Here is a 41,785-nt window from a genome sequence, read left to right on the forward strand (position 1 = left end):
AAGGCGTATAATCTTATTTTTAAATTCTGATTCGTATCTTCGTTTTTTCATTGTCGTAACCTCTTTTCTGAAATAAATTATATCATTTATTCGACTGAGGTGTTACAACTTTAGTATACCACTACAACTAAGGTATATTTTTAATCTACTTCTATTATGTAATTAAATTCATCTATTCTCATATATTTTAACCTTTTGTTAAATTTTTTAAATTCCCCTTCCAGAAAATCAATATATGAATAATATTCATCTTGTATTTCTTCTACTTGTTCTCTAGATAATCCTCCTAAAATACATTTCTCATCAGCTTTATCCTTAAACATTAGGTCTCCAATAATTATTTTTCCGTTATCTTTTAGTACCCTAAGCATTTCCTGTATGGCTATAGATTTTTCATTATTATTTAAATGATGAAAAGCATATGTTGAAACTATAATGTCAAAACATTTATCACTATAAGGTATCTTTAAAAATTCTCCTAGTCTAACCTTTAGTTGAGGATATTTTTGTTTTGCAACACGCAGCATCTCTCTAGATTGATCTATTCCAACTATGTTATAATTTTTATTTAAAAACTTACTGGCTAAATTGCCTGTTCCTACCCCTACTTCTAATATTAATGGATTATTTATGCTTGAGCTGGTTGCTAAATTATATACGTTTTCTAATATTAAATTGTAATTTTTGTATATTTTCAGTGCTCCTCTGTCTTCTATTACATCATCATCATAAGTGTCAGCCCAATTATTAAAGTTCCACCTGTCTTGCCAACTATTTTTTATTTTATTTAATTCATTAGCATTTTTTATAACATCTAATATGTTACTATCTACTTTACACTCATCTGATTCATAAATATTATCTATTATGCTTTCAAGTGATGTTCTAATAGTATTTAATCTATCAATTTCATTATTAATAATTTGCCATTGATTATTAAAATGATTTAAATAATTACTATTGCTACTATTAGTCATTATATCCTTTATATCTTTAATTGATAATCCTATAGATCTATACAGTAATATTGCTTGTAACTTCATTATATCTTCATCATTAAATTTTCTATACTCATTATTCACGTCTCTTAAAGGTTCTAATAATCCTTTTTTCTCATAATATCTAATCTTATTTGTTGTTATGTTAAATATTTTAGCTACTTGATTTATACTATAATTATCCTTCATAATCTATCATCCCCCCTTAAATATTATTCTAAACTTTAGTCTTAGGCTAAGGTCAAGAAAAAATCTACTAAGTTATTTATATATCTTAAAAACTTTCATTTAGATATTAATATAAATAGAATAAAACAATAAATATATCAAATTACTTTTATTTTTTATTGACAAACGATAAATAGTTATGTATTATAATATTGAAAATCAAAGAATTGAGGTTGATAAAATGAAAAAAAATTTTAATCCTAAAATTTTGAATATAATTATACTTTTAGGAATATCTATTACATGTATTCTTGTTTTAGGTTCTGGATTTATTACTACAGCGTTTCTTAAAAGTCAATTTTCTTTAATAGATCATAGTTTAGTAATGCGTATTACAACTTGTATTTATTTGTGTGCAATTCCCTATATTATAGCTTTATTTAAGTTAAAAAAACTTTGTAGTTTAATTGTGAAAAATAATCCTTTTTCTATGGAAACTGTTAAATCATTAAATATTATTTCTATATGTGCTTTTAGTGAACTGATTATTTTTATTGGATGTAAAAAATATTTAGATTACTCAGTTGAAGGGTTCAAAACTATTCCTTTAGTATTTCCAATTATCGCATTAACTATTATTTGTCTAACAATAGGATTTTTATGTCTAGTATTATCACAATTATTTGAAACAGCTATAAAAATTAAGGAAGAAAATGATAAAACTATTTAGAAAGGGATGCTCGTATGCCAATTATAGTAAATCTTGATGTAATGATGGCCAAGAGAAAGATTAATTCTACCCAACTTTCAGAAAAAATGGGAATAACTATGGCTAATCTTTCTATTTTAAAAAATAACAAAGCAAAAGCTATTCGCTTTTCTACACTAGACACTTTATGTGAACTTTTAGAATGTCAGCCTGGTGATATTTTGGAATATGTAGACGAGGATGATGCTAGATTAAAATAATATATCTATTATTTAAATCTATAAAAAAATTAATTGTATGATTAATATAAAAATTTTACTTAATTAATTGAGGAGGAATTTAAATGAAAAATATAATAAAAAGAAATCCTTTAACTTTAATATCATTTATTATGGGGTTCGGTTGTTTCGTAGCCTTTAACATCATCGGGTCTGAAGTTGCTCCAGATGGTACTCTTATAGAACCATTTGGCTTACTACCAATTGGTTACTTATTTATAGCTATTGGTATAATAAATCTCATAATTTCATTCTTTCGTAACCGTAAAAAATCTGATAACCATAAGGGTAATTAAAAGTTTAGATGAATATAATACATGTGTAGTTATAAGATAATAAATAAGAAAAAGCAAAGACTTTATATACGTAAAATCTTTGCTTTTTTAATATTATTTTTGTCTATCAACATAATACCAAAAACCAGCGTTATTTATGGTATGGTCCACCTTACCACTTTCAAGTAAGGTTTTTTTCTTATTTATATAATAATTATAACTACTATTTCTACCTTATTTCTTTATTTTTTACCTCTAATAACTTCTAATATATATCCTATTCCCATACCCATAAAAGAACCTGCAGTTCCCCACATAAAATTTCCTGTAATGACTCCAACACCTGTCCCAATTATAAAACCTCCAAGCATTAAATTAACTGAAGTTTCCTCCTCATCTTCTTCATCATAACTACCTTTGTTATCACTAGATATATGATCTGTTTGATTTATACTTTTTTCTTTATCTATTTTTTCATTAACTACCAACTCATCTAAACTAACATTAAATATATCTCTTAATAATATGAGGTTATCTATATCTGGATAAGCTTTACCAGATTCCCACTTTGAAATTGCTTGGCGTGATATATTTAACTTTTCTGCAAGCTGTTCTTGTGATAGTTTTTTCTCTTTTCTTAATTTCTTTAAATTATCTTTGAAATTCAAATTAACCACCTCATATGTAATTATCCCTATCTATTTGTCATTATACAAGCATATATTAGTTACTTTTATTGTAAACCAATAGTTGCACCAATGTAAAATCCTAATTATACATAGTTAAACTTTAATATTAATACTTTATATTGCAATATTAAAGTTTAACATACTTACTCCAACATTTCTTAATATAAAAGAAGAAGGAGTGCCCTTCATAGATACTCCTTCTCCATTACTTAAATAGTCTACTAAACTATCACTGATATTTTCAGACTTATTATAACATTTTTTAAAATAATCCATATAAAGCTTATGCTATCATATTACTTATGATACGGTTCTCCGTATCACTTCTAAATGAGGTTTTTATCTTATAAATTCAAATTACTCATAGCATTCAAATCCACATCATATAAATTTCTTCTACCATCCTTTGTAATATATAGTATTTCTTCTTTTTCTAGTTCCTTTAAAGAAGTTCTAATTTTAGATTTTCCAACATTAGAAAGTTTATATTTATCGGCATTCAAAATATCATGTAACTCATCAATACTTAATCCATCTTCTCCAAAAAGAGTATTTTGTACTAATATAAATAATATACTTGCCTTTTTCTCATCTTCTGCAGCGATTTTATCAGCTATATCTCCAAAATAATTAAGTTTATTATGCCTATCATCTAAAGACTCACATAAATCATTTAATGACTTAATCAGCATATCAAAAAACTTAATTACAAAAATGGTTAAATCTCCTCTACTTTTTTCATCATTAGTTTCTTTAAAGCTTTTATAATATGAGCTAATATTTTCTTTTATTGTATATGATAATTTATATGAAACTAGATACTGCAATTTTTGTGATAATAAATAACTACTTATAAATCTACTTGTTCTACCATTACCATCATAGAACGGATGAATATATCCAAATATATAATGAAAAACTGCAATTCTTATCAAAAAATTATACTCATCATTATTTAAAATACTTAATCCATTGGTCATACATTTAATTAGTTCATCTTCAGGATAAATGCCACTATGAATTATTTTTCCTGAAGGATTTTGTACATATACTTTATCTTTTCTAAAAATACTTCCATCTGGCTCATTTTTAGGATTTTCTTCAATTACTTCCTTTAAAACTAATTCATTATATAACTTTCTTATATCTTCGCACTCTAAAAGTTGTATATCTTCTTCCATTAACAATTCATATTTTTTAACTAATCCATATAATCTTCTTTTTTTATTTTCATGAGTTTTATCATTTAAAATATCATTTATTTCTTTTCTTGTGCTAATTACACCTTCTATTTCATTAGTCATTCTTATTTCATCTATTAAACATTTCTTTGTATATTGATTTAATGCTATAAGCGGTACATTATTCATCTTTCTTAATAACTCACGATCTAATTCCATTATAGATTCAACTCTTTGTAATATATCATGATTAATAACAACAAAAGAATCATATCTGCTTACTTTAAAGTTAAATCTATAAGTTGATTCACTATTATATCTATCTGTATATATCTTTAAATATTTATTATTGTCACTATAAAATATACTTGAAAGTGCTTTATATTTCATATACATGCTCCTTTCCACCATTAATTGTGTTTTTATTATTATAATATATGTAATTTAACAAGTAAATGTGATTTTATTAATTTAATTTGTTTTAATTTCATAATATTAATAACCAAACTCAAAAACTAATTAATATATTATTATATTATTATATTATTACCATTTTACTATATAATTAATCTGAGTTTTTCTTACTTATGATACGGTATTTTTCTGAATAAAAATAACATTAACCATGTAATATCAATACTTTACAAGAAAACCTCATTTACTTATGGTACAGTTCTCCGTATCCATTGCAAGTGAGATTTTTATTTATCTTTTTAAGTATATACTTCTTTTCCTTTATAGTTTTTTCCACTTAGAATTTCTACCCTTACCTACAGCTTCTATTTTTCCTTCAACTCTCAACTTTTCAAACACTCTATTTATAGTGGCTTCTCCTACATCTGGACATATAGTTCTTATTTCATTCTTAGTAAAATACCCTAACTTCCCTTCTATAGCCCTTTCTATTCTTTGACTCTTACTGCCCTTAGTATTTTCAATACAGCCTACTCTATCCTCTAATTCTTTATATGATTTTATAATAACACCAAGAAAATATTCAAGCCATATATACAAATTATTTTTGCCATCATGCCATAACATCGATGATTTATTCAGTGCATCATAGTAAGTTTCTTTACTATCCTCAATAATTTTTTCTAAACTAATAAATTTTCCAACCTCAAAACCACTTTGATACAAAAGTAAAAGTGTTAATAATCTAGACATTCTTCCATTTCCATCATTAAAAGGATGGATGCAAAGAAAATCTAATATAAATGCAGCTATTAAAACTAATGGTTCAACTTTTTCTTTTGCAATCTCTTTTCTATATTCTTCACAAAGCCTATCCATATAGCTTGGAGTACTAAATGCATCTATAGGCTTAAATCTTATATATTTACTTCCATTAGGTAATATTTCTTCAATCACATTATCAGTATTTTTATAGTTTCCACCCTTAGCTGATGAAAACTTGTATAAATCTCTATGTAATTGTAATAATACAGTTGATTTTATAGGTATAGCATCAAAAGCACTATGAATAGTATTTAACACATCTCTATACCCAGCTATTTCACTTTCACTTCTATCTCTTGGTTCTATTTTCTTATCCATTATTTCACGCAATCTTTTATTCGAAGTATAAATACCTTCTATCCTATTAGATGATTCTACACTTTGTATAATTGCTACATCTTTAAGTGTATTTAATATTTGAGGTGATTGCTTTTTATACAAATCTTGCTTCCCCTTATATTCATTTATAGTAGTTAACATTCTCACTATACTCATAGGTAATGCTAAGTTATTCAATTTATTATTTTCAAAAGAAATCATTCTACATTCTCCCTCGTTTAGATTATATTTTATTATTATCATAATATCATAAACATAATCATTTTAACTTAAATGATTATGTTTTTTGTTAATATAATATATTTAATTTTAAATAAACCTTATCATTTAACAGCAAATGATAAGGTTTATTCTTAATGTGAAATTATCTTAATTTTTACTTTATTAAATTATGAATTGGAATTTATAATTTAGATTTTTATCTTTGTTGTAACTTTTTCCACTTTCGTATTTTTGTTCTGAAAGACTTGAATGGTGCAACAGTATTGGTGTGAATCCATTTCCATATTGCCCAATTAGACGGAGTTGATGATGCCCACATTCTCCCACCTTGCTGAAATAATTCAACATCTGTATAATTGTTAATCAATGTAATAATTTGCTGTTCTGCTTTTATAAACATAGTACGTAATTCTTTTAAGGTATATCCATCATATTGTTTATAAAAACTTTCATATAAGGCACCAAGATTATTCCATTTGTAATCTGGTGTTGGCGTTATAACAACATAACCTTGCTGCTCTTGATTTTCCCAATCAAGAATAAGATTCATCCATCCCAACTGATAAGCAAGCATTTGAGAAGGTGTTCTGTCAACTTCATCAATTAATCTGTCTTTATCTTTGTCATCGATATCACCAAATTCTTCTATGAATAACTTTGCACGCTTTTGAATTTCTGAAATTAATTCTTGTCTATTTTGATATTCAGGCAATTTGTCACCTTCTTTCAAATCACTATTTAGATTTATGCCAATTATAAAAATCTTTTAGGTCTGCTTTTCGTTCCTGTAGTAAGGCTGTTTTCTTAACGCCTTGAATTGCACCTTCTAGTGCCCTACCCTATACTTTTTATACTTAAAGCCTCTTGAAGTATATTAATTTCCTTACAAATTTGTGGTATTTCGTTTATAATATGAATTTTTTTAGGTTGTACAACTTTTTTTTGTTCAATAGCCATTACCATTGTTTCAAATACAAGTAACAATTGTGCTAAATCTTCATCTGATAAATTTAAGTATTCCTTCGTTGTACAATCTTTGTCAAGTAAATAGCTAATATGTTCTAAAGAAAAAACCGCTGGCCACATTATTTCAAGTATTTCCTTATTATTAGGAATCTCACCTAATGCTGTATTATAGGCAATCTTGAAATTCACAAGGTCTATCTCTATCTTTTCTTTTATAGATTTTATATCATACCTGTTATCCATTGACCTATTATATGTTAATCTAACTATTACTTCAGCCTGACTACGAATTAATTTAATCATTAAACCTGGTAATCGGCTAGAGGCTGAACGATTGCCAATAAGATAAGTACCAATTACTCCAATTATAGACCCAATCACAATAGCCATAATACGTGCTGTTGCAAAATAAGAAATATTGTGTATTTGAGTAGAAGTTTCCGCCATAAGCAAAGCATTTGGAGTGATAAATATCACTGCTATGGCATAATTTTTCACAATAAAAAGTTGCATCATTACTGTTAAACACATGTTAATTATAACCATTGTGAAACCTTGTGGTTGTAGTTTAAATATAATAATAGCTATCATCAATCCAATAATGGTTCCACATGAACGCTGAATTGCTCGATGAAAGGTAGACATAATAGTTGGACCCGACATAACAGAAGCACATGTTAATGGAATCCAATAAGCCCTGGTAAAAGAAAAACTAAAAGCAATCATGGTTGCTACTGAAAGAACTATACCATATCGAACTGCGTTAATAAACACTATTGAATCTTTATTACAAGCTTTAGTAAACTTCATCTTTAATGAAGGTTTTGAAATTTTGCCTCCCTGTTCAATGTATGTTAATGGTGTATTGATAATTGCCTGGGTATCATAAATTATCTTTAAAAACTTATAATACTCCTTATCTGGCTCTTGATGTAGTGGAACTATTTTAATTTTCTCTCCATCCTTTAATTCAATTCCCATAGATAATTTTCTTATAATCTCACCAAATTCCGTTGGTAACTTAGTTTTTCCATTCAAATATAATTCAAGCATTTCTAAAAATAGCTTATTAGCTTGTTCATTTAGTAGAGATAATCGATTAAATATTGATGAGTTTTTCCCAGAAATATAACCTGTTAAAAGAGTTTCTTCTGATTGCTTTAAGGCATTAACAGTATGCTGTCGTACATTATTAATATTTTCACTACCTATAGCTTCACTAAATGCTGCTAAAGCTAAATAAACCCCCTTAAGTGTTTTTATTTCAGGTCCATGTGGATTAAAAAACCATCCTACCATACTAATTATCCACGCAAAAAGACCACTTATCAATACTATGAAAGTACGGATAGGTGCTGCTGATGGATCAATAGGCATCCCTGTTGTCATAATAAAACTTAGCACAAAAAATATCGCCGATGGACCTGGTATCTTAAGTACCCCAAATATAAAGGTTGTTATTGCTCCAATCAATCCCACTATTAAAACAACAAGCAAAGGATAAGGTGCTACTAAGGTACCTAGTCCAACTGAAAGACTGATACCGATGGCAACAAAAAATATTTTTTTTGCACGCTGAACATAGGGTTCATTAAAAACATATAGATATACAAATCCTCCAATTGAACTCAATAACCCTAAACGTAATTGTCCTATTAATATTCCAACAATTAAGGGGACCCCTGAACATATAGCAGCACCTATTGCTTTTGACCAAGAAAAAGGCTTTTTATTAATTTCAAATGCTTGTTTTATTACAGTTAATAAAGATTTAACTCCTTGTTTATCCTTTTTAAACATGTATACACCTTCTTTCTACTCTAAGTTCTTCATTATCTTTTGTAAAATATTATCAAAAATCTCTAGTTCATATTTATCAATGTCTTAAACACAAAAGTTACACACTTTTCATCAATAGTAGATGTTTCAAAATACCCTTTTAAAACGTTTTCTTATGATATTATCTTATATTTCTAGCTTTCCGTTTCTTCAATATTATACTAACCCCATATCTAGGTAATCATATCATATGAATAAATGACAATCAAGTTTGCAATATTCATATGATTTTTAATATATCCACTCACTGAGTCCCTTTTACCAAACGCATTACTGATTCAGTTGTTTTTAAAAGATTTTCTCTACAGCATATCTTTGCCTGCTCAAAAGGTATAGGCTGAAGATTTGTTGAGAATATCGCAGTGATACCTCTTTCATATACTTTTTCAGCCTCATCACCAACTGCTCCAACTATAGCTATTACTGGAATATGGTATTTTGAGGCTTTTTCTGCAATTCCAACTGGAACCTTTCCTCTTAAACTTTGTCCATCTATTTTTCCTTCACCTGTTATAATTAAATCTGCATTAGAAATTATTTCATCATATTTTACAACATCTAATACAATTTTTATTCCTGGCTGAAGCTTTGCACCTGCAAAAGCCACAAGCCCTGCCCCAAGACCTCCAGCTGCACCAGATCCAGGTATATCTTGAACATCTATTTCTAAATCTCTTCTTACTCTTCCAGCAAAATTCTTTAAATTTTCATCTAATATTTTAACCATTCTTTCATCTGCACCTTTCTGTGGTGCAAAAACATATGCTGATCCAGTAGGTCCATATAGTGGATTATCTACGTCACATGCAGCAACTATTGTACAATTTTTAATTCTCTTATCAATACCTGATGTATCAATGGATTCCAGTTTTTCCAGACCTCCACCATTCAGATCAATCTCTTTATTTTCCTTATCTAAAAATTTTGCACCTAAGGCTGCTGCCATACCAATACCGCCATCATTAGTAGCACTGCCACCTATGCCTATAATTATTTTTGAGCATCCTCTATTTAATGCATCAAAAATCAACTGTCCAGTACCATATGTAGTAGTAAGAAGTGGATTTTTTCTATCTTCTACAAGGGTAATACCTGATGCTGCTGCCATTTCTATAACCGCAGTTTCCTTATCTGGTAAAATACCATAAAAAGCTTCTAATTCTTCAAATAAAGGACCTTTTACTTTAACTTTTATTTTTTCTCCTCCCATAGCCGTTAAAAATGCATCAACAGTTCCTTCTCCACCATCTGCTATAGGAATTTTTACTACTTCTGTATTTGGAAAAATATTTTCTATACCCTGCTCAATAATGTTGCATACCTCTATTGAACTCATAGTTCCCTTAAAAGAATCTGGTGAAATAATAATCTTTTTCAAAGTCATTACCCCCTTGTAATTTAATGAAAAACTTATTTTACCTTATAATTTATTATACTATTAAAATCATTCTCCTCTTTGCCTTATTTTCCTGCTTATGCTATTCATTAATTACATTAAATAAATTGTTTCCTTATAAAATCTTTTGTATAATGTAATTCTTGTAATTAAACACACCAACTTCAATTTAATAAAAGGATGTGAAATTCATGAAAATAAAAAATCAAAAAGAGTTTTTTAATGAGACCTATAAGAAATGGGCTGAAAGCATATCTGAAGAAAGACTAACTCTAGTAAAAAAAGTAGTAGCTTTATTAGGAATCTCTGAAGGCAATTCAGTACTTGATGCTGCATGTGGGACTGGTATATTGTATTGTGCATTAAAAGATATCCACCTAAAAGACTACTTAGCAGTAGACATATCAGAAAAAATGCTTGAAGAATTAAATAAAGTATTCCCTGAAGCAAAAACAAAATGCTTAGATTTTGATAAAAAAATAACTCTAGATGATAAGTTTGATTACGTTATTATATTTAACAGCATTCCTCATTTTGAAAATATAGATATATTATTTGCGAATACAAAAAAATTATTAAATACTGGAGGAAAGTTTGCAATAATCCACGGCAGAACCCGTAAAGGGATAAAAGAACATCATAAAAAAATTGGATATGACTTAGGAAGAGAGCCTATTCCTACTGATGTTACACTAAATAAGCTAAGTAAAGAATATGATTTTAATGATGTAGTTATAAAAGATGAAGATTTTTTTTATTTTAGCTGTGTAAGTAATTAAAGGGTTAGATTCAAATTTGTCTAACCCTTTAAAATACCCATTTCATAAACCTTTGGTGCTCCTGACAGGACTTGAACCTGCGGCCTGCTGATTACGAATCAGCTGCACTACCAACTGTGCTACAGAAGCTCATTTACATTATTTTGATTTATATACATTTTACTCCTATACTCTTTCTATATCAATACTTATTTTATTTTTCAAAATTTCCCAGGAAATATTTCATTAAACTCCCTAGTTTATATTGATTTTTTCTGCTTATACTAAAAATATATGAGTTGCAATAAATAATATTCATTGTATTAAAACTTCATCAGAGTTTTTCTCATAAATTCATCATTGAACAGTGAGTATTGATAATTGCAATATAAATACATTAAAGACAAGGGGTGTTTTATATGTTTGAAATGATTCCTTCTAGAAGAAACAACAAGCTAAGACATAAAAATAACTATGCTGATACTTTCGTAGATGAATTTTTTAATAGTGATTTTTTCTCACCAGCTTTAATGAACAACACTTTTAATGTTGATGTAAAAGAAACAGAAAATTCTTATTTAATTGAAGCAGATTTACCTGGTGTAAACAGAGAATCTATAGATTTAGAATATGAAAATAACTATTTGACAATAAGTGCAACCCGTAATGACACTGTAGAAGAAAAACAACATAATTATGTAAGACGTGAAAGAAGATATGGAGAATTTAAAAGAAGCTTCTATGTAGATGATGTTGAAGAAAATGGAATTGATGCAATCTTTAATGATGGTGTTTTAAAAATTACTCTTCCAAAACATGAAAAGGAAAGATCTAATAAGAGGAAAATAGATATACATTAAAAAAATGAGGCATACGCCTCATTTTTATTCCTGATGTATAACATCCAATCTTGCAAATTTACTGAATTGTCCAAGGAATGCAAGTTTAACTGTCCCCGTTGGACCGTTTCTTTGTTTTGCAATTATGCATTCAGCTATATTTTTGTCTTCTGACTCCTTGTTATAGTATTCATCTCTATATAAGAACATAACAAGGTCAGCATCCTGCTCTATTGATCCTGATTCTCTAAGGTCAGAAAGCATAGGTCTATGATCTGCTCTTTGCTCAGGAGCACGTGATAATTGTGAAAGTGCTATAACTGGACAGTGCATTTCTTTTGCAATAGCCTTAATGGATCTTGAAATTTCAGATACCTCTTGTTGTCTACTTTCAGTATTACTTCCAGTCATAAGCTGAAGGTAGTCTATTACAATTAAATCTATTCCATGTTCCATTTTTATTCTTCTGCACTTAGAACGCATTTCCATTACAGAAACACCTGCTGTATCATCTACATATATCTTGGAGTTAGCAATTGGTCCAGCCGCTTTTGCTATTCTTTCCCAATCATTTTCATCTAACTCTCCTGTTCTAAGCTTAAGCATATCTATATTTGCTTCCGAACAAAGCATCCTATAAGCTAATTGTTCCTTTGACATTTCAAGAGAAAATACAACTACACTTTTACCATCTCTAATTGCTGCATACTGAGCAATATTCATTGCAAATGTAGTTTTTCCCATAGAAGGTCTTGCTGCAACCAGTACCATATCTCCTGGTTGAAGTCCTGAAGTTTTAGCATCTAGCTCTGGGAACCCACTAGCTACTCCCGTAGTCCCACCTTTGTTATTAAACAATTTTTCTATCTGCTCAAAACCTCTCTCAAGTACAGTGCTTATAGGCTCAAAATCATTTGTTTCTCTCTTTTGAGCTATGTCAAATATTCTTTTTTCAGCAGCATCAAGTACACTTTCTACATCATCCTGCTTTGAATAACTCTCTTCTATTATATCTGCTGAAGATCTTATAAGTCTTCTTAAAATAGCTTTATCTTCAACAATTTTAACGTATGAACTAAGATTAATAGTAGATTCTACGGAATTACTTAGCTCAGCAATATAAGTCATGCCTCCGACTGCCTCTAATTTCTCTGTAACCTTTAAATGTTCTATTAGTGTAATCATATCTACTGGAATATCTTTTTTATATAGTTCCAATACAGCATCAAATATTATCTTATGACCTTCTCTATAAAAGTCATCTCCTTTTAATGCTTCTGCTGCTTGTGCTATAGATATTCTGTCCTTTATCATACATCCTAATACTGTCTGCTCTGCCTGTAAATTATGGGGCAAACTTCTAAGCGGTGCTTCCATCTATTCATCTCCAAATACAATTTTACTAAGTTCTTCGATATTGTCTACTGCTGTAACCTCAATATCATCTAACCCTTGTGGTACTTCTTTTATGTTATCCTTAGGGATAAGTACAAGTTTTATACCTTTTCTTCTTGCTCCATAAACCTTCTCAAAAATACCACCAACTGGTTTTACTTTACCTCTTAAAGATATTTCTCCAGTAACAGCAATATCCTGTCTAATAGGTTTATTTAAAAGGGCACTAATGATACATATTGTTATAGCAGCACCAGCTGAAGGTCCATCTATGCGTCCTCCCCCTACTACATTTACATGAATATCATAGTCACTTATATCTTTATCTGTTAACTTTCTTATAACAGATGCAGCATTAAATACAGAGTCCTTTGCCATACTTCCTGCTGTATCATTAAATCTTACTATTCCTTTTCCTTTATCCTTAGCTTCAAATACGGCTGTTTCAATTTCTATAGTAGACCCTATATATCCGCTAACTCCTAGTCCATAAATACGACCTACTTCACATTCCTCATCCTTTGAAACTTCTTCAAAAGGAGTAATTCTGCTTATAGATATGATTTCTTCTAAATCTTTTATTGTAATTTTAATATTATCATTTGCTTCTGATTTACTATTATAAAGTGCATATCCATAAACATCTGCAAGTATGTTTACCGCTTTTCTACCTTCTATTGTGTATCTGCTTATTAGTTCTGCAACACCCTCTTCTAACTCTATATTTAGTTTTTCAGCGGCGTTGATTACTATTTTTTCAATATCCTTAGAAGATAGGGGTTCAAAATACACTTCTGTACATCTTGATCTTAAAGCTGGATTTATATCTTTAGGCTCTCTAGTTGTTGCACCTATAAGAACAAAATCTGCTGGTGCACCATTTTCAAAAAGATATTTTATATACTTAGGTGTATTTTCATCATCTGGATCATAATAAGATGATGAAAACTCTACTCTTTTATCTTCTAGAACCTTTAATAATTTATTTTGTAGTATTGAATCAAGCTCTCCAATTTCATCTATGAACAGAACACCACAATGTGCATCTGTTACAAGTCCTGGTTTAGGCTCTGGAACACCAATTTCAGCTAAATCTCTTTTGCTTCCCTGATATATTGGATCATGAACTGATCCTAAAAGAGGGTTTGTTATCTCTCTTGGGTCCCATCTTAGAGTTGTTCCATCTACTTCTACAAACTGTGACTCATTGTGAAAAGGTGTATATCTTAATTTTTTTGCTTCTTCCAAAGCAAGTCTGGCAGCAGTAGTTTTACCTACTCCAGGAGGTCCATAAAGAATAATATGTTGTGGATATGGTGATGCCATCTTTGATATTAGTGACTTTATAGCTCTCTCCTGACCAACTATTTCTGAAAAAAGCTGTGGTCTTAAAAGAGCTTGAATATTATTAGAAAGTTTTCTAGAATCTAAAACCTCAAGTCTTTCATATTTTTTTAGAGTTTTAGCATTCTCGGTACCCTTTCTTTTCTTTATAATACCAAGTCTTACTTCATCAATATACTTTTCTTGCTTTTCCATTACTGCTTGTTCTACTTCTTTTTCTATGCTGTTTTCAACGTATTTTTTAGCAACAGCATCAGCAAGACACTGATTAGTATTTTCTATAGCTTCTTCTATGTTTTTTTCATTTGGTATTATATCAATACCTTTTCCATCACTTATTATCTTATTTATTGCATAAATTTTCTTATAAATATCATCACTGTGAATATACTTATTAAGCTTATGCTTTACAATTCTAGCCCTTATAGTTTTTTCACTGATTACTTTTTTCATTATTTCGTGTAAAACATCAACCTGCACATCTAAAGATATTTTATCACTAAAAAAATCCATTCCATCCTTTGATTTATCATCCATTAATGAAGATTTCAATATTGTTACCCTCCAAAAATTCAGTTTAGCATTTTAATAAAAGAATTTTCTTTTAGGTGTCCCCCCTTTATCTAAGTTATTGTTCTGTAATAACAACCTTTACCTTAGTTGATATTTCAGGATATAGTTTTATTTCTACTTCGTAAGTTCCAAGTTGTTTTATTGTATCAGCAACTATCTTTTTCTTATCTATTTCTACCTTATACTGTTTTTTTAATTGTACAGCTATATCTTTACTTGTAATAGCTCCAAATAATCTTCCACCATCTCCTGCTTTTGCAGAAATTTTTATTTCTTTATTCCTTAATTCTTCTGCTGTCTTCTGAGCTGCTTCTGTTTCTGCTAACTTTTTCTTTCTTTCAGCTTCATTTTGTCTGTTTAAAATATGCATATTAGAATCTGTTGCTTCTTCAGCTAAACCTCTTGGTAATAAAAAGTTTCTTGCATATCCATCTGATACATTTACTACCTGACCTTTTTTTCCTTGTCCCTTTACATCCTTTAATAATATTAATTTCATTATTCTTCACCTTCCCTTAAGTATTTATCAATAGCATGTTTTAATTTTTCTCTTGCTTCATCTATGGTAACATTATTTAGTTTAGTACCTGCAATGGTTAAATGTCCTCCACCACCTAATGTTTCTAATATCAACTGCACATTTATATCGCCAAATGACCTGCCACTAATAAATACCTCATCCTCTATTTTAACAAGAACAAATGACGCTTGAATACCTGTAATATTTAGTAGCTCATCCGCTACTTGAGCAGCTAATACATTATCTTGTATTTCTGGTGGACAAACAGCAATAGAGATATTATTTTCTACCTCTGCAAAACTCATAATTCTAGCTTTTTTTAAATAAGTCTTTAAATCACTTGCAAACATTTTCTTTACATCTATTATATCAGCTCCAAGCTGTCTTAAGTAAGCTGCAGCTTCAAATGTCCTAACTCCTGTCTTAAAATAAAAATTCTTAGTATCTACGTAAATTCCAGCTAAAAGCATTTCTGCCTCCAAAGAACTTATATTATGTTTAGGACTATCTATCATATATTGAAGCATTTCTGTAACTAATTCACAAGTAGAAGATGCATAAGGTTCTATATAATTTAAAAGAGTTTCTTCTACTGCATCTGTTGATTTTCTATGATGATCTATTACAACTGTTCTATTTACATTCTTTAATATTTCTAAATCATGTACATGACTTTTACTGTTTACATCTACTAATATAAGTAAGCTGTCTTTATCATACGTTTCTATACATTTTTCTTTAGTTATAAATATTTCATTATATAAATTTTCTTCTGAAATTTTCTCAACAACGTTTTCAATTCCACTGTTTATTTTATCCAGTATTACGTGTGATTCCTTTCCTAGCGCTTTTGCCACACTATTAAGTCCCATAGCAGCCCCAAGTGCATCTATATCTGGATTTCTATGTCCCATTATAAACACATTGCTGCTTTCTTTTATTATACCAACTAATGCATGCGCCACAACTCTTGCTCTTACCTTAGTTCTTTTTGCAACTTCTTTGGTCTTTCCTCCGTAAAACTGAAGTTTATCCTTATCTTTTATAACAACTTGGTCACCGCCCCTGCTCAAGGCTAACTCTTTTGCAGATATTGCAAAGTTATGATTTTCACCAGGAGTCTCTCCACCACATCCTAGTCCTATGCTTAGAGTAACTGTCAACTTATTACCAAAATTTATTTCTCTTATTTCATCTAAAATATCAAAATTCTTTTCTTTTTCTTTATTTATGTTTTTATTTTGGGTTACCATTATATATTTACTGGAAGAATATTTTGTAGTCATTGCCTGTAAGCTTTGACCATAATTTTTTATTATTCTCTCTATTTCTGCTGACAAAAGTAATGCTTTATCTTCATCTGTAGTTTTAAGTACATCATCCAAATTATCTACTTCTATAAGCATTACTACATTTTTACTTTCCTCTTTTTCTTTTTTTGATTTTATTTCCTCACTTACATCATAAAAATATAAAAGAACGATCTTATTTTTATTACTTACACCTTCTTTATCATCCTTTATATTTACAAATATATTATAATATTTATCCCTGATTTTTACATACTTAAATACCTTTTTATCCTTGTTTAAAATATAATTAATATTTACTTCATTTACTATTTCTTTTATATTTTTACCTAATATCTCACTCTTTTCAAATATGTTGGTGAATTTTTGATTGTACCATACTATATTTCCCTCTCCATTTATTATAGTTAGAGGGAAAGGTATGTTTACTAACACATTTCTTGCAGAGATATCCATTTTAGATACAAAATCCTCAATAAATTTTTCCCATTCATCTTTTTTATATTTGAATACCTTAATATTGTAGAAAACAAATATACCATATAGTATAATCGCAATACCACCTACATATATGTGTCCCAATGTAAATAAAATAACTATCAGCACTGCTATAATTAGCATATATATTTTATTATTTTCTACGAAATAATTATTCTCCATATTATTCCCTCGTTTTAACTTTTCTTATTGGGTTAGGATCTAGCTCTCTCAAATTTAAAATTATGTCCATAGTTCCTGACACAAGATAAATATCTGAGAAAATCGGCAAAATCAAACCTAGTAAAAGTATTATAGCTGATAATACTCTAGAAAACTTTAACTTATTTCTGAATATGTATGCAAAAAATGCAGCTCCATCTAAGCTGAATAAAAATCTTAATATATACATACTGATTCCATAAATATAAGTACCTATCTTTATACCCTTTGAGTCTAGTATTATTCCCAAGCATAGAATTATTATAATAAACGCAGCTATTAAATTGGGAATATATATTCTACTGAAACTAGTAATCTTATCTACTTTTAAGTTTGATTTTAGGAGAATTTTGCTTGTAATGAAATAGTTAATGTATGACTGTATTAAGCTGTTTGCTAAAATTATTACTGGTATTATAATAATTATTTTCTGAACTGTTACAATTTTTATTGCTTCGTTTACAGCATCTATAAGTTCGGTGGGTGCACCAATAGATATATATGTATCTTTAGCTATTCGTAAAGGTTCTTTAATTCCTTCCACGATTAAATTTAAAGAACCAATTATTCCGATCTTATTTATAAACTTAAAATATATTATAAACTGAGCAATAGTACCTACTGCAATTGATATTGAAGTTACAATTATACTAACAGAATTTGTCTTACCCTTATTTATACAATATCCTAAACAGATTCCTATTAATACATATATAAAAGTATAAAGTATTACAAGCAAGGGATTATACATAATACTTACTAAAATTGCACTTACGGCTGTAGCAAATAGAGTAACTACATAACCCTTCTTTACATAAATCAGTGTTATTGGAATGGGTAGAATAAACATAGCCATTGTAGCTGAAGAAGGTATATATATAGTATTTACAATAATTAAAGATATTGCTGCAATTATCCATAGTAATTCTAATACTCTTCTTACGTTAAAACTTTTATCCTGCATTATTTCCTCCATTAAATTCTATCTTTAATATGTGTGTATAACCTACTTAAATCTTTACTTTGCTTTTCCATAACGTCATTTTCAGCTATGCCTAATTTTAGTTTATTTTTTACATTTTCATCTACGTCCATATAAGAATAACCTAATCGCTCTCCTAATAGATATAAGATTATAATTGCCCCTGAAATACATTCTAAAATAGCTTCTTGAGCAACATTACTTCCTCTTACCAACAGTTTGAAAAAATCCCCTATAACGCATAAAAGTTCAGCTTTAAGATTCTCTATTATTCTTATATTTGACATTATATTGAAATCCTCATTTTTCACACACATCATCCCCTTATGAAGTCCTATATATATATTTTAGTTATTTTTACCTATATATGCAACTTTAGTTTTAGTTTCGTTTATTGTTTTTACAATTTAAGCCAATAAAACTAATATTAATACTAAAAAAAGCAGCGCCTTATTTTAGACACTGCTTTTATATGTTCATTAGTCTGTTGTAAATGGTAGTAAAGCCATATTTCTAGCTCTCTTTATTGATAAAGTAAGCTCTCTTTGGTGTTTTGCACAGTTACCTGAAATTCTTCTTGGAAGTATCTTTCCTCTTTCAGTAATGTACTTTCTTAATTTGTTTACATCTTTATAATCTATAGAAGTAGATTTATCTGCGCAAAAAGCACAAACTTTCTTTCTTCTTCTTCTTCCACCTTTTTTATTAAAAGCCATCTCTTTCCCTCCTTACCTTAAATAATTAAAATGGTATATCACCATCATCAATTGGAGTAATTTCTTCTTCATACTCCGGCTGATTAAAGCCTTGTGAGAATCCAGCTGATGGATCATTCATAGTGTTAAAGCCTGAATTATCAAACGGTGTTTCAGTTCTATTGTTTGAGTTTCCCCATTCCAAAAATTGAACTTCATCAGCTACGACTTCTGTAACATATCTTCTAGTGCCATCTTTTGCTTCATAAGATCTTGCTTGAATCCTACCAGCAACCCCCATTAATTTCCCCTTGCTCATGTAGTTAGCAGTGCTTTCAGCTTGCTTTCCCCACACAACAACAGGAATGAAGTCTGCTTCTTTTTGTCCACTAGTAGAAAATCGTCTGTCTACAGCTAGCGTAAAGGTTGTAACAGCTTTTCCAGTACCTGGAGTAAATTTCAACTCTGGGTCCTTAGTTAATCTGCCGATTAAAACAACTCTGTTCATCTAAACACCACCTATTTTTCAGGATTGATTACCATAAATCTCATAACACCATCAGTAATTCTGAATACTCTTTCTAATTCTTTAGGTAATTCAGTATTAGATTTGAAATTTATTAGAGTGTAGTATCCTTCGTTGATTTTTTTTATAGGATAAGCAAGTTTTCTTCTACCCCACTCATCAACATTTTCAACTACTCCTCCACCATTTTCTATTACACCTGTAAATTTTTCGATGTTAGCTTTTATAGCTTCTTCGTCTAATGAAGGTTGTAATATAAATAATGTTTCGTAATTTCTCATTAATTTCACCTCCTCCCCTTGGACTAACGGCTGTGATTTGTCACAGCAGGGATCACATCTACTAATTGTAACATTCCAAACATAAAAAATCAAGCTATTATTTTTATTGCCAAAAAAATATTTATCTAAACATATTTCAACTTACTATTCTGGTATATTTTGTTTTATGATTTTCTTTATACTCTTTTCAAATTTACTTCTAGGAAGCATTACTATTCTTTCACAGCCTAAACATTTTATCTTTATATCTGCTCCTACTCTTATAAGTTCCCACTCTTTACTTCCACATGGATGAACTTTTTTCATTTCAACAATGTCACCAACATAAAACTCTCTTGCCATTTCACTACCCCTTCTCTTAACATATTTATTTTAATTGTTATTTTTTTATATTAATTACATATACAATTATATAATAAATTAAGTTATAATATAATAGTGTGTAAATATTTTCATTTTAGTGAAGTAAATCTTATTTTTTACTTCATCTTAAAAGATAAATTAGAATTGTTAGTCATCATTTAAATTTAAATTCAGTTAAGGAGTATTAAAATGATAAACATGTTACATCTAATTAAGGCCATAATAAGTGGATTTACTACAGGTATTGCAATCTCGATTCCCTTAGGTCCTGCTGCAATTGAATCTGTAAATCAAACTATATCTAAAGGTTTTAAAAGGGGATTTATAGTATCTCTAGGTGCCATTACTGCTGATATGGCATATTTAATTCTTATAAATTGTGGACTATCCAAGCTTTTTCAACATAACGGAACAACAAAATCTTTGTTTTGGATTATTTCGGGAATTATTTTAGTGGCAATGCAATATAATGATCTAACTAAACCAGATGATCAAAATCAACATAATGTTAACACACTAAGTTCTTTTCCATTCTGGTCTGGCTTCATTCTGACATTTTCTAACCCAATGACACCTACTCTTTGGCTAGGTCTAAGTGGTACTGTTATTCGATTATGGCGTCATACTGGTATATTTTATTACTATTCTTTTATACTTTCCATACTAATAGGAATGGTAACTTGGTTTGGCATATTAAATATTCTTGCTTACAAAGGTTTGAACATTTTTAAACCCGGCCATTCAAAAAAAGCATCTATTATTATGAAATGGATTATCTTACTTTTAGGAATTGCATTTATAATATTAGGTTTAAGTAAATTAATATTTAGTTGTTTTAAATAGGACAAGTTTTATACATTTTTTACATTTTATGTATATCGCATGTCTAAAATCTAAAGATATCCATTCTATACTTTTAAGTAATTATATGAATTTAAAAATTCCATATATATTATAATTGATTAATTTTTACTCTTGAGTATAAAAACCTCCTTTTTTGTACATACTTTCAAAAAAGGAGGTTTTTTATATGGCTGGTAAAATAATTGTAGATTCAATGGAAAAAGATTCAGTATATAAATTACGTGATATATTATGTGAAAAACTGATTCATATAGTAAAATCAAAGCGTACTGTTATTATTTTATGTATTGGTACTGATAGATCTACTGGAGATAGTTTAGGACCTTTAATTGGTAATAAACTTAGATCAGTAGTAAAAAATAATTTCGTTTTATATGGTACTTTAGAATACCCAGTACATGCTAAAAATCTTTCAAAAGTATTAACTGAAATTAAAGAGAAATATACTAATCCATATATAATTGCTATCGATGCATGTTTAGGAAGCCTACAAAATATAGGCAATATTATAATAGAAGATAAACCTTTATCTCCTGGAGCTGCTATGAATAAAAATCTACCTAAGGTAGGTAATTTAAGTATAACAGGAATTGTAAATATATCAGGTTCTTTAGAATTTATGGTATTGCAAAATACAAGATTATATACAGTTATGCATATTGCAGATGTCATTTCAAGAGGTATATATCATTCTATTCTTAAAACTGTAGGCACTAAACATATTTCTGATTTTAACATTGCCTTAAATAATCTAAATGAAAATCTAAATGCTGGTAATAATTAAAAATCTCCTAAGGTGCTTGTTGCTCCTAGGAGATTTTCTTTCTATTTATTGCTCGCCTCAATTAAAACTTGCTCTTCCTCTTCAGATAAATCATATCTTGAAATACCTTTATCTATAGGTTTTGCATAAACTGTGCTATCATTTCTACCATAAATTCCTGTAATTATTATACCATCATTATTATTATTTAATAGTGCAATGGAGAAACTCAAATCACTTCCTACATCTTCAAATGCTTTATATCTTACTATAGCAACTTTTTGAACGCATGTGTTCAATCTCTTTTCTAATTCAAGTTGTTGGTTTTTTACTGCTTCTGTATCAGCTTTTACTAAATCAATATTATCTAGATACTGTGTCACAATTTCTTCTAAATTTTTATTATTTACACCCCTTGTTAATTTCTTATATCTTTTCTCTAATCTATTAATAGATTTTACAATAACAACTAAGCCTATTAATAGTATAATAGTAGTAATTATAAGTACTACTATTATGTATGGCTGTAAATTAGTTAAAGCTGCAATTATTCCTTTCATTATGTCTCATCCTTTCTTGATGTTTCACGTGAAACATTATATCTTTAATATGTCTAAAATCCTTTGTAGGTCTTCCTCTGAATAATATTCTATTTGGATTTTACCTCTATTCTTTAAGTTTGTGCTTAATGATACTTTAGTGTTAAACATATGCTCTAATTTATGTTTTATATCGTTATAATATACACTATTTACATTTGACTCCTTATTGGCTGATTTAGTTTTTTTATTATTGTTTTTTATAAGTGCTTCAATTTGCCTTACACTTAACTCTTCATCTATTATTGTTTGTGCCAGTTCATATTGTAGTTCTTTATCAGACACCCCAAGTAAAGCTCTTCCATGTCCTTCACTAATTACACCATCAATCAAATATTCCTGAACTCTTTTATCTAAATTTAAAAGTCTCATACAATTAGCTATCGCAGTTCTTGATTTACCAATCCTTTTACTAAGCTCATCTTGAGTTAATTCAAAATCATCAATTAATTTTTTATATGCTAATGCTTCTTCTATAGGATTTAAATCCTCTCTTTGAATATTCTCAATTAAAGAAATTTCCAGTACTTCTTTATCAGATAAGTTAAGAATAACCGCTGGAACTTCTTTTAATCCAATGCTCTTAGCAGCTCTCCATCTTCTTTCTCCTGCAATTATAGTATATATATTTTCTTCTTTTTTTAATACTAATGGTTGAATAATTCCATGCTGCTTAATAGATTCTGCTAATTGCATTATTTTTTCTTCATCGAAATTTTTTCTTGGTTGTTCATTATTAGCTTTTATCAAATTTATTGAAATCTTCAATATTGATTCATCTTTAATCTCTTCTTCTGGTATTAAAGCTCCCAATCCTTTTCCTAACCCAAACTTTTTACTCACTATTACTCACCCCTTTGTCTTTTCAAGAATTCTTTAGTTAAATTCTCATATGCTTCAGCACCCTTGCATTTGTCATCATACAGCATTATTGGTAATCCAAAGCTTGGAGCTTCAGCAAGTCTTATATTCCTAGGAATAGTAGTAGTATAAACCTTATCTTTAAAATACTTATTTACTTCTGATGCCACTTCATTGCATAGCTTTGTTCTGTTATCATACATACTTAGAAGTACACCCTCGATTTCCAAATCTTTGTTTAATGATCTTTTTACAAGCTGAACCGTATTTACAAGTTGTCCAACTCCCTCAAGTGCATAAAATTCACATTGAATAGGAATTAAAACTGAATCTGCTGCACTTAATGCATTAATAGTTAAAAATCCTAATGAAGGTGGGCAATCAATAAATATATATTCAAACTCACCATTTAATTTTTTAATTTTATTTTTAAGTATAGACTCTCTATTGTCTTTTTCTATTAATTCAACCTCTGCACCTGCTAATTCAATATTAGATGGCACTATGTAAAAATTATTAATAAGTTCGCTTTCTATAATTGCTTCTTGTAACGAAATATCTGTTGCTAAAACATCATATGTTGAATACTTAATTTTGTTTTTGTCAATTCCAAATCCACTAGTTGTATTACCTTGTGGATCAATATCAATTGCTAAAACTTTATGACCACTCATAGCTAAATTTGCGCACAAATTTATATTAGTTGTGGTCTTCCCAACTCCCCCTTTTTGGTTAAAAACACATATAACCTTCATATCCACACCCTCTTCTCCCATTTAACTTATGTTTTTTAATATAGACATAGTACAATAAAAAGTTATCCATTGTAAATTTAAATAAGCTTTAAGTTTTAAAGTTTGTTATTGTTATCGATTAAAAACTATAAAACTTGATTAATTTAAACTTTATCTTTCATAATATCTGGCACCATTACTATCTTACTATAATTATTATTTTTACATAATTATCTAATACCATTATAATCTTTTAATAAAAATTAATAAATATATTTTAATAAAAAGCACGTAAAATTTCTCTAAATTAAAGAAATTTTACGTGCTTTGTTTCACGTGAAACATTTTAATTGTTAAAATCAGTTTATTTCATAATATAAATACTTACTATATATAAGTTGCATTCAATACTTTTCATTGTATTAAAACCTTATCAAATATTTTTCATAAATTGATCATTTAACAATGAACATTGATAATTGTAAATATATATTGTATTTCTTATTTTTTAGGTATTGTTATTGTAACTTGAATTTTATCATCCAACTCTTTAGTTTTATATGTGGCATTGACACCATATTTATCAAACACTTGTTTTACAGTATTCATATATACTCTGGCACTGAATACTCCTTTGATTTTTTTCTTTGCGTCAACTGCTACTTCTTGTCCGCTGAGTTTTAATAACTCTTTGTTTATTAATTCCTCAGTATTTTTAACATTTAATGATTTCTTGATAACAATATCCAATACTTTCTTTTGAAGTTCGTTGGTTGGTAGCTTCAATAATGCTCTTGCATGTCTCTCTGTAAGTTTATTTTCCAATAATATTTTTCTGATACTTATATCTAATTTTAGAAGTCTCATCTTATTAGCAATAGTTGACTGTTTTTTACCAATAACCTTTGCTAATTGTTCTTGAGTATAATTATGTTCTTTTATGAGATTATGATAAGCTTCTGCCTCTTCCAGATAGTTCAAATTTTCTCTTTGTATATTCTCTAATAAAGCTATAGCTGCTGAATCTTTATCTGTAATATCTACAATTATAACTGGAACTTCCTCAAGTTTTAATTTTTTAGCAGCACGTAATCTTCTTTCCCCTGCAATAAGTTCATATTCAGACTCTCCAACCTTTCTTACAGAAAGAGGCTGAATTATTCCATATGACTCTATGGATTGTGCAAGTTCACTAATGGTCTCATCATTAAAATATTTTCTTGGTTGATAAGCATTAGGAATAATTAAATCAGTAGATATATATTTAATATCTTTTTCCAAAATGATCCCATCCTCTTTTTTATTACTGACTACAAATTTTATCATTTTTCCCTCAAAACAATTTAACTTTTGTATTTTTCAACAAAGTCATATATATTGCATACTATAAAGGTTTCTTAGTAATACTTCCAGCCTTTCTTGGATACTGCTTAGGAGTATTTTTAACTTTCTTAATAACAACTAAATTATGATTTAAATCACTATCTTCTATTTCTACCTCTATTACCTCTTCAATCTTTCCGCCTAAAGTTGAAATAGCATTTTTAGCCCCTTTTATTTCATCTTCAGCAGCAGGTCCTTTCATAGCTAGAAAATAACCGCCAACTTTTACATATGGAATACAAAACTCACTTAAAACAGCTAAATTTGCAACTGCTCTTGAAACAACAGCATCATACTGTTGTCTATGCTGAGAATTAACTCCAAATTCCTCTGCTCTACCATGTATAGCAGTAACATCGTTTATATCTATTTTATATAATATATCCTCTAACACATTTATTCTTTTTTTTAAAGAATCCAAAAGAACTATATCAATATCCGGCTTTATTATCTTCATAGGTATACCTGGAAAGCCTCCACCAGTTCCTATATCGATTACCTTCTTAGCATTTTTCAGTGGTTCAAATTTAAATATCTTCATTGAATCAATGAAATGCTTTTTAATAATTCCCTCATCTTCTTTTATAGCAGTAAGATTTACTTTTTCATTCCATTCTTTTAATAAATCTTTATATTTTATAAACTGTTCGTATTTTTTATCATCAAAGCTAAGCCCTACATTATCTGCAGCAATATTTAATATATTATAATACTCTCTATTATCATTCAATAGATTTATCCTCCTTATTAACCTGTCGATTATATTGCTCAAGTGCTACTAAAAGTACAGATATATCTGCTGGAGATACTCCTGAAATTCTAGACGCCTGACCAAGATTTACTGGCTTCATTTTATCCAACTTTTGAATTGCTTCAATTCGAAGTCCTTTTACAGATTTATAATCAAATTTCTCAGGGATTAATCTATTTTCCATCTTCTTAAATTGTTTTACTTGCTCTAGCTGCTTTTGGATGTATCCTTCGTATTTAGATGTTATATTAATTTGTTCTTGAACATCCTCTGGTAAATCTGGTCTGTTTTCATCTAATTCTTTTACTATAAAATAGTTTAATTCAGGCCTCTTTATAAGCTCATAAATACTTATAGGTTTTCTTAATGCAACAGAATCCATACTCTCTAAAAATTCATTTACTTCTTTTTTATTGGTTATCTGCACATTTTTAATTCTTTCTATTTCGTTTTCAATGTCTTCTTTTCTCTTTAAGAATTTACTATATCTTTCTTCAGTAACTAACCCAACCTTATATCCCATTTCTGTTAATCTTAAATCTGCGTTGTCCTGTCTTAATATTAATCTATGTTCTGAACGTGAAGTCATCATTCTGTAAGGTTCGTTTGTACCTTTAGTTACTAAATCATCTATTAATACACCTATATATGCATCTGATCTCTTTAATACAAAAGGATCTTTTCCTTGAACTTTAATAGCAGCATTTATACCAGCTATTAACCCTTGACCAGCTGCTTCCTCATAACCAGAACTTCCATTCATCTGACCTGCTGAAAATAATCCATCTATATTTTTAAATTCCAATGAAAGCTTTAATTGAGTAGGATCTATACAGTCATATTCGATTGCATATGCGGTCCTCATCATCTCAACATTTTCAAGACCAGGAACTGTTCTCATCATTTTGATTTGAACATCCTCAGGTAATGAACTTGACATTCCACCTACATACATCTCTTCAGTATTTTCGCCTTCTGGTTCAATAAAAATCTGATGCTTTTGCTTCTCAGGAAATCTCATAATCTTATCTTCAAAAGAAGGACAGTATCTTGGACCTACACTTTTAATTGAACCATTATATAATGGAGATCTATGAATGTTTTCAAGTATAATTTTCTTTGTTTCTTCATTAGTGTACGTTAAATAGCATGAAATCTGATCTTTTTCTATATTTTCACTCATAAAAGAGAAAGGAACAATCTTTTCATCACCTTTTTGCTCATCCATTTTTGAGAAATCTACAGATCTTCTGTTAATTCTAGCTGGAGTTCCTGTTTTAAATCTTTTTAATTTAATTCCATTTTCTATTAAGCTTTGCGATAAATAATTTGCTCCTGAAAGTCCACTTGGTCCTTCTTCAAAGCTTAAATCTCCAATTATTATTCTAGACTTTAAGTAGGTACCTGTTGCAAGTATGATAGCTTTTGTATTGTAATAAGCTCCATTTTTGGTAACTATACCTTTTACCTTTCCGTCTTCAATATCTATTTTTACTATTTCAGCCTGTCTCAAATTGAGATTTTCAGTTGTTTCTAAAATATGTTTCATTCTATCTGCATATTGTTTTTTATCCGCCTGTGCACGAAGTGAGTGTACAGCTGGACCTTTGGAAGTATTTAACATCCTGGATTGAATATAGGTATTATCAATATTTATACCCATTTCTCCACCTAATGCATCTATTTCTTTAACTAAATGCCCTTTAGCTGTTCCCCCAACATTAGGATTACATGGCATCATTGCTACACTAGCTAGATCTGTAGCACATACTAAAGTTTTCATACCTAATCTTGCACTGGCAAGTGAGGCTTCACACCCAGCATGACCTGCACCAATTACAACAACATCAAACTCTCCTCCATAATAGCTCATACTTCACTCTCCTTACTTTCCTAAACAAAATTTGGAAAATATTTTATCTATAATATCTTCTTCAACTGTATCTCCACTAATCTCTCCTAAATTGCTCCATCCATTTCTGAGATCAATAGATGCCAAATCAATAGCAAAAGTATTATTAAGTGCTTCTCTAGCTGAAATTAAGCTCTCTTTTGCTCTAATCAAAGCTTCTTTGTGTCTTGTATTTGTTATCATAACTTCCTTTGCTCTAATTTTCCCACTGAAGAACAAGTCTTTTATTGCTTTTTTGAACTCATCTAATCCTTCTCCAGTTTTAGCTGAGATTCTTATTATATAATTAGCGTCTAATTTTTTAATTTCATTCTTATCTATTGTATCATCTAAATCACTTTTATTTAATAGTACAATGTACTTTTTATCTTTAATAAATTCTATTATTTCTTTATCTTCGTCACTTAATTCTCTACTTAAGTCTAAAACTAAAACTACCAAATCTGCATTTTCTATCTTTTCTCTAGATTTTTCTACACCTATTTTTTCAACTACATCTTCTGTTTCTCTTATTCCAGCTGTATCTATTATCTTTACAGGTATCCCGTCAATATTCATGTATTCTTCTATAACATCTCTAGTTGTACCTGGTATCTCTGTAACTATTGCTCTAGTTTCCATAAGAAGAGCATTTAACAGTGATGACTTACCTACATTAGGTTTTCCAACAATTACAGTGCTTAACCCTTCTCTTAATATCTTGCCTTCATCAGCACTACTTAATAATACCTCAACTTCTTCTAGTAATTCTTTTATATCTTCCTGAGCCTTATCTGCAGTTACTTCCTCTAAATCGTCTTCTGGATAATCTACTGTAGCTTCAATATGAGCAATAATTTCTAATAATTTATCTCTCATAATCATTATTTCTCTGGAAATTTTACCTTCTGACTGTTCTAAAGCTGATTTCATACTTAATTCAGTCTTAGCATTTATTATATCTATAACAGCTTCAGCTTGAGATAAGTCAATTCTTCCATTTAAAAATGCCCTTTTAGTAAACTCTCCTGGTTCAGCAAGTCTAGCTCCTGCCTTTACAACCTCTTCAAGTATTCTTCTAGTAACTATAACTCCACCGTGGCAGTTTATTTCTAATGTGTCCTCAGCTGTAAAACTTCTCGGTCCTTGCATATAGCTAACTATTACTTCATCTAATCTTTCTCTTGTTTCTTTATCCACAATATGTCCATATCTCATTGTATATGTTTTTATATCATCTAACTTCCTAGCATTTTTGCCTTCAAAAATGCAGCTTATTATTTCTAGGGCTTTATCACCAGATACTCTTATTATAGATACTCCACTTTCACCTAAATTTGTTGCAATTGCTGCTATAGTATCAAATTCTTTCATCTTTTTTCATCCCTTCATCTTCTATATGTTATTTTTTGATACAAAAAGACTAAAAAAAGTAAAAGAAAGCCCCTTAGGCTTTCTTTTTTAAATCAATAACAACTCTTCTATGCGGCTCTTCACCTTCACTGTATGTAACTATAGATGCTTCATCTTGAAGAGCCGAATGAATAACCCTTCTCTCATAAGGATTCATTGGTTCAAGTTTTACAGCTTTATTAGTCTTTCTTACTTTGTAAGCCATCTTTCCTGCAAGCCTTTTTAAGGTTTCTTCCCTTTTAGCCCTATAATTTTCAGTATCTAAAGTAATTTTTTTATATTTACCTTCATTATCCTTGTTTACAGCTAAATTAACTAAATATTGAAGAGAATCTAAAGTTTCTCCTCTATATCCTATTATTAATCCCATATTAGGTCCTATGAGATTAATCTTTATTACATCTTTTTCTTCTGTAACTTTAATTTCTGATAATATTCCCATTGAGTCTAAAACTTTTCTTAAAAAGTCTTTGGCCTCATCTTTATAGTCCTTTTTAACAGTAACCTTGACTTTTGCTTCTTTTCCCTTAAAAATCTTAAATAACCCTTTACTGCCTTCATCTATTACTTCTATTTCAACTTTATCTTCAGTTACATTAAGAACCTTTAAAGCATTTTGAACAGCCTCTTCAACTGTTCTACCAGCCATTTCTATAGATTTCATGCGTAAGACACCTGCCCTTCCCAAACTACTATCACTCAAGGCAAACACTGTATTCTATTATCTCTTATTCTAATCCTTCTTTAAGAGCTTTTTTTGATTCCAAGTTTTTCATAAATATAGTTTGACCTATTTGGAATAAATTATTTGTTACCCAGTATAATACTAATGCTGATGTAAATTTAAAACTCATCCAAGTTATGAATATAGACATTCCTATATTCATAGTACCCATTTGTTTTGATTGAGCACTATCTCCAGCTTTATTTCCCATTAAAAGTGTTGAAAAATATGTTGTTGCCCCTGATACAACAGGTAAAATCCATGTAGCTGGATCTGACATACTTGCAGGAGCTGCTAAATTATTTAGCCACAAGAATTTTACTCCCTCTATTCCTGGCAAATTCATAAACACAGCATATAATGCTATAAGTATAGGCCATTGAAGCAAAATTGGTAAACATCCACCTAGAGGACTTACACCATGTTTTTTATAAAGCTTCATCATCTCTTGCTGCTGTCGTTGTGGGTCATTTTTATGTTTTTCTTGAAGCTTTTTCATTTCTGGTTGAATTTCATTCATTTTTACTGTAGATCTTATTTGCTTATAATTTAATGGGAATAATATTAATCTAATAATTATGGTAACTAAAATAATAGATAATCCATAAGAAAGATTTGCATTTGGTATAAGGGAATGTACTCCATTATGTATGTATTCAAAGAACTTGACTAATGCATTATTCAACCAATCTATTTTGAAAACAACTGCTGCATAATTCATTAAAAGAACATTCAACTTTTAAGCCCTCCTTAAGACTATTTAACAGGATCATATCCACCTTTGCTAAATGGATTACATCGCACTATTCTTTTTATAGCCATAATACCACCCTTTAAAGCTCCATATTTTTGTATTGCTTCTATAGCATATTGAGAACACGTCGGATAAAACCTGCAACATGGTCTTTTAAAAGGTGAAATATACTTTCTATAAAATTTTATTACATTAATTAATATTTTTTTCATAACTAATCACTTAAACCTGATTTTTTAAATAGATTAATTGCCGCACTTTCTATTTCTTTATAACTTCTGTCTTTGCTAGTATTTCTAGCAATAAAAATGAAATCATGACCTTTTTTTAAATTACTGCAATTCAATCTGTATCCTTCACCTATCAATCTCTTAACTCTACTTCTAACTACACTATTTCCTACTTTTTTACTAACTGATATACCAACTCGATTTATGTCTACATTTCTACTATTCTTATATACATACAATACTAATAAATGATTAGAATATGATTTACCTTTTTTGTATACTCTTCGAAATTCTAAATTTTTTCTAATTCTTTCTTCTCTTCTCATTATATTAGGTACTCCTTTTTTTTCTGCAGTTGCAGAAAAAGGCCACTAAAGCGGCCCTTATGCTGTCAATTTCTTTCTTCCTTTTTGTCTTCTTTTTCTAAGAATGTTTCTTCCTGATAAAGTCTTCATTCTTTTTCTGAAACCATGTTCTTTCTTTCTTTGTCTTTTCTTAGGTTGAAAAGTCATCTTCATTCTGGTACACCCCCTTTATCTGCTCTTTCACTTTATAGCTAAGCAAATGCATATTATCTAAAAGTAGTTTTACTATTAAATTATATATATACACCTTTGTAATGTCAAGATTATGGTTTATTGTTGATAATTTTTTATTTTTAAAAATACTTTTTGTGGATAAATTCTTGAATACACTCTTTTCTTTTGTTATTATTAATCTTGACTGTTGATAATTTATTAAAATTCTAATTTATGCACAGGTTGTGGACAAATTTGTGTATAACTTGTTCAATTCCTTGTATAATCAGCGTTTTATTTTATATTTTAGACTTATTTTCTTATTTTATTCATATTCTTTGATTGTGTATACATATTTTTAAAATCTGTTAATAACTTTTTTTATTTTTATGTTTTCAACATAATTATACACATGTGAATATTTTTTTGTTTATTTGTCAACAACCTATAATAATTAGTGTATATGTTGTTAGTAAGTTGTTTATTAGTTGTGATTTAACTTTTTTACTTACTATTTTGATAAAAATTTTTTTTATTTTTTACGTATTACGTACGGACTGGAGGCCAAAAGATGAATGCCCAACTAGAACAATTATGGACAAAAACTTTGAATATAGTCAAGGGCGAACTCACAGAAGTAAGTTTTAATACCTGGATTAAAAGTATAGTCCCTATATCAATTGAAGCAGATACTATTAAATTGGAAGTTCCTAATGATTTTACAAGAGGCATTCTTGAAAGTAGGTATAAAGATTTAATAATTAATGCAATCAAATTAATTACTTCTAAAAAGTATAGAATAGAATTTTTAATATTTTCTGAGGAAACCTCTTCAGAATCCGAAAACTTACCCAATAATATGAAGAAAGATAAAAATAATATTGTTGTTAATGATGAAATGTCTTCAACTTTAAATCCTAAGTATACATTTAACTCTTTCGTTATAGGTAATAGTAACAGATTTGCACATGCTGCCTCTCTTGCTGTCGCTGAAGCTCCAGCAAAAGCCTACAACCCATTATTTATATACGGAGGCGTAGGACTTGGAAAAACCCATTTAATGCATGCTATAGGACATTATATATTACAGAATAATCCTAAATCAAAAGTTGTTTACGTTTCTTCAGAGAAATTTACAAATGAACTTATAAACTCTATTAAAGATGATAAAAATGTTGACTTTAGAAATAAATATAGAAATGTTGATGTTTTATTAATAGATGACATACAGTTCATAGCAGGCAAGGAAAGAACCCAAGAAGAATTTTTCCATACCTTTAACGCTCTCTATGAAGCTGATAAACAGATTATTCTATCTAGTGACAGACCACCAAAAGAGATTCCTACATTGGAAGATAGACTTCGTTCAAGATTTGAGTGGGGATTAATAGCTGATATTCAAGCCCCTGATTTTGAAACAAGAATAGCTATTTTAAAAAAGAAGGCAGATGTAGAAAATTTAAATATACCGAATGAAGTTATGGTATATATAGCAACAAAAATAAAATCAAACATTAGAGAACTTGAAGGTGCGTTAATTAGAATAGTAGCATATTCATCATTAACAAATAAAGAAATAAGCGTAGATCTGGCAGCTGAAGCTTTAAAAGACATAATCTCTAATGAACAAAATAAGCAAGTAACTATTGATCTTATTCAAGATATTGTAGCAAACTATTTTAATTTAAAAGTTGATGAGCTTAAATCATCTAGACGTACCAGAAATATTGCTTTTCCAAGGCAAATAGCCATGTATCTAAGTCGAAAACTTACAGATATGTCTCTACCTAAAATAGGAGAAGAATTTGGAGGTCGTGATCATACTACTGTTATTCATGCTTATGAAAAGATTTCTACAAACTTAAAAAAGGATGAATCTCTAAAAAATGTTATAAATGACTTAACTAAAAAAATAAATAATAAATAATTAACAATTGTTTATAATATATTTTTAATTGTATGTGGATAAAATTTTAATACACTATTTTATTTTTTTATTGTGGATAAGACCCAAATTTATTCTATGACTTATCCACAATAATTTTTGCTTTAATTTCCGCTTATTTTCTAGGCTGGACATAGTTTTCCACATACCCACAGCCCCTACTACTATTACTACTATATTTTTATATAATATCTTATCTATTTTAAACAAACTTTCAATGTGGATAAAGGAGGTTCTTTATTAATGAAATTCACATGTATAAAAAATAAATTACAAGAAGCTATTTCAATAGCTCAAAAAGCTGTTACAGGAAAATCACCAATGCCTATACTTCAAGGACTATATATTTCTACTAAAGATGATCACTTAACATTAATAGGTTCTGATATAGACTTAAGTGTAGAAACTAAGCTTGCTGCGGATATTCAGGAAGAAGGAACTATTGTTGTAGATGCAAAACTCTTCGGAGAAATTATTAGAAAATTGCCTAATAGTACTGTAGAAATTACTACTATAGGGAATAATTCCATAGAAATAATTTGTGAAAAATCTAAATTTACTTTGATACATATGGATGCTGAAGAATTTCCGAGTTTACCTAACATAAATGAAAATATGATTTTTAGCATGTCCCAAAAAGTATTAAAAAATATGATAAAAGGTACTATCTTTGCCATAGCTCAAGATGAAACAAGACCTATTCTTACAGGAATTTTGTTTGAAGTTATAGATAAAAAACTAAACTTAGTTGCTTTAGATGGATATAGATTGGCATTAAGAAGTAATAATATAGATAACGAAAATACTATCAATGCTGTAATTCCAGGAAAAACTTTAAATGAAGTTGCTAAAATATTAAGTGAAGATGATGAAAATGTAAATATTACATTTACTCCTAACCATATTTTATTTAATTTAGGTCAGACTAAGATCATATCCAGATTACTGGAAGGTGAATTTATAAGATATAACTCTATTATTCCTGAAGAATATAATTTAAAAGTTATTGCAAAACGAGGAGAACTTTTGAATTGTATCGAAAGAGCATCGCTAATGGGTAAAGAAGGAAATACTAATTTAGTAAAATTCGACATAAAAGATGACGCATTAATAATTACTTCCAATTCTCAATTGGGAAAGGTAAGAGAAGAATTAAATATAATTTTGCAAGGAGATGAGCTTCAAATTGCATTTAATTCAAAATACATGATAGATGTACTGAAAATTATTGATGAAGAGGAAATTATTTTAGAATTTTCAAGTAGTGTAAGTCCTTGTATTATAAAAAATACAGAGAATACAAAATATACTTATTTGGTCTTACCAGTAAGGCTGTTAAATACTTAATAACGTTTTGGAGGAGTCAAAATGGAAGAAATTAAAATTAATACTGAAATTATAAAATTAGATGCATTTTTAAAATGGGCTGGAATTGCCGGTATGGGTTCAGATGCAAAATTCTATATTCAGAATGGAGAAATAAAAGTTAACGGAGAAGTTGAATTAAGAAGAGGAAGAAAATTAGTAAAAGGTGATACAGTAGAATTTAATCAAGAGTCATACAAAATTGTTTAGAAAATAAAAAACATTAGTTTGTGATATTATGTTATAATAAAAGATAGGTGCTTTTATGTATATCAAAAATTTAGAGTTAATAAATTTTAGGAATTACGGAAGATTGTCTTTAAAATTAAACAAAGGTATAAATGTTTTCATTGGAGATAATGCTCAAGGAAAAACGAATATTTTAGAAAGTATATATTACTGCAGCTTGGGGAAATCTCATAGAACCAATAAGGATAAGGAACTAATAAAATGGGATTCAAAAGAGGCTTACATAAGCATATACGTTTCTAAAGAAAGATTAGATAAAAAAATAGATATAAAGATTTTTAAAGAAGGAAAAAAAGGAATCAGGATTAATTCAATAAAGTTAAATAGTATATCAGATTTGATAGGAACATTTAACACTGTTATTTTTTCACCAGAGGATTTAAAAATCGTTAAAGAATCGCCATCGTATAGAAGACGATTTTTAGATATTGAGCTATGCAAGTTAAACAAAAAATATTATCACAATTTAGTTCAATATAATAAAGTTTTAAATGAGAGAAATACTGTTCTTAGAAAATGGAACAGAGATATTGGTATAGTCGAAATATATGATGAGCAAATGAGTAAGTTTGGAAGTTTCATCATTAAGGAAAGACTAAAATATATTGATAAACTAAATGAAAAAGGCAATGAAATTCATAGAGATATAACTTCAGATAAAGAAAATATAGATTTCAAATATATTACGCCAATAAAAGATTTTGATAATATACAGAAAGAGTTCTTTGAGTTACTATGTCAAAATAGAGAAAAAGACATGGAAAAGAAAATGACATATATAGGTCCTCACAGGGATGATTTTTCTATAAATATAAATGGGATAGATACAAGAAAATTTGGTTCACAAGGACAACAAAGGACATCTGTTTTATCTATTAAATTCGCATCACTGGAAATAATAAAAGATCAGATTGGCGAATATCCAGTCCTTTTATTGGACGATGTTTTATCAGAATTAGACTTGAAAAGGCAGAAATATATATTAAATTCTATAAAAAGAGTTCAAACTATAATAACTTGTACGGGAATAATTGAGATTAAAGATTATTTAGATGAGAACGTGAAGATATATGAAGTTGAAGATGGAACAGTTACTTAGAAGCTGATTTTAAGGAGGATAATATATGTTTTTGCATTTAGGAGAAAATGTAGTAGTTCCATTAAAAGATATAATAGGAATATTCGATTTTGAAACTGCCATATATAGTACAGATACTATTCAATTTTTAAGAATGGCTGAAGAAGACGGATTTGTTGAAAGAATAACCAAAGATAATCCAAAATCTTTTGTTGTTGCAGAGGTAGATAATAAAAGTAAGATATATTTATCACCAATATCATCTACTACCTTAACTAAAAGAACTGGAAGCGTGTTCTACGACTCTCGCGAGTAAGTTAGGAGGATATACATGGAAAATAAACAAGTTTATGATGAATCTCAAATACAAGTACTTGAAGGTTTAGAAGCGGTTAGAAAAAGACCGGGAATGTACATTGGTAGCACAGGACTCAGAGGGCTTCATCATTTAGTCTATGAAATAGTAGATAATAGTATTGATGAAGCATTAGCAGGTTTTTGTAAAAATATACAAGTATTTATACATAAGGAAAACAGTATTTCAGTCATAGATGACGGTAGGGGAATGCCGGTTGGTATGCATCCAAAGATGCAAAAACCTACTGTTGAAGTTATTATGACTGTTCTTCATGCTGGAGGTAAATTCGGTGGAGGCGGTTACAAGGTATCTGGAGGTCTTCATGGGGTTGGTGCATCAGTTGTTAACGCTCTTTCAGAATATTGTGAAGTAGAAGTTAAAAGAGAAGGTCATATATGGAAGCAAGAGTATAGAAGGGGTAAAGTTGTAAGTGATTTAAATATAATTGGTGATAGTGATGGACAGGGAACTAAGGTTTATTTTCAGCCTGACAATGAAATATTTGAGGAAATAGAATTTGATTATGATACATTAGCTCAAAGATTAAGAGAATTAGCTTTCTTAAATAAGGGAATTAGAATAACTTTAACAGATGAAAGAGAAGAAAGTAAAAAGAGTGATGAATTTCATTATGAAGGTGGAATTAAATCTTTTGTAGCTTACTTAAATAGAAATAAGCAAAAGATTCATCCAGAACCTATTTATGTTGAAGGAGATAAAGATAGTTACTTAGTTGAACTAGCTCTTCAGTATAATGATACTTATAGTGAAAATATATTTTCTTTTGCAAATAACATAGACACTATTGAGGGTGGAACTCATTTATCTGGTTTTAAAACAGCATTGACTAGAGTTTTAAATGACTATGCTAGAAAATATGGTTATTTAAAAGAAAACGATAAAAACTTGTCTGGTGATGATACTAGAGAAGGCTTAACAGCAGTAATATCTGTTAAACTTACAGAACCCCAATTTGAAGGGCAAACAAAAACTAAGCTTGGAAATACAGAAGTACGTGGTATCGTTGATGGAATAGTAAGTGAGAGTGTAAGTATTTTTCTTGAAGAAAATCCGGCAATTGGTAAAATTGTTATAGAAAAAGCTTTAACTGCTGCAAGAGCTAGAGAAGCTGCTAAAAGAGCAAGAGAGCTTACAAGAAGAAAATCTGCATTAGAAAGCACCTCATTGCCAGGAAAGCTTGCAGATTGTTCATCAAAAGATCCATCAGAGTGTGAAATTTATCTAGTCGAAGGAGACTCAGCAGGAGGATCTGCTAAGCAGGGAAGAAATAGAGCATTCCAGGCTATACTTCCTTTAAGAGGTAAAATAATGAATGTTGAAAAACAAAGACTGGATAAAATACTTGGATACCAAGAAATAAGAGCTATGATAACAGCTTTTGGAGCTGGTATAGGGAAGGATTTTGATGTAGAAAAAATCAGATATAATCGCATCATAATAATGACCGATGCCGATGTAGATGGAGCGCACATAAGGACTCTTTTATTAACTTTCTTCTATAGATACATGAAGGAATTAGTTGATAAAGGGCACGTATTTATTGCTCAACCACCTTTGTATAAAATACAAAAGGGTAAGAGTATAAAATATGCCTATACAGATAATCAACTTCAAAAGATATTATCTGAATTAGGTGGTAAAGACAAAAATACTAATATTCAAAGATATAAAGGTCTTGGAGAAATGGATGCTGAGCAGCTTTGGGAAACAACTATGAATCCAGAAGCAAGAACGTTACTTCAAGTTACTGTAGAAGATGCTATGGCTGCTGATGAGATTTTTACAATTCTTATGGGTGATAAAGTTGAACCACGAAGAGAATTTATACAAGAAAATGCAAAGAAAGTTAGCAACTTGGATATATAAGGTTAGTAAAGAGGTGTTGTAGATGAACAACGAGGGCAATGTTTTACCAGTAGATATAAGCAGTGAGATGAAAAAAAGTTATATAGATTACGCTATGAGTGTTATTGTTGGTCGTGCACTTCCAGATGTAAGAGATGGATTAAAGCCTGTACATAGAAGAATCCTTTATTCTATGCATGAGCTTGGTTTAACTCCAGATAAAGGTTTTAGAAAGTGTGCAAGAATTGTCGGTGATGTTTTAGGTAAATATCACCCTCATGGTGATACAGCTGTATATGATGCTTTAGTTAGAATGGCACAGAACTTTTCAATAAGATATACACTTGTTAATGGTCACGGTAACTTTGGATCTGTAGATGGTGATAGTGCAGCTGCAATGAGATATACAGAAGCTAGAATGCAAAAGATAACTTCTGAGCTGCTAAAGGATATTAATAAAAACACTGTAGATTTTGTACCGAACTTTGATGGTGAAGAAGAGGAACCATCAGTTCTTCCGTCTAGATTTCCTAATTTACTTGTAAACGGATCAGCAGGAATAGCTGTTGGTATGGCTACAAACATACCTCCACATAATTTAACAGAAGTTATAAATGGAATTAATATGCTTATAGATGATCCTGATGTTTCAGTATATGAATTAATGACTGAAATAAAAGGACCTGATTTTCCAACTTATGGACTTATAGTTGGTAAGTCAGGAATAAGAAAAGCTTATGAAACAGGACGTGGAAAGGTAGTAATTAGAGCTAAAGCAGATATTGAAGAAATTAAAGGAAAACATAGAATAATAGTTACTGAAATTCCGTATCAGGTTAATAAAGCAAAGCTTATTGAAAATATTGCTGAGCTAGTTAAAGATAAAAAAATAAACGGAATCTCAGACCTTAGAGATGAGTCAGATAGAGAAGGTATGAGAATAGTTATAGAACTTAAAAGAGATGCTAACCCAAACATTATCTTAAATCAATTGTATAAGCATACAAAGATGCAGGATACTTTTGGTATTATAATGCTGGCTCTTGTAAATGGTGAGCCACTGGTTCTAAATTTAAAGCAGGTTCTTGAACACTATATAACCTTCCAAAAAGAAATTATAAGAAGAAGAACTAAATATGACTTAGATAAAGCAAGAGCAAGGGCTCATATTTTAGAGGGATTAAGAATAGCTTTAGATCACATAGATGCAGTTATAAGTTTGATAAGAGCTTCTAAAACTACAAGTGAGGCTAAAGAAGGTCTTATGAGTAAATTTGGACTTTCAGAAAGGCAAGCTGAAGCTATTTTAGACATGAAGCTTCAAAGACTTACAGGACTTGAAAGAGAAAAAATAGAAGAAGAGTATACAAGGTTAATGGAACTTATAAAATCATTAGAAGAAATATTATCCGATGAAGCTTTAGTATTAAAAATAATAAAAGATGAGCTTAACGAGATTAAAGCTAAATATGGTGATGAGAGAAGAAGTGAAATAATTGCTGGTGAAGGAAATGACATAGATATTGAGGATTTAATTCAGCAAAAGGATGTTGTAATAACTCTTACTCATGCTGGATATATAAAAAGACTTCCAGTAGAGACGTATAGTGCACAAAGAAGAGGGGGAAGGGGCATACAGGCTATGTCAACAAAAGAAGATGATTTTGTTGAACATATTTTTACCACTTCAACCCACAGTGACATTTTATTCTTTACGAATACAGGAAGGGCTTATCAGCTTAAAGCTTATCAAATTCCTGAAGCTGGTAGAACTGCTAAAGGAACAAATTTAATTAATATAATTCCATTAAATCCAGATGAGAGAATACAAACTGTTTTATATCTTAATGAGTTTAAAGAAGATAATTACTTAATAATGGGAACTAAAAATGGTATTATTAAGAAAACATCACTTGATAAGTATTCATCTATAAGAAAAAATGGATTAAATGCAATAAATCTAAGAGATGACGATGAACTTATAAGCGTAAGACCAACAGATGGAGATAGTAAGATAATATATGTTACTAAAAATGGATATGCTATAAGGTTTAGTGAGAAAGACGTTAGACCAATGGGAAGAACTGCATCAGGTGTTAAAGCAATTACGCTTAGAAATGGTGATGAAGTTGTAAGTATGGAAGTTGCTAAACCAGAGGAAGAGCTATTGGTTGTAAGTGAAAATGGATTTGGTAAAAGAACGCCTGTAAGCGAATACTCTCTTCAAAAAAGAGGTGGAAAAGGGGTTATAACTTATAAAATCTCTGAAAAAACAGGTAAAGTAGTGGGTGCAAGATTAGTTGATGATAATGATGAGCTGATGCTTATCAATTCAAACGGAATAGCAATAAGAATAAATGTATCTGATATTTCAACTACAAGTAGAAATGCTATGGGTGTTACTTTAATGAAGACAACAGAAGAAGAAAAAGTAGTGACAATGGCAAAAGTTAATATTAGTGATAGTGATGATGACAACGAAGTCAAAAATGATATTGAAGCAAAAAATGATACTGAAGATAATGTTGCTGTTGATACAAATACTGTTGAGGAATTAGAAACAAAAGAATAAAATGATAAATAAATCAAGGGTTATACATATATGTATAACCCTTGATTTTTCTACAATTACAAAAAAATAAAAAAAGTTTTGAAAAAGTGTTGACAAAAGTGTTGATTCGGTATAAAATAGTTTTTGTCGTCAGGAAACGACGAAACAAAACAAATAAATTGGTCTTTGAAAATTAAACAGAAGTAAGATAACAAAGTCAGTCAATTCAAACATGAGTAATAGATTAAACTTTTAAATTGAGAGTTTGATCCTGGCTCAGGACGAACGCTGGCGGCGTGCCTAA

43 protein-coding genes, 1 tRNA gene and 2 pseudogenes are annotated in these 41,785 nt (G+C 29.3%); 14 read left to right on the forward strand and 32 right to left on the reverse strand.

Annotation, left to right across the window (positions count from 1 at the left end; all coding sequences use genetic code 11):
• Nucleotides 1–140: 140 nt before the first annotated feature.
• On the reverse strand, nucleotides 141–1,187 hold the full coding sequence (locus OIO11_RS14300; protein ID WP_268072123.1) for a MerR family transcriptional regulator: 1,047 nt from the start codon (nucleotides 1,185–1,187) through the stop codon (nucleotides 141–143).
• 220 nt (nucleotides 1,188–1,407) lie between these two features.
• On the opposite strand from OIO11_RS14300, the gene OIO11_RS14305 reads away from it, so the two are divergent.
• From OIO11_RS14305 to OIO11_RS14315, 3 genes are all read left to right on the forward strand, one after another.
• Complete coding sequence (locus OIO11_RS14305) at nucleotides 1,408–1,896, forward strand: DUF2975 domain-containing protein (protein ID WP_268072124.1); 489 nt, start codon at nucleotides 1,408–1,410, stop codon at nucleotides 1,894–1,896.
• Between the two features lie 14 nt (nucleotides 1,897–1,910).
• The gene (locus OIO11_RS14310) at nucleotides 1,911–2,135 is read left to right on the forward strand and encodes a helix-turn-helix domain-containing protein (protein ID WP_268072125.1); all 225 of its coding nucleotides are present in this window, start codon (nucleotides 1,911–1,913) and stop codon (nucleotides 2,133–2,135) included.
• A gap of 83 nt (nucleotides 2,136–2,218) precedes the next feature.
• On the forward strand, nucleotides 2,219–2,449 hold the full coding sequence (locus tag OIO11_RS14315; RefSeq protein ID WP_268072126.1) for a DUF3955 domain-containing protein: 231 nt from the start codon (nucleotides 2,219–2,221) through the stop codon (nucleotides 2,447–2,449).
• Between the two features lie 221 nt (nucleotides 2,450–2,670).
• Here OIO11_RS14315 and OIO11_RS14320 read toward each other — a convergent pair whose 3' ends face one another.
• From OIO11_RS14320 to OIO11_RS14355, 8 genes and pseudogenes are all read right to left on the reverse strand, one after another.
• On the reverse strand, nucleotides 2,671–3,096 hold the full coding sequence (locus tag OIO11_RS14320; RefSeq protein ID WP_442781307.1) for a helix-turn-helix domain-containing protein: 426 nt from the start codon (nucleotides 3,094–3,096) through the stop codon (nucleotides 2,671–2,673).
• Nucleotides 3,097–3,231: 135 nt separating this feature from the next.
• Nucleotides 3,232–3,393 (reverse strand): hypothetical protein, encoded by a 162-nt coding sequence (locus OIO11_RS14325; RefSeq protein WP_268072128.1) that lies wholly within the window; start codon nucleotides 3,391–3,393, stop codon nucleotides 3,232–3,234.
• Nucleotides 3,394–3,461: 68 nt separating this feature from the next.
• Nucleotides 3,462–4,688, reverse strand: a complete 1,227-nt coding sequence (locus tag OIO11_RS14330) for a Fic family protein (protein ID WP_268072129.1) — start codon at nucleotides 4,686–4,688, stop codon at nucleotides 3,462–3,464.
• A 345-nt stretch (nucleotides 4,689–5,033) separates the two neighbouring features.
• Entirely contained in the window at nucleotides 5,034–6,077 is a 1,044-nt protein-coding gene (locus tag OIO11_RS14335; protein WP_268072130.1) for a Fic family protein, read from the reverse strand.
• A 217-nt stretch (nucleotides 6,078–6,294) separates the two neighbouring features.
• A complete protein-coding gene (locus tag OIO11_RS14340; RefSeq protein ID WP_268072131.1) occupies nucleotides 6,295–6,810 on the reverse strand; it encodes a ClbS/DfsB family four-helix bundle protein in 516 nt (171 codons plus the stop codon).
• A 22-nt stretch (nucleotides 6,811–6,832) separates the two neighbouring features.
• Nucleotides 6,833–6,931: pseudogene (locus OIO11_RS14345) on the reverse strand (competence protein TfoX); the annotation flags it as partial.
• Nucleotide 6,932: 1 nt separating this feature from the next.
• Nucleotides 6,933–8,864 (reverse strand): FUSC family protein, encoded by a 1,932-nt coding sequence (locus OIO11_RS14350; RefSeq protein WP_268072132.1) that lies wholly within the window; start codon nucleotides 8,862–8,864, stop codon nucleotides 6,933–6,935.
• Nucleotides 8,865–9,147: 283 nt separating this feature from the next.
• On the reverse strand, nucleotides 9,148–10,281 hold the full coding sequence (locus OIO11_RS14355) for a glycerate kinase family protein (RefSeq protein ID WP_268072133.1): 1,134 nt from the start codon (nucleotides 10,279–10,281) through the stop codon (nucleotides 9,148–9,150).
• A 209-nt stretch (nucleotides 10,282–10,490) separates the two neighbouring features.
• Between OIO11_RS14355 and OIO11_RS14360 the strand changes: the two genes are divergently transcribed.
• Entirely contained in the window at nucleotides 10,491–11,078 is a 588-nt protein-coding gene (locus OIO11_RS14360; RefSeq protein WP_268072134.1) for a class I SAM-dependent DNA methyltransferase, read from the forward strand.
• 53 nt (nucleotides 11,079–11,131) lie between these two features.
• Here the strand turns inward: OIO11_RS14360 and OIO11_RS14365 are convergent.
• Nucleotides 11,132–11,207 (reverse strand) — tRNA-Thr (locus tag OIO11_RS14365).
• 269 nt (nucleotides 11,208–11,476) lie between these two features.
• Here OIO11_RS14365 and hsp18 point away from each other — a divergent pair.
• Nucleotides 11,477–11,917 (forward strand): heat shock protein Hsp18, encoded by a 441-nt coding sequence (hsp18, locus tag OIO11_RS14370; protein WP_268072135.1) that lies wholly within the window; start codon nucleotides 11,477–11,479, stop codon nucleotides 11,915–11,917.
• A gap of 24 nt (nucleotides 11,918–11,941) precedes the next feature.
• Here hsp18 and OIO11_RS14375 read toward each other — a convergent pair whose 3' ends face one another.
• The 10 genes from OIO11_RS14375 to OIO11_RS14420 form a co-directional block, all read right to left on the reverse strand.
• Complete coding sequence (locus OIO11_RS14375; RefSeq protein ID WP_268072136.1) at nucleotides 11,942–13,273, reverse strand: replicative DNA helicase; 1,332 nt, start codon at nucleotides 13,271–13,273, stop codon at nucleotides 11,942–11,944.
• Nucleotides 13,274–15,172, reverse strand: a complete 1,899-nt coding sequence (lonC, locus tag OIO11_RS14380; RefSeq protein ID WP_268072164.1) for a Lon family ATP-dependent protease — start codon at nucleotides 15,170–15,172, stop codon at nucleotides 13,274–13,276. It abuts the gene before it with no gap.
• Between the two features lie 91 nt (nucleotides 15,173–15,263).
• Complete coding sequence (gene rplI / locus OIO11_RS14385) at nucleotides 15,264–15,707, reverse strand: 50S ribosomal protein L9 (RefSeq protein ID WP_268072137.1); 444 nt, start codon at nucleotides 15,705–15,707, stop codon at nucleotides 15,264–15,266.
• Nucleotides 15,707–17,698 (reverse strand): DHH family phosphoesterase, encoded by a 1,992-nt coding sequence (locus OIO11_RS14390; RefSeq protein WP_268072138.1) that lies wholly within the window; start codon nucleotides 17,696–17,698, stop codon nucleotides 15,707–15,709. Before OIO11_RS14390 ends, rplI begins: the two co-directional genes overlap by 1 nt.
• Nucleotide 17,699: 1 nt before the next feature.
• Nucleotides 17,700–18,701, reverse strand: coding sequence for a DUF2232 domain-containing protein (locus OIO11_RS14395; RefSeq protein WP_268072139.1), 1,002 nt, complete (start codon nucleotides 18,699–18,701; stop codon nucleotides 17,700–17,702).
• Between the two features lie 11 nt (nucleotides 18,702–18,712).
• Nucleotides 18,713–19,030, reverse strand: a complete 318-nt coding sequence (locus OIO11_RS14400) for a MazG-like family protein (protein WP_268072140.1) — start codon at nucleotides 19,028–19,030, stop codon at nucleotides 18,713–18,715.
• Between the two features lie 168 nt (nucleotides 19,031–19,198).
• A complete protein-coding gene (gene rpsR / locus OIO11_RS14405; RefSeq protein WP_268072141.1) occupies nucleotides 19,199–19,435 on the reverse strand; it encodes a 30S ribosomal protein S18 in 237 nt (78 codons plus the stop codon).
• 25 nt (nucleotides 19,436–19,460) lie between these two features.
• Complete coding sequence (locus OIO11_RS14410) at nucleotides 19,461–19,922, reverse strand: single-stranded DNA-binding protein (protein WP_268072142.1); 462 nt, start codon at nucleotides 19,920–19,922, stop codon at nucleotides 19,461–19,463.
• Between the two features lie 11 nt (nucleotides 19,923–19,933).
• Nucleotides 19,934–20,221 (reverse strand): 30S ribosomal protein S6, encoded by a 288-nt coding sequence (gene rpsF / locus OIO11_RS14415; protein WP_268072143.1) that lies wholly within the window; start codon nucleotides 20,219–20,221, stop codon nucleotides 19,934–19,936.
• A 144-nt stretch (nucleotides 20,222–20,365) separates the two neighbouring features.
• Nucleotides 20,366–20,563, reverse strand: coding sequence for a DUF951 domain-containing protein (locus OIO11_RS14420; protein ID WP_268072144.1), 198 nt, complete (start codon nucleotides 20,561–20,563; stop codon nucleotides 20,366–20,368).
• 210 nt (nucleotides 20,564–20,773) lie between these two features.
• On the opposite strand from OIO11_RS14420, the gene OIO11_RS14425 reads away from it, so the two are divergent.
• Nucleotides 20,774–21,427 carry a LysE family translocator gene (locus tag OIO11_RS14425; protein ID WP_268072145.1) on the forward strand — a complete coding sequence of 218 codons (654 nt, stop codon included), beginning with the start codon at nucleotides 20,774–20,776 and terminating at the stop codon, nucleotides 21,425–21,427.
• 187 nt (nucleotides 21,428–21,614) lie between these two features.
• Nucleotides 21,615–22,232 carry a spore protease YyaC gene (gene yyaC / locus OIO11_RS14430; protein WP_268072146.1) on the forward strand — a complete coding sequence of 206 codons (618 nt, stop codon included), beginning with the start codon at nucleotides 21,615–21,617 and terminating at the stop codon, nucleotides 22,230–22,232.
• A gap of 41 nt (nucleotides 22,233–22,273) precedes the next feature.
• On the opposite strand, the gene OIO11_RS14435 is transcribed toward yyaC, so the two are convergent.
• From OIO11_RS14435 to rpmH, 12 genes and pseudogenes are all read right to left on the reverse strand, one after another.
• Complete coding sequence (locus OIO11_RS14435) at nucleotides 22,274–22,771, reverse strand: DUF4446 family protein (RefSeq protein WP_268072147.1); 498 nt, start codon at nucleotides 22,769–22,771, stop codon at nucleotides 22,274–22,276.
• A 36-nt stretch (nucleotides 22,772–22,807) separates the two neighbouring features.
• A complete protein-coding gene (locus OIO11_RS14440; protein WP_268072148.1) occupies nucleotides 22,808–23,653 on the reverse strand; it encodes a ParB/RepB/Spo0J family partition protein in 846 nt (281 codons plus the stop codon).
• Between the two features lie 2 nt (nucleotides 23,654–23,655).
• A complete protein-coding gene (locus OIO11_RS14445; protein ID WP_268072149.1) occupies nucleotides 23,656–24,426 on the reverse strand; it encodes a ParA family protein in 771 nt (256 codons plus the stop codon).
• 480 nt (nucleotides 24,427–24,906) lie between these two features.
• On the reverse strand, nucleotides 24,907–25,686 hold the full coding sequence (gene noc, locus OIO11_RS14450; RefSeq protein WP_268072165.1) for a nucleoid occlusion protein: 780 nt from the start codon (nucleotides 25,684–25,686) through the stop codon (nucleotides 24,907–24,909).
• Nucleotides 25,687–25,789: 103 nt separating this feature from the next.
• Entirely contained in the window at nucleotides 25,790–26,518 is a 729-nt protein-coding gene (gene rsmG, locus OIO11_RS14455) for a 16S rRNA (guanine(527)-N(7))-methyltransferase RsmG (protein ID WP_268072150.1), read from the reverse strand.
• Nucleotides 26,511–28,412, reverse strand: coding sequence for a tRNA uridine-5-carboxymethylaminomethyl(34) synthesis enzyme MnmG (gene mnmG, locus OIO11_RS14460; RefSeq protein ID WP_268072151.1), 1,902 nt, complete (start codon nucleotides 28,410–28,412; stop codon nucleotides 26,511–26,513). Before mnmG ends, rsmG begins: the two co-directional genes overlap by 8 nt.
• Before the next feature lie 12 nt (nucleotides 28,413–28,424).
• Nucleotides 28,425–29,804: a tRNA uridine-5-carboxymethylaminomethyl(34) synthesis GTPase MnmE gene (mnmE, locus tag OIO11_RS14465; protein WP_268072152.1), complete on the reverse strand. Its 1,380-nt coding sequence runs from the start codon at nucleotides 29,802–29,804 to the stop codon at nucleotides 28,425–28,427.
• A 73-nt stretch (nucleotides 29,805–29,877) separates the two neighbouring features.
• Entirely contained in the window at nucleotides 29,878–30,507 is a 630-nt protein-coding gene (jag, locus tag OIO11_RS14470; protein WP_268072153.1) for an RNA-binding cell elongation regulator Jag/EloR, read from the reverse strand.
• A 64-nt stretch (nucleotides 30,508–30,571) separates the two neighbouring features.
• Nucleotides 30,572–31,303, reverse strand: a complete 732-nt coding sequence (locus tag OIO11_RS14475) for a membrane protein insertase YidC (RefSeq protein WP_442781308.1) — start codon at nucleotides 31,301–31,303, stop codon at nucleotides 30,572–30,574.
• Between the two features lie 20 nt (nucleotides 31,304–31,323).
• Nucleotides 31,324–31,533 carry a membrane protein insertion efficiency factor YidD gene (gene yidD / locus OIO11_RS14480; protein ID WP_268072154.1) on the reverse strand — a complete coding sequence of 70 codons (210 nt, stop codon included), beginning with the start codon at nucleotides 31,531–31,533 and terminating at the stop codon, nucleotides 31,324–31,326.
• Nucleotides 31,514–31,877, reverse strand: a pseudogene (gene rnpA, locus OIO11_RS14485) (ribonuclease P protein component). Before rnpA ends, yidD begins: the two are co-directional and overlap by 20 nt.
• A 57-nt stretch (nucleotides 31,878–31,934) precedes the next feature.
• Nucleotides 31,935–32,069, reverse strand: a complete 135-nt coding sequence (gene rpmH, locus OIO11_RS14490) for a 50S ribosomal protein L34 (RefSeq protein WP_268072156.1) — start codon at nucleotides 32,067–32,069, stop codon at nucleotides 31,935–31,937.
• Nucleotides 32,070–32,640: 571 nt separating this feature from the next.
• On the opposite strand from rpmH, the gene dnaA reads away from it, so the two are divergent.
• The 7 genes from dnaA to gyrA all read left to right on the forward strand — a co-directional run bounded on the left by dnaA (nucleotide 32,641) and on the right by gyrA (nucleotide 41,502).
• Entirely contained in the window at nucleotides 32,641–33,996 is a 1,356-nt protein-coding gene (dnaA, locus tag OIO11_RS14495; protein ID WP_268072157.1) for a chromosomal replication initiator protein DnaA, read from the forward strand.
• Nucleotides 33,997–34,257: 261 nt separating this feature from the next.
• Nucleotides 34,258–35,361, forward strand: coding sequence for a DNA polymerase III subunit beta (gene dnaN, locus OIO11_RS14500; RefSeq protein WP_268072158.1), 1,104 nt, complete (start codon nucleotides 34,258–34,260; stop codon nucleotides 35,359–35,361).
• 21 nt (nucleotides 35,362–35,382) lie between these two features.
• The gene (gene yaaA / locus OIO11_RS14505) at nucleotides 35,383–35,589 is read left to right on the forward strand and encodes a S4 domain-containing protein YaaA (RefSeq protein WP_268072159.1); all 207 of its coding nucleotides are present in this window, start codon (nucleotides 35,383–35,385) and stop codon (nucleotides 35,587–35,589) included.
• Between the two features lie 55 nt (nucleotides 35,590–35,644).
• Complete coding sequence (gene recF, locus OIO11_RS14510) at nucleotides 35,645–36,727, forward strand: DNA replication/repair protein RecF (protein ID WP_268072160.1); 1,083 nt, start codon at nucleotides 35,645–35,647, stop codon at nucleotides 36,725–36,727.
• A 25-nt stretch (nucleotides 36,728–36,752) separates the two neighbouring features.
• Nucleotides 36,753–37,022, forward strand: a complete 270-nt coding sequence (gene remB / locus OIO11_RS14515; protein WP_268072161.1) for an extracellular matrix regulator RemB — start codon at nucleotides 36,753–36,755, stop codon at nucleotides 37,020–37,022.
• Between the two features lie 15 nt (nucleotides 37,023–37,037).
• Nucleotides 37,038–38,951: a DNA topoisomerase (ATP-hydrolyzing) subunit B gene (gene gyrB, locus OIO11_RS14520; RefSeq protein ID WP_268072162.1), complete on the forward strand. Its 1,914-nt coding sequence runs from the start codon at nucleotides 37,038–37,040 to the stop codon at nucleotides 38,949–38,951.
• 22 nt (nucleotides 38,952–38,973) lie between these two features.
• Nucleotides 38,974–41,502, forward strand: coding sequence for a DNA gyrase subunit A (gyrA, locus tag OIO11_RS14525; RefSeq protein ID WP_268072163.1), 2,529 nt, complete (start codon nucleotides 38,974–38,976; stop codon nucleotides 41,500–41,502).
• Nucleotides 41,503–41,785 lie beyond the last annotated feature (283 nt).

Origin of the sequence: Clostridium sp. ZS2-4, assembly GCF_026719745.1 — a bacterium.
In the GTDB taxonomy this organism is placed as follows: Bacteria; Bacillota; Clostridia; order Clostridiales; family Clostridiaceae; genus Clostridium_H.

What these genes read in the sequence shown, in the direction of transcription:
- OIO11_RS14300 (WP_268072123.1), bottom strand. Translation starts at nt 1,187, where the DNA reads ATGAAGGATAATTATAGTATAAATCAAGTAGCTAAAATATTTAACATA.
- OIO11_RS14305 (WP_268072124.1), top strand. Translation starts at nt 1,408, where the DNA reads ATGAAAAAAAATTTTAATCCTAAAATTTTGAATATAATTATACTTTTA.
- OIO11_RS14310 (WP_268072125.1), top strand. Translation starts at nt 1,911, where the DNA reads ATGCCAATTATAGTAAATCTTGATGTAATGATGGCCAAGAGAAAGATT.
- OIO11_RS14315 (WP_268072126.1), top strand. Translation starts at nt 2,219, where the DNA reads ATGAAAAATATAATAAAAAGAAATCCTTTAACTTTAATATCATTTATT.
- OIO11_RS14325 (WP_268072128.1), bottom strand. Translation starts at nt 3,393, where the DNA reads ATGGATTATTTTAAAAAATGTTATAATAAGTCTGAAAATATCAGTGAT.
- OIO11_RS14330 (WP_268072129.1), bottom strand. Translation starts at nt 4,688, where the DNA reads ATGAAATATAAAGCACTTTCAAGTATATTTTATAGTGACAATAATAAA.
- OIO11_RS14335 (WP_268072130.1), bottom strand. Translation starts at nt 6,077, where the DNA reads ATGATTTCTTTTGAAAATAATAAATTGAATAACTTAGCATTACCTATG.
- OIO11_RS14350 (WP_268072132.1), bottom strand. Translation starts at nt 8,864, where the DNA reads ATGTTTAAAAAGGATAAACAAGGAGTTAAATCTTTATTAACTGTAATA.
- OIO11_RS14360 (WP_268072134.1), top strand. Translation starts at nt 10,491, where the DNA reads ATGAAAATAAAAAATCAAAAAGAGTTTTTTAATGAGACCTATAAGAAA.
- hsp18 (WP_268072135.1), top strand. Translation starts at nt 11,477, where the DNA reads ATGTTTGAAATGATTCCTTCTAGAAGAAACAACAAGCTAAGACATAAA.
- OIO11_RS14375 (WP_268072136.1), bottom strand. Translation starts at nt 13,273, where the DNA reads ATGGAAGCACCGCTTAGAAGTTTGCCCCATAATTTACAGGCAGAGCAG.
- lonC (WP_268072164.1), bottom strand. Translation starts at nt 15,172, where the DNA reads ATGGATGATAAATCAAAGGATGGAATGGATTTTTTTAGTGATAAAATA.
- rplI (WP_268072137.1), bottom strand. Translation starts at nt 15,707, where the DNA reads ATGAAATTAATATTATTAAAGGATGTAAAGGGACAAGGAAAAAAAGGT.
- OIO11_RS14390 (WP_268072138.1), bottom strand. Translation starts at nt 17,698, where the DNA reads ATGGAGAATAATTATTTCGTAGAAAATAATAAAATATATATGCTAATT.
- OIO11_RS14395 (WP_268072139.1), bottom strand. Translation starts at nt 18,701, where the DNA reads ATGCAGGATAAAAGTTTTAACGTAAGAAGAGTATTAGAATTACTATGG.
- rpsR (WP_268072141.1), bottom strand. Translation starts at nt 19,435, where the DNA reads ATGGCTTTTAATAAAAAAGGTGGAAGAAGAAGAAGAAAGAAAGTTTGT.
- OIO11_RS14410 (WP_268072142.1), bottom strand. Translation starts at nt 19,922, where the DNA reads ATGAACAGAGTTGTTTTAATCGGCAGATTAACTAAGGACCCAGAGTTG.
- rpsF (WP_268072143.1), bottom strand. Translation starts at nt 20,221, where the DNA reads ATGAGAAATTACGAAACATTATTTATATTACAACCTTCATTAGACGAA.
- OIO11_RS14420 (WP_268072144.1), bottom strand. Translation starts at nt 20,563, where the DNA reads ATGGCAAGAGAGTTTTATGTTGGTGACATTGTTGAAATGAAAAAAGTT.
- OIO11_RS14425 (WP_268072145.1), top strand. Translation starts at nt 20,774, where the DNA reads ATGATAAACATGTTACATCTAATTAAGGCCATAATAAGTGGATTTACT.
- yyaC (WP_268072146.1), top strand. Translation starts at nt 21,615, where the DNA reads ATGGCTGGTAAAATAATTGTAGATTCAATGGAAAAAGATTCAGTATAT.
- OIO11_RS14435 (WP_268072147.1), bottom strand. Translation starts at nt 22,771, where the DNA reads ATGAAAGGAATAATTGCAGCTTTAACTAATTTACAGCCATACATAATA.
- OIO11_RS14445 (WP_268072149.1), bottom strand. Translation starts at nt 24,426, where the DNA reads ATGAAGGTTATATGTGTTTTTAACCAAAAAGGGGGAGTTGGGAAGACC.
- mnmG (WP_268072151.1), bottom strand. Translation starts at nt 28,412, where the DNA reads ATGAGCTATTATGGAGGAGAGTTTGATGTTGTTGTAATTGGTGCAGGT.
- mnmE (WP_268072152.1), bottom strand. Translation starts at nt 29,804, where the DNA reads ATGAAAGAATTTGATACTATAGCAGCAATTGCAACAAATTTAGGTGAA.
- jag (WP_268072153.1), bottom strand. Translation starts at nt 30,507, where the DNA reads ATGAAATCTATAGAAATGGCTGGTAGAACAGTTGAAGAGGCTGTTCAA.
- yidD (WP_268072154.1), bottom strand. Translation starts at nt 31,533, where the DNA reads ATGAAAAAAATATTAATTAATGTAATAAAATTTTATAGAAAGTATATT.
- rpmH (WP_268072156.1), bottom strand. Translation starts at nt 32,069, where the DNA reads ATGAAGATGACTTTTCAACCTAAGAAAAGACAAAGAAAGAAAGAACAT.
- dnaA (WP_268072157.1), top strand. Translation starts at nt 32,641, where the DNA reads ATGAATGCCCAACTAGAACAATTATGGACAAAAACTTTGAATATAGTC.
- dnaN (WP_268072158.1), top strand. Translation starts at nt 34,258, where the DNA reads ATGAAATTCACATGTATAAAAAATAAATTACAAGAAGCTATTTCAATA.
- yaaA (WP_268072159.1), top strand. Translation starts at nt 35,383, where the DNA reads ATGGAAGAAATTAAAATTAATACTGAAATTATAAAATTAGATGCATTT.
- recF (WP_268072160.1), top strand. Translation starts at nt 35,645, where the DNA reads ATGTATATCAAAAATTTAGAGTTAATAAATTTTAGGAATTACGGAAGA.
- remB (WP_268072161.1), top strand. Translation starts at nt 36,753, where the DNA reads ATGTTTTTGCATTTAGGAGAAAATGTAGTAGTTCCATTAAAAGATATA.
- gyrB (WP_268072162.1), top strand. Translation starts at nt 37,038, where the DNA reads ATGGAAAATAAACAAGTTTATGATGAATCTCAAATACAAGTACTTGAA.
- gyrA (WP_268072163.1), top strand. Translation starts at nt 38,974, where the DNA reads ATGAACAACGAGGGCAATGTTTTACCAGTAGATATAAGCAGTGAGATG.